Raw genomic sequence first — 40,631 nt, 5'->3', positions numbered from 1 at the left:
TTGCCCGCGGGTGGGGTGATGGTGTCGTTGGAGGCCTCGGAGGAGCAGGCGGTGTCCTGGATCGAGGAGGCCGCTGCTGGTGAGCTGGTGTCGCTGGGTGCGGTCAACGGCCCGTCCTCGGTGGTGGTTTCCGGTGCGGAGGCGGCTGTGGAGCGGGTGGCGGAGCTGGCCAGGACGGCCGGTTGCCGTGCGCGGAGGCTGCGGGTGAGTCAGGCGTTCCATTCGCCGTTGGTGGAGCCGGTGTTGGAGGAGTTCGCGGCGGTGTTGCGTGAGGTGTCCTTCGGTGAGCCGGGCATCGCGGTGGTCTCGAACGTGACCGGTTCGGTCGCGGAGGCGGGCGAGTTGGCTTCGGTCGATTACTGGGTGCGGCATGTCCGCGAGGCCGTGCGGTTCGCCGATGGGGTGGAGTGTCTGGTCGAGCGGGGTGTGACGGAGTTCGTCGAGGTCGGTCCCGAAGCGGTGCTGAGCGGTCTGGTGCAGGGCCGTGGTGAGGGTGTGGTCGCGGTTCCGGCTGTGCGGGTGGGTCAGGGTGAACTGGCGTCGTTCGTGCAGGGGTTGGCGCGTCTGTACACGCGTGGTGCTCAGGTGGCGTGGCCGACGCTGCGTCCCGGGCGCCGGGTCGCGCTGCCCACGTACGCCTTCGACCGGCAGCGTTTCTGGCCCCGGCGCTCCGCACCGGCCGGGGTGGACGCGGCCGTCGGGTCCGTGGGCCTCGAAACCACCGGACACCCGCTGCTCGGCGCCAGGGTCGGCCTGGCCGACGGCGACGGCGTGCTCCTCACCGGCAGGCTCTCGCTGGCCGAGCAGCCCTGGCTCGCCGACCACGCGGTGCTCGGCACCGTGCTCTTCCCCGGCGCGGGCTTCGTCGAGATGGCGCTGCGGGCCGGCGACGAGGTCGGCTGCGACGGCGTCGAGGAACTGACGCTGCACGCCCCGCTGGTGCTGCCCGAAGGCGTCACCGCGCGGGTCCAGCTGACGGCGGGCGACGCGGACGAGGAGGGGCGGCGCTCCTTCGCGGTGTACGCGAGGACCGGCGACGCGGGAGCCTGGGTCACCCACGCCACCGGTGTGCTGTCCCCGGCCAAGGCGGCACCCGAGCCGCTGCCCGAGGCCCAGGTGTGGCCGCCCGAGGGCGCCGTACCCGTCGAGGTGGACGGCCTCTACGACACGATGAGCGAGGGCGGCTTCGCCTACGGCCCCACCTTCCAGGGGCTCACGGCCGCATGGCGCCGCGGCTCCGAGGTGTTCGCCGAGGTGCGGCTGCCCGAGGGCGGGGACGCGGGCGACGCGGGCGACTTCTGCCTGCACCCCGCCGTGCTCGACGCGGCCCTGCACGGCGTCTCCCTGCTGGAGGGCTCCGGTGACAGCGAGCCGCCGCGCGGTCTGCCGTTCGCCTGGGAGGGCGTGCGCCTGTACGCCACGGGTGCGGCCGCCGTGCGCGTCAGCCTCGCCCCGGCGGGCACCGGCGGCGTCACGGTCACCATGACCGACGGTGCCGGGCTGCCGCTGGCCTCCGTCGACACGCTCGTCCTGCGCCCGGTCACCGGCGACCAGCTGCGCGCCGCGCGCGGCCGCAACGACTGGCTGTACCGCACCGGTTGGGCCGAGCTGTCCCCGGTCGCGGCCGACGCGTCCCGGCCCGCCTGGGCCGTCGTCGGTGACGAGGCCGCCGCGCTCACCCGCGCGGCGGACGCCGACACCGAGGCGTACGGGGACCTCGCGGGCCTCGCCGCGGCGATCGACGCGGGCACCCCTGTGCCGGACGCCGTCGTCGTCGCCTGCCCCGACCTCTCCCGAGGCGGGATCGACGTACCGGAGGCCACGAAGGCGGCCACCGCCTGGGCGCTGGAGACGGCGCAGGCCTGGCTCGACGACGACCGGTTCGCCCCGTCCCGTCTGGTGCTGCTCACCCGCAACGCGGCGACCCTCGCGACGGGGATCTCCGAAGGACACGGCCCCGAAGGACACGGCCCCGAAGGCCAGAGCCTCGAAGGGCGGGGAGCAGTCGGGCAGGGGCCCGACCCGGCGCAGGCCGCGGCCCGCGGTCTGCTGCGCTCGGCCCAGTCCGAACACCCCGACCGCATGGTGCAGTTCGACCTGCCGGCCGACCCCGCCGACGACACGGCGGCGGCACTCGTGCCCGCGGTCCGGAGCGCCCTCGCGGCCGGAGAGCCCGAACTGGTTCTCCGCGACGGCGCGTTGTGGGCGCCCCGGCTGGCCCGCGCGGTCCCGGCGGCCCCCGCCGGAGGGACCGACGACGAGCAGGCGCCGGTCTGGGACCCGAACGGCACCGTCCTCGTCACCGGCGGCACCGGGGTACTCGGCAGCGCCGTGGCCCGTCACCTGGCGGGCGAGCACGGCGTACGCCATCTGCTGCTGCTCGGCCGCCAGGGCCCGCAGGCCGCGGGCGCGCGGGAGCTGGTGGCCGAACTCGCCGAGCTCGGCGCCGAGACCACGGTCGCCGCCTGCGACGTGGCGGACCGCGACAGCCTGGCCGCCGTCCTCGCGGACATCCCCGCCGACCGGCCGCTGCGCGGCGTGGTCCACTCCGCGGGCGTCGTGGACGACGGCGTCATCTCCTCGCTGACCCCCGAGCGGGTCGACACCGTGCTGCGGCCCAAGTCGCAGGCCGCGTGGAACCTGCACGAGCTCACCGCCGACCTGGACTTCTTCGTGCTGTTCTCGTCCGCGGCCGGCGTCCTCGGCGCGGTGGGCCAGGCCAACTACGCCGCGGCCAACACCTTCCTCAACGCCCTCGCCGAGCGCCGCAGGGCCCAGGGCCTCGCGGCGCACGCGCTGGCCTGGGGCCTGTGGGAGCAGCGCAGCACCATGTCGGGCGTCATGAGCGAGCAGGACCTCGCCCGCGTCTCCCGCGGCGGCATGTCGGCCCTGTCCATCGAGGACGGCCTCACGCTGTTCGACGCGGCACTCGCCGCGGGCGACCCCGTGCTCGTCCCGATGGCGTTCGACCCGGCCGCCGTCCGCGGCGAGGCCGCCGGAATCCCCCCGGTGATGCGCGGCCTCGTCCGCACCACCTCCCGGCGGACCGCGGGCGCCGAGCCCACCGGAGGACTCCGCGACCGGCTGCGCACCCTGTCCGCCGCCGCCCGCGAGGAGGCGCTGCTGCAGCTGGTGCTGCGGCACGTCACCGCCGTACTCGGCTACGCGCCCGACAGCGCCCTGGAGTCCGACCGGGCCTTCTCCGAGCTCGGCTTCGACTCGCTGACCGCGGTGGACCTGCGCAACCAGCTCGCCACGGCCACCGGGGTGCGGCTGCCCGCCACCCTCGTCTTCGACTACCCGACGCCGGCGGCGCTCGCCCGCCACCTGCGCTCCGAACTCGTCGGCGAGGACGCCGACGCGGCAGCCCCGGCCCTCGCGGCGCCGGTGGCGTCCGGCGACGACGACCTGATCGCCGTCATCGGCATGAGCTGCCGCTACCCCGGCGGCGTCCGCACGCCCGAGGAGCTGTGGCAGCTGGTCGCCGAGGGCAGGGACGGTGTCACGCCGTTCCCCGAGGACCGCGGCTGGAACGTGCGCGAGCTCGTCGACCGGGACGGCCGCCGCGCCAACACCAGCTACGTCGGCGAGGGCGGATTCCTGCACGACGCCGCCGAGTTCGACCCCGAGTTCTTCGGGATCTCGCCGCGCGAGGCGCTCGCCATGGACCCGCAGCAGCGCCTCCTCCTGGAGACGACCTGGGAGGCGTTCGAGTACGCGCAGATCGACCCCGCCACCGTGCGCGGCAGCAGGGTCGGCGTCTTCGCCGGGCTCATGTACCACGACTACGCCGCCCGGCTGCACTCCATCCCCGAGGAGGTCGCGGGCTTCCTCGGCAACGGCAACACCGGCAGCATCGCGACCGGCCGCCTCTCGTACACGTTCGGGTTCGAGGGTCCGGCGGTGACGGTGGACACGGCGTGCTCGTCGTCGCTGGTGGCGCTGCACCAGGCGGCACAGGCGCTGCGGCAGGGAGAGTGCACGCTGGCCCTGGCGGGCGGCGTCGCCGTGATGGCGACCCCGGACTCCTTCGTCGAGTTCAGCCGACAGCAGGGCCTCGCGCCCGACGGCCGCTGCAAGTCCTTCGCGGCCGGTGCCGACGGCACCACCTGGTCGGAGGGCGTGGGCCTGCTCCTGGTGGAGCGGTTGTCGGACGCGCGGCGCAACGGGCACGAGGTGCTCGCGGTGGTGCGGGGTTCGGCGGTGAACCAGGACGGCGCGTCCAACGGCCTGACCGCGCCCAACGGTCCCTCGCAGCAGCGGGTGATCCGCCAGGCGCTGGCCAGCGCCGGTATGACGGCCGCCGAGGTCGACGTCGTCGAGGCGCACGGCACCGGCACCCCGCTCGGCGACCCGATCGAGGCCCAGGCCGTCCTCGCCACCTACGGCCGGGACCGCGCCGACGAACAGCCGCTCCTGATGGGCTCGTTGAAGTCCAACTTCGGTCACACGCAGGCCGCCGCCGGTGTCGCGGGCATCATCAAGATGATCGAGGCGATGCGGCACGGCGTGGTGCCGAAGACGCTGCACGTCGACGAGCCGACACCGCATGTCGACTGGACCGCGGGCGCCGTGGAGCTGGTGACCGAGAGCCGCGCGTGGCCGGAGACCGGCCGCCCGCGCCGGGCCGCCGTCTCGTCGTTCGGCATCAGCGGTACGAACGCCCATGTCGTCCTGGAGCAGGCGCCGGTGGAGAAGTCCGCCGAGCCCGTGGCGGACGAGCCGTCCGTCGAGCCCACCGGGAACGGCGTGGTGCCCTGGGCGCTCTCCGCACGGTCCGCCGCCGGTCTGCGCGGACAGGCCGCGCGGCTGCGGGAGTTCGCGGCCGCCGCGGAGGCGTCCGACACGGACATCGCCTGGTCGCTGCTCTCCGCACGGTCCGCGATGGAGCACCGCGCCGTGGTCACGGGCCGCACCCGCGAGGAGCTCCTGCGCGGCCTCGACGCCGTCATCTCCGGCGAGCCCGCCCCGCACACCGTCCTGGACCGCGCGAAGTCGGGCCGCTCCACGGCTCTGGTGTTCTCGGGTCAGGGGGCTCAGCGGGTCGGTATGGGGCGTGAGTTGGTGTCTGTTCCGGGCTTTGGTGAGGTGTTTGAGGAGGTGTGCGGTGCCTTTGACGGGGTGTTGGAGGTGCCGTTGCGTGAGGTGTTGTGGGCCGAGGAGGGTTCCGAGGCTGCTGGGCTGCTGGATGAGACGGTGTATACGCAGGCGGGTTTGTTTGCGTATGAGGTGGCGTTGTTCCGGTTGTTGGAGCGGTGTGGGGTGCGTCCTGATTACGTGATGGGGCACTCGGTGGGTGAGTTGGCTGCGGCTCATGTGGCGGGTGTGTGGTCGCTTGGGGATGCGGTGCGTGTGGTGGCGGCGCGGGGTCGGTTGATGCAGGCGTTGCCCGCGGGTGGGGTGATGGTGTCGTTGGAGGCCTCGGAGGAGCAGGCGGTGTCCTGGATCGAGGAGGCCGCTGCTGGTGAGCTGGTGTCGCTCGGGGCCGTCAACGGGCCGTCCTCGGTGGTGGTTTCCGGTGCGGAGGCGGCTGTGGAGCGGGTGGCGGAGCTGGCCAGGACGGCCGGTTGCCGTGCGCGGAGGCTGCGGGTGAGTCAGGCGTTCCACTCGCCGTTGGTGGAGCCGGTGTTGGAGGAGTTCGCGGCGGTGTTGCGTGAGGTGTCCTTCAACGAGCCGGGCATCGCGGTGGTCTCGAACGTGACCGGTGAGGTTGCCGGTGCCGGTGAGCTGACCGGTGTCGATTACTGGGTGCGGCACGTCCGCGAGGCCGTGCGGTTCGCCGATGGGGTGGAGTGTCTGGTCGAGCGGGGTGTGACGGAGTTCGTCGAGGTCGGTCCCGAAGCGGTGCTGAGCGGTCTGGTGCAGGGCCGTGGTGAGGGTGTGGTCGCGGTTCCGGCTGTGCGGGTGGGTCAGGGTGAACTGGCGTCGTTCGTGCAGGGGTTGGCGCGTCTGTACACGCGTGGTGCTCAGGTGTCGTGGCCGACGCTGCGTCCCGGGCGCCGGGTCGCCCTGCCCACGTACGCCTTCAACCGGCAGCGCTACTGGCTGGACGCCCCCGCCGCCACCGGCGACGAGCACAGCTCCGAGGTCGACCAGGCCTTCTGGTCCGCGGTGGAGGGCGAGGACATGGACGTCCTGGCCCGCACCCTGGGCGTCGACGAGGAGGAGCGGCAGGCGCCGCTGCGGGAGATCCTGCCGGTCCTCGCCGACTGGCGCCGCAGGTCCAAGGAGCGTTCGGACCTCGGCGAGCTCTGCTACGACGTGAACTGGCGCCCCCTCGCCGAGCCGGCCGCACAGCCGACCGGCACCTGGCTGCGGATCACCGCGGGCGGGCCGGTGGCCGCCGAGTGCGCCGCGGCCCTGGAGCAGCAGGGCCTCGACGTCGTGACCGTGGACGTCTCCGCCGACCTCGCGGGCGCCACGGACCCCGGGGCCCTCGCCGAGCGGCTCCGTGCCGCGCTCGCGGACACGCCGGTGCGCGGCGTGCTGTCCCTCCTCGCGCTGGCGGACGGCCAGGACGACGCCTGGCCGCTGGCCGCCACCCACGCGCTGGTGCGCGCCCTGGGCGAGGCGGACGTGACGGCGCCCCTGTGGTGCGTCACCCGGGGCGCGGTCGCCGTCGCCGCCGCCGAGGAGGCCAGGCCGGACCAGGCGCAGGTCTGGGGCCTCGGCCGCGTGGCCGCACTGGAGCACCCGGAGCGCTGGGGCGGACTCGTCGACCTGCCCGAGGAGTTCGGGGCGCGCGACGCCGCACGGCTGGGTGCCGTCCTGGCCGGGACCACCGGCGAGGACCAGGTGGCGCTGCGCGTCGGCGGGCTCCTCGCCCGGCGGCTGCGGCGCGCCCCGCTCGCGGTCACGGCGGGCGGCGAAGGCTGGACCCCGGGCGGCGCGGCCCTGGTCACCGGCGGCACCGGCGCCCTCGGCGCCCACGTGGCCCGCTGGCTGGCGCGCTCGGGCGCCGAGCACCTGGTGCTGACCAGCCGCAGGGGCCGCGAGGCCCCCGAGGCCGCCGCCCTGGAAGCCGAACTGACCGGCCTGGGAGCCAAGGTGACCATCGCCGCGTGCGACGTCGCCGACCGGGGGGCGCTGGACGCGCTGCTCGGCGTCCTCGCCGCCGACGGCGTGCGCGTCACGTCGGTGCTGCACACCGCGGGCGTCGCCCAGTCGAGCCGCATCGACGAGACGGAGGCGCACGACGTGACCGCCATCAGCGCGGGCAAGGTCGACGGCGCACGCCACCTCGACGAGGCCTTCGCCGACACGGAGTTGGACGCGTTCGTGCTGTTCTCCTCCACGGCCGGCGTCTGGGGCGGTGCGGGACAGGGCGCCTACGGAGCGGCCAACGCCTACCTCGACGCGCTCGCCGAGCGGCGCAGGGCGCGCGGTGCCGTCGCCACCTCGGTGGCGTGGGGACCGTGGAGCGAGGGCGGCATGGCGGCCCGCGACGACGCCGAGGCGCACCTGCGCCGACGCGGCGTGCGGGCGCTCGCCCCCGACACCGCGCTCACCCTGCTCCGGCACGCGATCGACCAGCGGGTGGCCTGCCTGACGGTGGCCGACGTCGAGTGGGAGAAGTTCGCCCTGTCGTACACCTCGACGCGGCCCAGCACCCTGCTGTCCGACATCCCCGAGGCCCTGCGGGCGCAGGCACCGGCCGAGCCCGCCGAGGACGGCGCCGACGAGCTCGTGCGACGCCTTTCCGGGCTCTCCGGCGCCGAGCGGCAGCAGGCCCTGACCGAGCTGGTGCGCACGCACGCGGCGGCCGTGCTCGGACACACGGGGATCGCGGCGATCGAGGCGGACAAGCCGTTCCGCGACGTGGGCTTCGACTCGCTCGCTGCGGTCGAGTTCCGCAACCGGCTGACCGAGGCCACCGGGCTCGCCCTGTCGGCCACCTCGATCTTCGACTACCCCACCCCGGCCGAGCTCGCGGAGCACCTGCGCTCCGAACTGGGCGAGGACGAACTGTCGGAGAAGTCCGTGCTCGCCGAGATCGACCGGCTCGAGGGCAGGCTCGCCGCGGTCGCGGCGGAGTCCGCCCCCTCGCCGGACGTCCTGGCCAGGCTGACGGCCCTGGTGGAGCGCTGGTCCTCGGACGCGCCCCGCGAGGCGGCGGCCGAGCACCTGCAGTCCGCGTCGCGCGACGAGGTCTTCGACTTCATCGAGAACGAGCTCGGCCTGTGAACCACGGCAGTCCGGGAGACACGAACGGTCCGCCGCACGGCGGCCGACCGTCGGGAACGAGCGGGTCGTCGCACGGCGGCGGGCCCGTGGGTACGAACGGGCCCGCGTCGAGCGGTGGTCCGGGAAGCGTGAGTGGGCCCGTGCACGGTGGCGGGCCTTCGGGAACGAGTGGGGCGTCGCATGGCGGCGGGCCCGTGGGTACGAACGGGCCCGCGTCGAGCGGTGGTCCGGGAAGCACGAACCGGCCCGCCCACCGCGGCGGGCCCCTGGGCACGAGCGGCGAGCGGCAAGGCGTAAGGCGGCGAGACACACGAATGGGATCCACCATGGATGAGGACAAGACTCTCGACTACCTCAAGCGGGTCACCGCCGACCTGCACAAGGTCCGCGGCAGGCTGCGCGAGGTCGAGGACGCCGACCGGGAGCCCATCGCCATCGTGGGGATGAGCTGCCGGTTCCCCGGCGGCGTCGGCTCCCCCGAGGAGCTGTGGAAGCTGGTGGTCCAAGGGGCCGACGGCGTCAGCGAGTTCCCCACGGACCGCGGCTGGGACCTGGCCGCGCTCTTCGAGGGCGGCCCCGGCCAGGAGGCGGGATCGGCCACCCGCGCAGGCGCGTTCCTCCACGACGCCCCCGACTTCGACGCCGACTTCTTCGGTATCTCGCCGCGCGAGGCCCTCGCCATGGACCCGCAGCAGCGCCTCCTCCTGGAGACCTCCTGGGAGGCCATCGAGCGGGCCGGGCTCGACTCCAAGGCGCTGCGCGGCAGCAGGACCGGCGTGTTCGTCGGTACCAACGGCCAGGACTACGCCACCCTCATGCTCGGCAACAACCAGTCCGAGCTGGCCGGTTTCATGGGCATCGGCAACGCCGCCAGCGTCGCCTCCGGCCGCATCGCGTACACCTTCGGCTTCGAGGGCCCGGCGCTCACCGTCGACACGGCCTGCTCGTCCTCCCTGGTCGCCCTGCACCTGGCCGCGCACGCACTGCGCAAGGGCGAGTGCACCATGGCCCTCGCGGGCGGCGTGACGATCATGTCGACGCCCAGCATGTTCACCGAGTTCACCAAGCAGCAGGGCCTCGCCTCCGACGGCCGCGTCAAGGCGTTCGCCGCCGCCGCGGACGGCACCGCCTGGGGCGAGGGCGTCGGCGTGCTGCTCGTCGAGCGGCTCTCCGACGCGCGCCGCAACGGCCACCGCGTCCTCGCCGTGCTGCGCGGCTCCGCCGTCAACCAGGACGGCGCCTCCAACGGCCTGACCGCGCCCAACGGCCCCTCCCAACAGCGGGTCATCCGCCAGGCGCTGGGCAACGCCCGCCTCTCGGCCGCCGAGGTCGACGTCGTCGAGGCGCACGGCACCGGCACCACCCTGGGCGACCCGATCGAGGCCCAGGCGCTGCTGGCCACCTACGGCCAGGACCGCCCCGAAGGGCGCCCGCTGCTCCTCGGCTCCGTGAAGTCCAACATCGGGCACACGGCGGCCGCCGCGGGCGTGGCCAGCGTCATCAAGACCGTGCTCGCCCTGCGGCACGGCGTGGTGCCGCCCACCCTGAACGTGGACGAGCCCACCCCGCACGTCGACTGGACGGCGGGCGACGTCCGCCTCGTCACCGAACCCACCGACTGGCCGAGCACCGGGCAGCCGCGCCGCGCGGGCATCTCCGCGTTCGGCGTGAGCGGCACCAACGCCCACGTGATCCTGGAGCAGTTCGAGGACGAGGCCGCCGAGAGCGGACAGGCCGAGCCCGCCGAGACGTCCTCCCCGGCCCGCGCGCCGCTCGCCGCGGACGGCGCCACCGTGCCGTGGGTCGTCTCCGGCCACACCCCGCGCGCGCTGCGCGAACAGGCAGCCCGGCTGCGCGAGTTCGCCGCCGGCGCCGACGCGGGCACCCTCGCGACCGGCCGGGCGCTCGCCCTGCGGCGCACCGCGCTGCGGCACCGCGCCGTCGTCCTGTCGGGGGAGCGGGACGGCCTGCTCTCCGGCCTCGACGCCGTCGTGGGGCAGGAGACCTCCGCGCACGTCGTGACGGGCGAGGCCGCCTCCTCCGACGCCAAGGTGGTCTTCGTCTTCCCCGGCCAGGGCTCCCAGTGGGCGGGCATGGCCATCGACCTCATGGCCGCGTCCCCGGTGTTCGCCGAGGCGATGCGCGAGTGCGCCGACGCGCTGGCGCCGCACCTCGACTGGGACCCGATCGAACTGCTGCGCAGCGGCGAGAAGCTGGAGCGCGACGACGCCGTCCAGCCCGTGCTGTGGTCCGTGATGGTCTCCCTCGCGCGGCTGTGGCGCTCCCTGGGCGTCGTGCCCGCCGCGGTCGTCGGCCACTCGCAGGGCGAGATCGCCGCCGCCTGCGCGGCCGGCGCGCTGTCCCTGGCCGACGGCGCCCGCCTCGTGGCCCTGCGCAGCCGGGTGTTCAACGAGCACCTGTCCGGCAAGGGCGCCATGTACTCGCTCTCCGCGACGCCCGAGCAGGCCGCCGCGCTCATCGGGGACCGGGCCGGGGTGTGGATCGCCTCGACCAACGGCCCCGAGTCCACCGTCGTGGCCGGCGACCTCGACGCGCTCGCCGAGGTGAACGCCGAGGCCGAGGCCGCCGGGCTGCGCCCGCGGAAGGTCGGCATCGAGTACGCGTCCCACACCCCGCACACCGAGCGGGTGCGCGAGCAGCTCCTGGAGCTGGCCGCGCCGGTCGCCCCGCGCGCCGGGGACACCCCGCTGTACTCGACCGTCACCGCCGCGCCCGTGCCCGGCGAGAGCCTGGACGCCGAGTACTGGTACCGCAACCTGCGCGAGCCGGTCCGCTTCCACGAGACCATCCGGCTGCTCCTGGACGAGGGCAACACCGCCTTCGTGGAGGTCAGTCCGCACCCGGTCCTGATGACCGCGGTCCAGGACACGGTCGCCAACCAGCCGGCGGGCGCCCGCTCCGCCACCGTCACCGGCACCCTGCGCAGGAACGACGGCGGCACCCGCAGGCTCCTGACCTCGCTGGCCCAGCTGTGGACCGGCGGCGTCCAGGTCGACTGGGACGCGGTGTACGGGCCGGACGCCGCCGACGCCGTCGACCTGCCCACCTACGCCTTCCAGCGCAAGCGCTACTGGCTGTCGGCGGGCACCGGCGGCGCGGCCGACGTCTCCGGCGCCGGGCTCTCCCTCGTGGGGCACCCGCTGCTGTCCGCGGGCGTCGAGGCCGCCGACGGCGACCGCTACGTACTCACCGGCAGGATCTCCACCCGCACCCACCCCTGGCTCGCCGACCACCAGGTCCTCGGCCGCGTCCTCGTGCCCGGCACCGCCCTGGTCGAACTCGCCCTGCGCGCGGGCGAGTACGCGGGCTGCGACCAGGTCGCCGAACTCATCCTGGAGAGCCCGCTGGCCCTGGCCGCCGAAGGGCCCGGCGTCGACGTCCAGGTCACCGTCGGCGAGGCCGACGAGGCCGGCGCCCGCCAGGTGCGGATCTTCTCCCGCGCCGCCGGTGCCGAGGGCGGCGCGCAGGAGTGGACGGGCCACGCCAGTGGCACCCTGACCGCGGAGCCCGCCGCCGCGCCCGCGGCCGAGCAGGCCGCCTGGCCGCCCGCCGACGCGACGCCGGTGCCCGTCGAGGGCCTGTACGAGCGGCTGACCGAGTGGGGCTACGCCTACGGCCCCGTCTTCCAGGGGCTGCGCGCCCTGTGGCGGCGCGGCGACGAACTCTTCGCCGAGGTCGCCCTGGACGAGCGGGGCGGCGCGGACGCCGCCCGGTTCGGCGTGCACCCGGCGCTGGTCGACGCGGCGCTGCACAGCCAGATCGCCACCGCCCTCGACCAGGACAGCGGCGTCGAGCCGAGGCTGCCGTTCTCCTTCGGCGGCGTACGCCTGCACGCCACCGGGGCCACCACGGCCCGCGTCCGGCTCACCCCGAACGGCGCCAACTCCCTGTCCCTGACCATGACCGACCCCGCGGGCCTGCCCGTGCTCACCGTCGACGAGCTCACCTCACGGCCGGTGGCCGCCGCCGACGTCCGCGAACAACCGCGCGTGGACGGGCTGTTCCGCCTCGACTGGGTGGCGCTGCCCGAAGCCCCCGGGACCGCGGCGGCCGGGCGCCTGGCCGTGCTCGGCGGCGCGGGCGCACTGCCCGAAGCCGAGGAGACCGTCCGCTTCGCCGGCCTCGCCGCGCTCCAGGACGCCGTACGCACCGGGGAGGAGCTGCCCGGCGTGGTGCTCCTGCCCGTCCCCGCCGGGTGCGACGACACCGTGGCCGCCACTCGCGAGGTGACCGGCGCCGTCCTGGAGGCGCTGCAGGCCTGGCTCGCCGCCGAGGAGACCGAGACCGCGACCCTGGCGGTCGTCACCCGTGGCGGTGCCGCCGCCGTGCCCGGCGACGGCGTCGACCCGGCGCACTCCGCGGTCCGCGGCCTGGTGCGCTCGGCCTGCTCCGAGAACCCCGGCCGGATCGTCCAGATCGACCTGGACGGCGACGCCCGCTCGGCCGCCGCCCTGCCCGCCGCCGTCACCGCGGCCGTGGCCGCGGGGGAGACGGAGAGCGTGGTGCGCGCCGGCGCCCCGCTGGTGCCCCGGCTGGCCCGCGTGGCGCCCGCCGACACCCTGGTCCCGCCCGCCGACGGCGCGTGGAGCCTCGACGTGGACGGCAGCGGCACCCTCGAAGGGCTGCGGCTCGTGTCGTGCCCGCAGGCCGAGGCGCCGCTCGCCGAGGGCCAGGTGCGCGTGGAGGTCCGCGCCACCGGCGTGAACTTCCGCGACGTGCTGCTCGCCCTCGGCGTGGTCGACGTCGCCAAGTCCTTCACCGAGATGGCCTTCGGCTCCGAGGGCGCGGGCTTCGTCACCGAGGTCGGCCCCGGCGTCACCGGCGTCGCCGTCGGCGACCGCGTCATGGGCCTGCTGTCCGGCTCGTACGCGGGACCGCTGGCCGTCACCGACGCCCGCACCATCGCGCCGATCCCCACCGGCTGGTCGTTCGCCCAGGCCGCCGCCGTGCCCACCGTGTTCCTCACCGCCTACTACGCGCTGCAGGACCTCGCCCGCGTCAAGGAGGGCGAGTCGCTGCTCGTGCACGCCGCGGCCGGCGGCGTCGGCATGGCCGCCGTCCAGCTCGCCCGGCACTGGGGCATCGAGGTGTACGCCACCGCCAGCGAGCCCAAGTGGCCGACCGTGCGGGCCGCCGGCATCCCCGCCGAGCGCCTCGCCTCCTCGCGCACCCTGGACTTCGCCGAGACCTTCCGCGAGGCGAGCGGCGGCCGGGGCGTCGACGTCGTCCTCAACTGCCTGGCAAGGGAGTTCACCGACGCCTCCCTGGACCTCCTGGTGCCCGAGGGCCGGTTCATCGAGATGGGCAAGACCGACATCCGCGAGCCGGAGGCCGTCAACGCCTCGTGGCCCGGCACGTTTTACCGCTCCTTCGACCTCGGCGAGGCGGGCGCGGGGCGGATCGGCGAGATGCTCACCCACCTCGCGCAGCTCTTCGAGGAGGGCGTGCTCTCCCCGCTGCCGGTGACCACCTGGGACGTCCGCAGGGCACCCGAGGCCTTCCGCTACCTCAGCCAGGCCAGGCACGTCGGCAAGGTCGCCCTCACCATCCCCACGGCGACCCTGGACGGCACCGTCCTGGTCACCGGTGGCACCGGCTCCATCGGCGCCTCCGTGGCCCGGCACCTGGCCGAGCGGCACGGCGTCACGGACCTGGTGCTCACCAGCCGCCGCGGCCCCGAGGCGCCCGGCGCCGCCGAACTCGTCGCGGAGCTCGCCGAACTCGGCGCCACCGCCCGCGTCGTGGCCTGCGACACCGCCGAACGCGCCGACCTGGCCCGCCTGTTGGACGGCATCGAGGACCTGCGGGGCGTGGTGCACGCCGCGGGCGTCATCGACGACGGAGTGCTCACGGCCCTGGACCGCGAGCGGCTCGACACGGTGCTGCGGCCCAAGGTCGACGCCGCGTGGCACCTGCACGAGCTCACCCGCGGCAAGGACCTCGCCCTGTTCGCGCTGTTCTCCTCGGCCTCCGGAGTGTTCGGCGCGCCGGGCCAGGCCAACTACGCGGCGGCCAACGCCTTCCTGGACGGCCTCGCGCACCACCGCCGCCGCCTCGGACTGCCCGCGCAGTCCCTGTCCTGGGGGCTGTGGGCGCAGGCCAGCGGCATCACCGGCGAGCTCGACAAGGCCGACCTCGACCGGATGGCACGCACCGGTGTGCGGGCCCTGTCCACCGCCGACGGCCTCGCCCTCTTCGACGCCGCCACCGGCGACAACCACACCCACACCGTGCCCGTGCAGCTGGACCCCGCCAAGTTCACCGGCGACGTCGCGCCCCTGCTGCGCGGCCTGGTCAAGGCCCCCGCCAAGCGGGCCGCGTCCACCGCCGCCGCGGACACCGGGACGGGCGGCGGGCTCGCCCAGCGCCTGGCGCTGCTGTCGCCGAGCGAGTGCGAGGAGCTGCTCACCGAAGAGGTGCGCCGGCAGGCCGCGGTCGTCCTCGGCCACGACGACACCGAGACCGTGGGCGCGGAACGGCCGTTCAAGACCCTCGGCTTCGACTCGCTCACCACCGTCGAGCTGCGCAACCGGCTCAACGCGGCCACCGGCCTGCGGCTCTCGGTCACCCTGCTGTTCGACCACCCCACGCCCGCGGCCGTCGCGGCCCACCTCAAGCAGCAGCTGCTCCCGGAGATCGACCCGGCCGCGCTCGCCGCGACCCAGCTCTCCGCCCTGGAGGCGCTGCTCGACGAGGTCACCGAGGACGACCCGGGGCGCGCGAACCTCACCGTGCGGCTGCGCGCGGTGCTCGCGAAGTGGACCGAGAGCGAGACCTCGGGCGACTCGGTCGACCTGACCGACGCGACCGACGCGGAACTGTTCGAGCTCATGGACAACAAGCCATGGTCCAGCTGACCGGCAGGCGGGCCACCCCGCTGCCATGTGAACCCACCTGCTGACTGCATTTGTTGGATCGGAAGAGGATTGGATGTCGAACGAGCAGAAGCTCCGCGAGTACCTGAAGCAGGCGGTTGCCGACGCCCGCGACTCCTACGCACGGCTGCGCGCCGTCGAGGAGGCCGCCCGTGAGCCGCTCGCCGTCATCGGCATGAGCTGCCGGTTCCCCGGCGGGGTGCAGACCCCCGAGGACCTGTGGGAGCTGGTCGCCGAGGGGCGCGTGGGCATCGCGGACTTCCCCGCGGACCGCGGGTGGGACCTGGGGGCCCTCTACGACCCGGAGGGGCTGCGCCCGCGCAGCTCGTACATCCGCAAGGGCGGATTCATCGACGGCGCCGCGGACTTCGACGCCGAGTTCTTCGAGATATCCCCGCGCGAGGCCCTCGCCATGGACCCGCAGCAGCGGGTGCTCATGGAGGCCTCCTGGGAGGCGTTCGAGCGGGCCGGGATCGACCCGGGCACGCTGCGCGGCGAGAGCGCGGGGGTCTTCGTCGGCGGCGTCCTGTCCGGCTACGGCTCGAACGTGGGCAACACGCAGGACAGCGAGGGCTACCTGCTGACCGGCAACGCCTCCAGCATCTTCTCCGGACGGCTCTCCTACACGTACGGGTTCGAGGGCCCCGCCGTCACCGTCGACACCGCCTGCTCCTCCTCGCTGACCGCGCTGCACCTCGCGGCGCAGTCGCTGCGCAACAAGGAGAGCTCGCTGGCCGTGGTGGGCGGCGTGATGGTGATGTCGACCCCGGCCGCCTTCACCGAGTTCAGCAAGCAGCGCGGGCTCTCCCAGGACGGCCTCGTCAAGGCGTTCGCGGCCGCCGCGGACGGCACCGCCTGGGGCGAGGGCGTCGGCGTGCTGCTCGTCGAGCGGCTCTCCGACGCGCGCCGCAACGGCCACCGCGTCCTGTCCGTCATCCGCGGCTCCGCGGTCAACCAGGACGGCGCCTCCAACGGCCTGACCGCGCCCAACGGCCCCTCGCAGCAGCGGGTCATCCGGCAGGCGCTCGCCAACGCGGGCCTCGCCGCGTCCGACATCGACGCCCTGGAGGCGCACGGCACCGGCACGACCCTGGGCGACCCGATCGAGGCCCAGGCGCTGCTGGCCACCTACGGCCAGGACCGCCCCGAGGACAGGCCGCTGCTGCTCGGCTCGGTGAAGTCCAACATCGGCCACACGCAGTCGGCGGCCGGCATCGCGGGCGTCATCAAGATGGTGCTCGCCCTGCGGCACGGCGTGGTGCCGCCCACCCTGAACGTGGACGAGCCCACCCCGCACGTCGACTGGACGGCGGGCGCCGTCGAGCTGGTGACCGACGCCGTCGCCTGGCCCGAGACGGGCAGGCCGCGCCGCGCCGCGGTCTCCTCGTTCGGCATCAGCGGCACCAACGCCCACGTCATCCTCGAACAGGCCCCGGAGCCGCAGGAGCCGGAGGCCGGGGAGCCGTCCGCGGGCGACGCCGCGACCCCGGTGCTCACCGGCGTCACCGCGCCCTGGCCGCTGTCCGCCAAGAACGACGCCGCGCTGCACGAGCAGGGCGCCCGGCTGCGCACCTTCCTCGCCGACGCGGGCGCCCCCGACGCGGACACCGTCGCCGCCGCCCTGGTCCGCACCCGGGCCTCCTTCGCCCACCGCGCCGTCGTCCTCGGCGACGAGCGCCCCGCGGCCCTCGCCTCGCTCGCCGACGGCACGGCGGACGCGCCGGGCCTGGTGCACGGCACCGCGCGCGCCGGCGCCAAGGTCGCCTTCGTCTTCCCCGGCCAGGGCGCCCAGTGGACCGGCATGGCCACCGGACTCCTCAAGTCCTCGCCGGTCTTCGCCGAAGCCCTGCGCGCCTGCGCCGACGCGCTCGCGCCGCACACCGACTGGCGGCTGCTCGACGTGCTCGGCGACGAACAGGCCCTGGGGCGCGTCGACGTGGTGCAGCCCGCCCTGTGGGCCGTCATGGTCTCCCTCGCGAAGGTCTGGCAGGCCGCGGGCATCACCCCCGACGTCGTGGCGGGCCACTCGCAGGGCGAGATCGCCGCCGCCTGTGCCGCGGGCATCCTCTCGCTGGAGGACGGGGCGCGCCTGGTCGCGCTGCGCAGCCGCACCATCGCCGAGGACCTCGCGGGCCAGGGCGGCATGGTCTCCCTCGCCGCGTCCGCCGAGCGCGCCGCCGAACTCCTCGAAGGACGCGAGGGCGTGTGGGTGGCCGCCGTCAACGGCCCCGGCGCGACCGTCGTCGCGGGCGCCCCCGAGGTGCTCGCCGAGGTCTCCGAGGCCGCCGAGGCCGCGGGCGTCCGCGCCCGCACCATCCCGGTCGACTACGCCTCCCACACCCCGCACGTCGAGAGCGTCCGCGAGCGGCTCCTCCAGGTCGCCGAGCCCGTCGCGCCCCGCGCCGGGTCCGTGCCCATGCACTCGTCGGTGACCGTGGAGCCCCTGGCCGAGGGCCAGGCCGACGCGCGGTACTGGTACCGGAACCTGCGCGAGCCCGTGCGGTTCGCCGAGACGGTCACCGCGCTCCTGGAGCGCGGCATCGACACGTTCGTCGAGATCAGCCCGCACCCGGTGATCGCCCCCGCCATCGAGGACCTCGCGGCCGCGGCGGGCCGCGACGACGTGGTCGTCTCCGGGACGCTCCGCCGCGACCAGGACGAGAGCACCGCCCTGACCCGCGCCGCCGCCGCGCTGTGGACCCGCGGCGCCGCCATCTCCTGGGACGCCTTCCTGGACGGCGCGGCGGCCACCGCGACCCCGGCCGACCTGACCGAGGCGGCCGAGCTGCCGACCTACCCGTTCCAGCGGCGCCGCTTCTGGATGGAGGGCCCCGCGGGCACCGGGGACGCCGCGGGCATCGGGCTCGACCCCGTCACCCACCCGCTGCTCGCCGCCGCAACGATCCCCGCCGAGTCCGGCGCGGCCGTCTTCACGGGCCGGATCTCCCTGCCCACCCACCCCTGGCTCGCCGACCACGCGCTCATGGAGACCGTGCTCCTGCCGGGCACCGCCTTCCTCGAACTCGCGCTCGCCGCGGGCCGGGAGAGCGGCTGCGGCCGGGTGCAGGAGCTCACGCTGGAGCGCCCCCTCACTCTCACCGCGGACGCGGGCGTCACCCTCCAGGTCCAGGTCGCCGAGGCCGACGGGACCGGTGCGCGGACCGCGACCATCCACTCCCGGACCGGCACCGCAGACCAGGACGAGCCCGCCGAGTGGATCCGGCACGCCACCGCCACCCTGACGGCCGAAGAGCCCCAGGATCCGGGGGAGTTCGGTGACCTCCAGGGCGCCTGGCCGCCCGCCGGTGCCGCCCCCGTCGAGATGGGCGACTTCTACGGAGCGCTGTTCGAGCGCGGCTACGAGTACGGCCCCGCCTTCCAGGGCCTGCAGTCCGTCTGGCGCCGCGGCGACGAGGTGTTCGCCGAGGTGGCCCTGCCCGAAGAGGCGGCCGCCGACGACTTCCTCGCCCACCCCGCCCTCCTCGACGCCGCCCTCCACGCCATGGGTCTGGGCGGTCTGTTCGGGGACGAGGGCACCGTGCGCCTTCCGTTCGCCTGGTCCGGCGTACAGAGCCTGAGCGAGGGCGCGACCTCGCTGCGCGTGCGGCTGACCGCGGCCGAGGGAGACGGCGACGGCGTACGGCTGCTCGCCACGGACGCCGCGGGCACCCCCGTCGCCTCCGTGGACGAGCTGGTCCTGCGCCCGCTCTCCGCCGCCGACGTGCGCGCGGTCCCCACCCGGTCGCTGTACGTCCCGCGCTGGGACGCCTGGCGGCCCGCGACCGCCGAGGCGCCCCGCACCGCCCCCTGGCACCCGGACACCCCGCTCGCCGAAGTCCTCGCCGCCGACCCCGAGTTGGTGCTGCTCGACTGCACGGCCCAGGGCCTGCCCGCCGGCGACGACGTACCGGCCGCGGCCCACGCCCTGACCGGCGCCGTGCTGGCCCGTGTCCAGGAGTGGCTCGCCCGGGAGACGCCCGCCCGGGCCCGGCTCGCCGTGCTGACGCGCGGCGCCGTCGGCGTCGCGCCCGAGGAACTGCCCGACCCGGTGCAGGCTCCCGTGCACGGCCTGCTGCGCTCCGCCCGGTCCGAACACCCGGACCGCTTCCTGCTGGTGGACACCGACGGCGAGCCCGCAGAGGTCCTCGCCGATGTGCTCGCCGCGGCTGTCGCCGAGGGCGAGCCGGAGGTCGCCCTGCGCGGCGACGCCGCGTTCGTCCCGCGCCTGATCCGCCCCGACGCCCCGGCTCTTGACGGCGGCGGTGTGTCCTGGTCCGGTGAGGGTTCGGTGCTGGTGACCGGCGGCACCGGCGTGGTGGGTGCCGCGGTCGCGCGCCACCTGGTGACCGCGCACGGCGTGCGTGAGCTGGTGCTGGTCAGCCGTCGCGGCGAACAGGCCCCGGGGGCAGGCGAGTTGGTGTCCGCCCTGGAGGAACTGGGCGCCAAGGCGCGGGTGGTGGCCTGTGACGTGGCCGATCGCGCCGCGGTGGAAGAACTGCTGACGGAACTGCCCGACGTGCGCGGTGTCGTGCACGCGGCGGGTGCGGTGGACGACGCCGTGGTGACCGGTCTCTCCGCGGAGCGGCTGGAGTCGGTGCTGCGGCCGAAGGTGGATGCCGCCTGGCACCTGCACGAGGCCACGCGCGAGCGCGACCTCGAACTCTTCGTGCTGTTCTCGTCGGCGGCCGGTGTCTTCGGCTCGCCGGGTCAGGCCAACTACGCGGCGGCCAACGTGTTCCTGGACGCGCTGGCCGTACGCCGCCGCGCCGAGGGACTGCCCGCGCAGTCCCTGTCGTGGGGTCTGTGGGAGGAGACCAGCGAACTCACCGCCACCCTCAGCGAGGCCGACAGGGCCAGGCTCGACCGCGGCGGACTCCAGATGCTCGGCACCGAGGAGGGCCTCGCCCTCCTCGACCAGTCGCTGGCCCTCGACGCCCCGCACCTGGTCCCCGTACGCCTCGACCTGTCCCGCGCCCGCGCCGAGGACCGGCAGGTGCCCCCGCTGCTGCGCGCCCTGGTGCGCACCCCCGCGCGCCGCGCCGCCGGTGCCCCCGCGGGCCGCGGCTGGCGCGCGCAGTACGAGGCGACGCCCGAGGACGCGCGCGAGAGCATGCTCGTCGACCTCGTCCGGGCCCAGGTCGCCGCCGTGCTCGGCCACTCCGGTGCCGACGCGGTCCCCGTCGACCGCGGCTTCAAGGATCTGGGCTTCGACTCCCTGACCGCCGTGGAGCTGCGCAACCGGCTCAACGAACTCACCGGCACCCGGCTGCCCGCGACCCTGGTCTTCGACTACCCGACACCGGCCGCGCTCGGCGCCCACCTGCACGGCCTCCTCGCCGGCACGACCGAGCGGCGGCACAGCGCGGTGGCGCGGGTCGTGGCGGACGACGAGCCCATCGCGATCGTCGGCATGAGCTGCCGCTTCCCCGGCCACGTCGACTCGCCCGAGGAGCTGTGGCAGCTGCTCGCCGACGGCGGCGAGGGCATCAGCGGCTTCCCGACGGACCGCGACTGGGCCCTCGACTCGTTCTTCGACCCCACGGGCGAGCGCCCCGGCACCTCCCTGGTGGACCAGGGCGGATTCCTGCACGACGCCGCCGACTTCGACGCCTCCTTCTTCGGGATCTCCCCGCGCGAGGCCGTCACCATGGACCCCCAGCACCGGATGCTCCTGGAGCTGTCCTGGGAGGCCATCGAGCGCGCGGGCGTCGACCCGACGCGGCTGCGCGGCAGCAGGACCGGTGTCTTCTCCGGCCTGATGTACCACGAGTACGCGGCGCGCCTGCGCTCCGTCCCCGAGGACGTCGCCGGCTTCCTCAGCAACGGCAACGCGGGCAGCGTGGCCACCGGCCGCGTCTCCTACACCCTCGGCTTCGAGGGCCCCGCCGTGACCGTGGACACGGCCTGCTCCTCGTCCCTGGTCGCGCTGGACATGGCCGTCAGCGCCCTGCAGCGCGCCGAGTGCGACCTGGCGCTCGCCGGCGGTGTCACCGTGATGTCGACCCCGACGATCTTCGCCGAGTTCACCCGCCAGCGCGGCCTCGCGCACGACGGCCGCTGCAAGGCGTTCTCCGACGCCGCGGACGGCATGGGCGTCGCCGAAGGCGCCGGCATGGTCCTCGTCGAGCGGCTCTCCGACGCGCGCCGCAACGGCCACCGCGTCCTCGCCGTCATCAAGGGCTCGGCCGTCAACCAGGACGGCGCCTCCAACGGCCTGACCGCGCCCAACGGCCCCTCGCAGCAGCGGGTCATCCGGCAGGCGCTCGCCAACGCGGGCCTCGCCGCGTCCGACGTGGACGTGGTGGAGGCGCACGGCACGGGCACCTCGCTCGGCGACCCGATCGAGGCCCAGGCACTGCTCGCCACCTACGGCCAGGAACGTGACGGCAACCAGCCGGTCCTGCTCGGCTCGGTGAAGTCCAACATCGGGCACACCCAGGCCGCCGCCGGTATCGCGGGCGTCATGAAGATGGTGCTCGCCCTGCGGCACGGCACCGTGCCAAGGACCCTGCACGCCGAGCGGCCCAGCGAGCACATCGACTGGACCGCGGGCGCCGTCGAACTGGCCACCGAGGCCGTCGCCTGGCCCGAGACGGGCAGGCCGCGCCGCGCCGCGGTGTCCTCCTTCGGCATCAGCGGCACCAACGCCCACGTCATCCTCGAACAGGCCCCCGACGCCGAGGAGCCGGAGCGGGACGTCCGGCGGCCCGAGCCCGTGCTCGCCGCCGCCGAAGGCGCCGTCCTGCCGTGGCTCGTCTCGGCCAAGTCCGCCGCGGCCCTGCGCGGCCAGGCCGAGCGGCTGCGCGCCCTCGCGGCCGAAGGAGCCGACCCCGCGGCGACGGCCGCCGCGCTCATCGGCGGCCGCACCGCGTTCGACGAGCGCGCGGTCGTCCTCGCCGCCGACCCGGCGGGCTTCGCCGAGGGACTCGCGGGCCTGGCCCGCCAGGACACCGAGGTGCCCGGGCTCGTCTCCGGGACCGTGCGCCCCGGCGCGAACGTGGCCTTCGTCTTCCCCGGCCAGGGCGCCCAGTGGACCGGCATGGCGCTCGGTCTGATGGAGTCCTCGCCGGTGTTCGCCGCCGCCCTGCGCGAGTGCGCCGACGCGCTCGCGCCGCACGCGGACTGGAACCTGCTCGACGTCCTCGGCGACCAGCAGGCCCTGGAGCGCGTCGACGTGGTGCAGCCCGCCCTGTGGGCCGTCATGGTCTCCCTCGCGAAGGTCTGGCAGCACTCCGGCATCACGCCCTCCGTGGTCGTCGGCCACTCCCAGGGCGAGATCGCCGCGGCCTGCGTGGCCGGTGCCCTGTCGCTCGCCGACGGCGCCCGCCTCGTGGCGCTGCGCAGCCGCGTCATCGCCGAGGAGCTCGCCGGACGCGGCGGCATGGCCTCGCTGACCGTGCCCGCCGACGAGGCGCAGGCCCTCATCGACCGGTACACGAACCCCGACGGCGCCGCCGACCCCGCCACCGGCGTGGTCATCGCCGCCGTCAACGGCCCCGGCGCGGTCGTCGTCGCCGGTGACGAGGGACCGCTCCAGCAGCTCCTCGACGGCTGCGAGGCCGACGGGATCCGCGCCCGCCGCATCCCCGTCACCTACCCCTCGCACGCGCCCCAGGTCGAGCTCATCAAGGACCGCCTCCTCAAGGAGCTCGGCGACATCAGCCCGGCGCGGCCCCAGGTGACCTGGCGCTCCACCGTGACCGGCGAGGAGATCCGGGGCCCGGAGGCCGACACCGAGTACTGGTACCGCAACCTCCGTCAGCCGGTGCGCTTCGCCCAGGTCGTCGCCGACCTCATGGAGAGCGGCGTCGACACCTTCGTCGAGATCAGCCCGCACCCGGTCACCACCGCGGCCCTGGAGGACGCCGCGCTGCAGTCCGGCGGCCGCGAGGTCGTCGTCACCGGCACCCTGCGCCGCGACGAGGACGAGCGCACGGCCCTGCTGCGCAACGCCGCCGCCCTGTGGACCCGCGGCCTCGGCGTGGACTGGACCGCGCTCACCCCGGCCCCGGACGAGCGGGCCGACGCCGTCGACCTGCCGACGTACGCCTTCCAGCGGGAGCGCTACTGGCTGGACGCGCCGCAGGACTTCGGGGACCCGGGCGGTGTCGGCCAGGAGGCCACCGACCACCCGGTGCTCGCCGCGGCCGTCGTGCCCGCCGGCACCGACACCATCCTGTTCACCGGCAGGCTCACCGCCCCGGCCGCGGCGTCGCCCGCGGAGCACACCGTGCTCGACACGCCCGTGCTGCCCGGCGGCGCCCTGCTCGACTGGGCGCTGTACGCCGCGGACCGCCTCGGCCTGCCCGGCGTCGCGCACCTGGAGCAGCACGAGCCGCTGCTCCTGGCCCCCGACGGAGCCGTCCGCGTCCAGGTGATGGCCGCGGCGCCCGACGACTCCGGACACCGCCGCCTCACCGTCCACGCACAGCCCGACGGCGACGCCACCGCGGAGTGGACCCTGCACGCCACCGCCGAGCTGCGCCCCGCGGCCGAGGAGACCGACGAGGCGTACGGGCGGCTCGCGGGCACCTGGCCGCCGGCCGACGCCACCCCGGCGGACACGGCGGGGCTCTACGGCGAACTCTTCGCCGCGGGGCAGCAGTTCGGCCCCGCCCTCCAGGGACTGCGCGCCGCCTGGCGCACCGGCGACGACGTCTACGCCGAGGTCGAGCTGCCCGAGCAGGCCGCCGACGGCCTGGCGCCGCGCGCCGCGCTGCTGGAGTCCGTCTGCCACGCCTGGCGGCTGACCGACGCGGGCGGCCCCGGCACCGCGGGTGCCCTGCAGCCCACCGTCTGGCGGGGCGTGCGGGTGCGGGCCGGCGGCCTCGACACCGCCACCGGCACCGACGCGGCCGACGACGCCCGGATCGTACGGGTCCTGCTGTCCCCGGCCGACGACGGCGCCCTGCGGGTGCGCGCCACCGACGCCGACGGCACCCCGCTGCTCGGCGCGGACCGGGTCGAGCTGCGCCCGGTCACCGCGGCCCGGCTCCGCTCGGCCGGTGCCACCGCGGCGCGTTCGCTGTACGAAGTGCGCTGGGAGCGCCGCGGGTTCGACGAGCCCGCGGAGCCCGGGCGTTGGCTCCTGTGGGACGGCACGCGGTCGGCCGAGGAGATCGAGGCCGCCGTCGCCGACGGCGTGCGGCTCGTCCTCCTGGACGCCGCCGCGCTCGACGCCCACGCCCGGCGGGAGAGCGGTGGCGAGCACCTGCCGCAGCGGGTCCGCGAGGCGGTGACCGCCGCCCTCGCGCGCGCCAAGGAGTGGCTCGCCGACGAGGCGCTCGCCGACGCGAGGCTCGCCGTGGTCACCCGGGGCGCCGTCGCCGTGTCGGGCACCGGCCCGGTGGACCTCGCACAGGCCGCCGTGCGCGGTTTCCTGCGCTCGGCCCGCGCCGAACACCCGGACCGCTTCGTGCTGGTGGACACCGACGGCGAGGCCGCCGACGTGCCCGTGGCCGTCCTGGCCGCGGCCGTCGCCGCCGACGAGCCGGAGATCGCCCTGCGCGACGGGGAGACGTACGTACCCAGGCTGGCCCTGGTCGGCACGGACGCCGCTGCCGCCTCCGACGGCGGTGTGTCCTGGTCCGGCGAGGGTTCGGTGCTGGTGACCGGTGGCACCGGCGTGGTGGGTGCCGCGGTGGCGCGGCACCTGGTCGCCGCGCACGGTGTGCGGGACGTGGTGGTGGCGAGCCGTCGGGGCGAACAGGCGCCGGGGGCTGGCGAGTTGGTGTCCGCCCTGGAGGAGCTGGGTGCCAAGGCGCGGGTGGTGGCCTGTGATGTGGCCGATCGCGCCGCGGTGGAGGAGTTGTTGGCGGGGCTGCCGGACGTACGTGGTGTCGTGCATGCGGCGGGTGCGGTGGACGACGGTGTGGTGACGGGTCTGACGGTGGAGCGGCTGGAGTCGGTGCTGCGGCCGAAGGTGGATGCCGCCTGGCACCTGCACGAGGCCACGCGCGAGCGCGACCTCGAACTCTTCGTGCTGTTCTCGTCGGCGGCCGGTGTCTTCGGCTCGCCGGGTCAGGCCAACTACGCGGCGGCCAACGTGTTCCTGGACGCGCTGGCCGTACGCCGTCGCGCGGAGGGTCTGCCCGCGCAGTCCCTGGCGTGGGGTCTGTGGGAGGAGACCAGCGAACTGACCGCCACTCTCAGCGAGGCCGAGCTGCGGCGCATGAGCGCCGGCGGTGTCCTGCCGTTCAGCACGGAGGAGGGGCTCGCCCTCTTCGACCGTGCGCTCACGAGCGGCCTGCCGCACACCGCGCCGGTCCAGCTGGACCGCGCCCGGCTGCGCGGCGGCGAGGACACGCCCGCGCTGCTGCGTGGCCTCGTGCGCTCGGCGCCGCGCCGCGCCACGACGCCGGACGCCCAGGCGCTGCGCGGCCGCCTCTCCGCGCTGCCCGCGGCCGAGCGGCAGGAGGCCCTGCTCGAGACGGTGCGCGGGCAGATCGCCGCGGTCCTCAAGTACGGCACGGGGGACCAGATCTCGGCCACCCGGCCGTTCACGGAGCTCGGCTTCGACTCGCTGACCGCCGTCGAACTCCGCAACCGCCTGGCCCGGATGGCCGGCACGAGGCTGCCCACCACGCTCGTCTTCGACTACCCCACGCCCGAGGCGCTCACCGGTCGTCTGCTCGGGATCCTGCTGCCCGAGACGGAGGCCGAGGAGTGGGGCAAGGAGACCGTCGACCGGCTGGAGGCCATGCTCGACGACGAGCGTGACGAGGCCGAGGTCAACAAGCTGACGGCCCGTCTGGAGACCCTGCTGCTGCGCTGGCGGGAACGCTCCAGGACGCTGGCCGGCGCCGCGCCCGGCGGTGACAGGGCCCAGGACGTCGGGGCCGACGAGCTGAGCGAGGTCAGCGAGGAAGAGCTGCTGCGCTACATCGACGACGAGATCGGGCTGAGCTGATGCGCGCACGGCTGCACGCATCGCCGCACACACGGCCCACAAGCACGTTCTGCACGACGAGGGGTTTCGGACATGGCTGAGAAAGAGCAGGTCGTCGAGTACCTGAAGCGGGTGACGGCGGACCTGAAGCGCACCAGGGACCGTGTCCGAGACCTGGAGGAGGCCGAGCGCGAGCCCATCGCGATCGTCGGCATGGGCTGCCGGTTCCCGGGCGGGGCCGGCACGCCCGAGGCCTTCTGGGACCTGCTGCGCGACGGCGTCGACGCCATGAGCGACTTCCCCGCCGACCGCGGCTGGCAGCAGCCCGAGGGCGGGACCCGTCCGCAGGGCGGCTTCCTCGACACGGCCACCGAGTTCGACGCCTCCTTCTTCGGCATATCCCCGCGCGAAGCCCTGGAGATGGACCCTCAGCAACGGCTGCTCCTGGAGACCTCCTGGGAGACCTTCGAGCGCGCCGGCATCGACGTCACCGGCCTGCACGGCAGCAAGGCCGGGGTGTTCGTCGGCGTCAACGGCGCCGACTACCCCGGCATGCTCAACCACGCCGGGCACGAGTCCCTCGGCCACCTCCTGACCGGCAACGCCTCCAGCGTCGTCTCCGGCCGCATCTCCTACACCCTCGGCTTCGAGGGCCCCGCCGTGACGGTCGACACCGCCTGCTCGGCCTCCCTCGTGGCGCTGCACCTCGCGGCCCGCGCCCTGCGCTCGGGCGACTGCCCGCTGGCCCTGGTCGGCGGCGTCACCGTGATGTCGACCCCCGGCGTGTTCGCGGAGTTCGGCAAGCAGGGCGGTCTCTCCGCCGACGCCCGCTGCAAGGCGTTCGCCGAGGGCGCCGACGGCACCGCCTGGGGCGAGGGCGTCGGCGTCCTGCTGGTGGAGCGCCTCTCCGACGCCCGCCGCAACGGCCACCGCGTCCTCGCCGTCGTACGCGGCTCCGCGGTGAACCAGGACGGCGCGTCGAACGGCATGACGGCACCGAACGGTCCCTCCCAACAGCGCGTGATCCGCGAGGCGTTGGCGAGCGCGGGGGTCGGCGCCGCGGATGTGGACGTCGTGGAGGCGCACGGCACGGGCACCTCGCTCGGCGACCCGATCGAGGCGCAGGCGCTCCTCGCCACGTACGGCCAGGAGCGGTCGGGCGGCCGTGCGCTGCTGCTGGGTTCGGTGAAGTCGAACATCGGCCACACCCAGGCCGCCGCCGGTGTCGCGGGCGTCATCAAGATGGTGCTCGCCATGCGGCACGGCGTGGTCCCGCCCACCCTGCACGTGGACGAGCCCAGCAGCCATGTCGACTGGGCGTCCGGCGCGGTGGAGCTGGCGACCGAGAAGACCGCCTGGCCGGGCGAAGGGCCGCGCCGCGCGGGCGTGTCCTCCTTCGGGATCAGCGGCACCAACGCCCACGTGATCCTGGAAGAGGCCCCGCGTGAGGCCGCCACGGACGAGGCCGCCGCGGAGGACGGGGCCCCGGCTTCCGGTGTCCTGCCGTGGCCGCTGTCCGCCAAGTCGCCCTCCGCGCTGCGCTCCCAGGCGGCCCGGCTGCGCGAGCACGCCGTGGCGCGGGACGTGGACCTGGCGGGCACGGCGGTCGCGCTGGCCACCACCCGCACCGCCTTCGAGCACCGCGCCGTCGTCCTCGCCGAGGACGCCGCCGGGTTCACCGAAGCCCTCGACGCCCTGGCCGACAAGGGCACCGCGGGCCGCCACCTCGTCCACGGCACGGCCGTGCCCGGCGCCAAGACCGCCTTCGTCTTCGCGGGACAGGGCGCCCAGTGGGCGGGCATGGGAGGGCAGTGGTACGAGCAACTGCCCGCGTTCGCCGCGGCGTTCGACGCCGTCTGCGCGGCCGCCGACCCGCAGCTGGAGGTCCCGCTGGCGGACGTGGTGCTCGCCGGTGCCGCGGGGCGCTCCACGGACCACGCGGACCTGATCCATCAGACCCGCTACACCCAGATAGCGCTCTTCGCCGTCGAGGTCGCGCTGTTCCGCACCCTGGAGGCGTGGGGCGTGCGCCCGGACGTCGTCCTCGGCCACTCCATCGGCGAGATCGCCGCGGCTCACGTGGCCGGAGTGCTCTCCCTCCAGGACGCGGTCACGCTGGCCGTCGCCCGCGGCGCCCTGATGCAGCAACTCCCGGACGGCGGCGCCATGCTGGCGCTCGACGCCACCCCGGCGCAGGCCGACGCATGGCTGCGCGCCCTGCCCGAGCAGCACCGGGAGCAGGTGGCGGTCGCCGCGGTCAACGGCCCTTCCGCCGTCGTCGTGTCCGGCGCGTCGGACGCCGTCGACCAGGTGGCCGAGGCCGCCGCGCAGGCCGGACGGCGCCACCGCAGGCTCCAGGTCAGCCACGCCTTCCACTCGCCGCTCATGGAGCCGATGCTCGACGAGTTCCGCTCCGTGCTCGCGCGCCTCACCTTCTCCCGCCCGGCCGTCCCGATGGTCTCCACCGTCACCGGCGAGCCCGCGGCGGACGACATCACGTCCCCCGAGTACTGGGTACGGCACGCCCGCGAGGCCGTCCGCTTCCAGGACGCCGTGCGCGCCGCGGAACCGCGCGTGGACGCCTTCCTCGAGATCGGCCCGCACGCCGTGCTCACCCGGCCCCTTGAGGACAGCCTCTCCGAGGGCCACTCCGCCACCGTCACCTCCGTCGCCCACCGCGAACGGCCCCTGGTCGCCGCCCTGTTGCGGGCGGTCGGCGCGCTGTGGACCGGCGGCGCCGACGTGGACTGGCGCGCGCTGCTGCCCGCCGTGCCCGCGGACCAGGACCTGCCCACGTACGCCTTCGAGCGGCAGCGCTTCTGGCCGCGGGTCTCGCCGCGCCGCGCGGGCGACGTGACCGGCGCCGGGCTCGCCGGGCTCGACCACCCGCTGCTCGGCGCCGCCGTCAGCGTCGCCGACGGCAGCTCCGCCGGCGGCTCCGTGCTCACCGGCCGTCTCTCGCTCGCCACCCACCCCTGGCTCGCCGACCACGCGGTCGTGGGCGCCGTGCTCCTGCCGGGCACCGCCTTCGTGGAACTCGCCCTGCGCGCGGGGCAGAACGTGGGCTGCGGCCACATCCGCGACCTCACCCTGGAGACCCCGCTCGTCCTCGCCCCCGAGGACGCCGTGCAGATCCAGGTCGGCGTGGGCCCCGCCGACGACGAGGGCCACCGTCACGTCGTCGTGCACTCGCGCCTCGAACCCTCCGACGACGGGACCAGCGGCGTCGAGACCGAGTGGGTCCGGCACGCCCAGGGCGTGGTCGCCCCCGCGGAACAGGGCCCCGGCGCCGACGACTTCGGCGCGGTCACCGGCACGGTGTGGCCGCCCCGCGGCGCGGCCCCGGTCGAGATCGAGGACTTCTACCCCGCCCTCGCCGAGCAGGGCTACGCCTACGGCCCCACCTTCCAGGGGCTGCGCAGGGCGTGGCGGCGCGGCACCGACTTCTTCGCCGACGTGGAGCTGCCCGAGGCCGCGGCGGACGACGTCGTCGGCTTCGGCGTCCACCCCGCCCTGCTGGACGCCGCCCTGCACGGCATCGGCCTCGGCGGCGTGGTCGACGACGCGGAGAACACCTCGCGCCTGCCGTTCGCCTGGTCCGGGGTGCGGCTGTGGGCGAGCGGCGCCCGCACCGTCCGCGTCTGTCTGACGACCGTGGGCACCGCCGCCGTACGCGTACGGATCGCCGACGCCACCGGCACCCCCGTCGTCGGCATCGACGAACTCGTCCTGCGGCCCGTCTCGGAGACCCCAGCGGGCCCGCGGCGGACGGTGGTCGCCGAGTCCCTGTTCACCGAGGCCTGGGAGCTCTGCAAGGCGGTGGCGAAGGGCGCCGCCGAGGACGCGGCCCCGCAGGTCTGGGGCCCGGACACCGCCCTCGAAGAGCTGACGGCCGCCGACACCGTCCTCCTGGACTGCACCGGAGGCGGCGACACCGACACCCTCGAAACCCTCGAAGGGGTACGCGCCCACGTGGGCCACGCCCTGGAGCGCATCCACGCCTGGCTGGCGCACGACGGCGTCGCCCCGGCCCGGCTGACCGTCCTGACCAGGGGCGCCGTCGAGGCGCACCCCGGCGAGGGCGCCGACCCGGCGCAGGCCGCGGTGCACGGCCTGGTGCGCTCGGCGCGCTCGGAGCACCCCGAGCGTTTCGCGCTGCTCGACCTGGCCCCCGGCACCGAGCCCGCCGACGTCCCCTGGCCCGCCGTGCGCGCGGCGCTCGCCGACCAGGAGACCGAGATCGCCGTGCGCGGCGGCGACGTCCTCGTGCCGCGCCTGGTGCGCACCGCGCCCGACGCCGAGGCCCCCGCCGTGTCCTTGGGGCAGGGCACCGTCCTGGTCACCGGCGGCACCGGCGTCATCGGCTCCGCCGTGGCCCGCCACCTGGTCACCGCCCACGGCGTCCGCGACCTGGTGCTCGCCGGGCGGCGCGGCGCCGACGCGCCGGGCGCCACCGAACTCGCCGAGGAGCTGCGCGCGGCGGGCGCCGAGGTGCGCCTCGCCGTCTGTGACGTCTCGCACCGCTCCGAGCTGGCCGAACTCGTCGCGTCCCTGCCCGAGTTGCGCGGCGTGGTGCACGCCGCGGGCGTCCTCGACGACGGCATGGTCACCGCGCAGACCGCCGAGCGCCTCGACACCGTGCTGCGGCCCAAGGCGGACGCCGCCTGGCACCTGCACGAGCTCACTCGGGAGCGGGACCTCGACCTGTTCGTCCTGTTCTCCTCCGCCGCGGGCATCTTCGGCTCCCCGGGCCAGGCCAACTACGCGGCCGCCAACACCTTCCTGGACGCGCTCGCCCGGCACCGCCGCGCCGCCGGGTTGCCCGCGCACTCGCTCGCGTGGGGCCTGTGGGCCGACCTCAGCGCCATGACCGGCAAGCTCAGCGACACCGACATGGGCAGGCTCGGCCGCGGCGGCCTTCGCGCCTTCAGCGCCGACGAGGGCCTTGCCCTGTTCGACGCCGCGGTGCGGCTCACCGCGCCGGTCGCCGTTCCCGTACGCCTGGACCTGCGCGGCCAGGCCGACCCGCCCGCGCTGCTGCGCTCCCTGGTCAGGTCCGCCCCGCGCCGTGCCTCCGCCGCCCCCGCGGCCGCCTCGTCGGCGTGGCACGACAAGCTGCTCGGCCTCTCGGCGGCGGAGCGCTCGGCCGCGCTCGTGGACCTGGTGCGCGAGCATGTCGCCACCGTGCTCGGCCACACCACGCCCGACGGCATCGCGCCCGAGCAGTCCTTCTCCGACCTGGGCTTCGACTCGCTGACCGCCGTCGAACTCCGCAACCGCCTCGCCGAGTTCACCAAGGTCCAGCTGCCCACCACCCTCGTCTTCGACTACCCGAGCCCCGAGGCGCTCGCCGGCTTCCTGGACGAGGCGCTCACCGGTCCCGCCGAGCGGGGCGCGCGCGCCGTCCAGGCGCGGGCCACCGACGACGACCCCATCGCCATCGTCGGCATGGCCTGCCGCTACCCCGGCGGCGTCGGCTCGCCCGAAGAGCTGTGGGACATGGTCATCGGCGGCCGCGAGGGCATCGGCGGCTTCCCCGCCGACCGCGGCTGGGACCTCGATCGGCTCTACGACCCGGAGCCCGGCCGCACCGGATCGACGTACGTCCGCGAGAGCGGATTCCTGTACGACGCCGCCGAGTTCGACGCGGGATTCTTCGGCGTGTCGCCGCGCGAGGCCACCACGATGGACCCGCAGCACCGGCTGCTCCTGGAGACCTCCTGGGAGGCCATCGAGCGCGCGGGCATCGACCCGACGACCCTGCGGCGCAGCAGGACCGGCGTGTACGCGGGCCTGATGCACCACGACTACGTGGCACGGCTCCAGGAGATCCCCGAGGAGATCGCCGGCTATCTCAGCAACGGCACCGCGGGCAGCGTCGCCTCCGGCCGCATCGCCTACACCTTCGGCTTCGAGGGTCCCGCCGTGACGATCGACACGGCCTGCTCCTCCTCCCTCGTCGCCCTGGACATGGCCGTGTCCGCGCTGCGCAGCGGCGTGTGCGACCTCGCGCTCGCGGGCGGCGTCGCCGTCATGGCGACCCCCGGCGTGTTCACGGAGTTCGGCAAGCAGGGCGGCCTCGCCCCCGACGGCCGGTGCAAGGCGTTCGCCGAGGGCGCCGACGGCACCGCCTGGGGCGAGGGCGCGGGAATGCTCCTGGTGGAGCGCCTCTCCGACGCCCGCCGCAACGGCCACCACGTCCTCGCCGTGGTGCGGGGCACCGCGGTCAACCAGGACGGCGCGTCGAACGGCATGACGGCCCCCAACGGCCCGTCCCAACAGCGGGTCATCCGGGACGCGTTGGCGAGCGCGGGCGTGGGCGCCGCCGATGTCGACGTGGTGGAGGCGCACGGCACGGGCACCTCGCTCGGCGACCCGATCGAGGCGCAGGCGCTCCTTGCCACCTACGGCCAGGAGCGGCCGGGCGGCCGTGCGCTGCTGCTGGGTTCGGTGAAGTCGAACATCGGCCACACCCAGGCCGCCGCGGGCGTCGCCGGTGTCATCAAGATGGTGATGGCGATGCGGCACGGCGTGGTCCCGCCCACGCTGCACGTGGACCGGCCCAGCGGCCACGTCGACTGGGCGTCCGGCGCGGTGGAGCTGGCGACGGAGAAGGTCGCGTGGCCGGGGCAGGGCACGCGGCGCGCGGGGGTGTCCTCCTTCGGGATCAGCGGCACCAACGCCCACGTGATCCTGGAGCAGGCCCCCCAGGACGCGGCGGGACGGGCGTCCGAGGAGCGGGCTCCCGGCGTGCTGCCGTGGGTCCTCTCCGCCAAGTCGCCCTCCGCGCTGCGGTCCCAGGCGGCCCGGCTGCGCGAGCACGCCGTGGCGCGGGACGTGGACCTGGCGGGCACGGCGGTCGCGCTGGCCACCGGCCGCACCGCCTTCGAGCACCGCGCCGTGGTCCTCGCCGAGGACGCCACGGGCTTCGCGGCGGCCCTCGACGCCCTGGCGGCCGGGGACGTTCCCGGCGACGACGCCGTGCGCGGCGTGGCCCGCGGGCCGCTCAGGACCGCGTTCGTCTTCCCCGACCGGGCCGAAGGATGGGCCGAGGCGGCGCGCGAACTCCTCGACGCCTCACCGGTGTTCGCCTCCACCATGGCCGAGTGCGCCGCCGCCCTGGCCCCGCACACCGGCTTCGCCCTCCTCGGCGTCCTGCGCGACGAACCGGGCAGGCTCGCCGACCCGGCCGTCGCCCGCCCCGCGCTGTGGGCGGTCACGGTGTCGCTCGCCGCGGTGTGGTCGGCCGCCGGCATCACTCCGGCCGCCGTCGTCGGCCTCGGCGGTGGCGAGATCGCCGCGGCCTGCGCCGCGGGCGTCCTGTCCCTCACCGACGGCGCGCTGCTCGCCGCCGGACAGGGCCGCCTGCTGGCCGAGCACGACGTGGTGGCGCACACCCGACAAGTCGAGTCCCTGCGCGAGCAGTTGACGGACCTGGCAGGACAGGTCACCGCGGGCGACGGACGCGTACGGATGTACTCGGCCGTCACCGGGGCACGCCTCGCCGCCGACGACCTGGACGCGGAGCACTGGTTCCGCACCCTGCGCGAGCCGGTCGGGCCGGACGCCGCGGTGAAGGCGCTCCTCGGCGACGGCGTCGAGGCCGTCGTCGAGCTGGGCACCCTCGTCTCCCCGGAGACGGCCGCCGCCGTCGCGGAAGCCACGCCGGCCGACGGCCCCGACGTCCTGGTCACCGCCGCCCTGCGGCACGGCCACGAGGCGCGCGCCGCCCTCCTTTCGGCCGCCGCGGCACTGTGGGCGCGGGGCGGGACCCTCGACTGGGCGGCCCTGCTCGACACGTCGGCGCGCCCCGTCGACGTACCCACGTACGCCTTCCAGCACCAGCGCTACTGGCTGGACGTCTCCGCGCCCGCGGGCGACGCGGGCACCGTGGGGCTCACGGCCGCCGACCACCCGCTCCTCGCCGGCGCGGTCGAGCTCGCGGAGAGCGACACGGCCCTGGTCACCGGCAGGCTCGCGCAGGCCACCCACCCCTGGCTCGCCGACCACGCGGTCGCGGACACCGTCGTGCTGCCCGGCAGCGTCCTGCTCGACTGGGCGCTGTACGCGGGCGGCAGGCTCGGCTGCGCCCAGGTGGCCGAACTCGCCCTGGAGGCACCGCTGGTCCTCGACCCGCACGCCGCCGTGCACGTCCAGGTCCAGGTCGGCGCGGCGGACGAGGCGGGCCTGCGCACCCTGACCGTGCACTCCAGGACCGAACCCGCGCCGGGCGAGGAGGCGGGGGAGTGGACGCGCCACGCCCGCGCCGTCGTCGCGCCGGTCCCGCAGAGCCCCGTGGACACCTCGGAGTTCCGCGCCCTGTCCGGCGCCTGGCCGCCGCCCGGTGCCCAGGCCCTCGACCCCGCCGCCCTCTACGCCGCCGCGCAGGAGCGGGGCCACCTGCACGGGCCCGCGTTCCGCGGTCTGCGTGCCGCCTGGCGCAGCGGCGCCGACATCCTCGCGGAGGTGGCGCTGCCCGACGAGGCCTCCGTCGCGGGGCACGGCTTCGGCGGCCTGCACCCGGCCCTGCTCGACGCCGCGCTGCACGCGCACACCGCCGAGCTGCCCGCCGACGCGGACGCCGGGACGGACGCGGACGGCACGCAGGTGTGGCTGTCCGCCGCCTGGGAGGGCGTACGGGTCCTCGACGCCACGGGCCCCACGAGCCTGCGCGTACGGCTGTCCGACGCGGGCGACGGCGCGCTGGGCCTGCACCTGGCCGACACCACCGGACGGCCGGTCGCCGAGGTCCGCGGGCTGACTCTGCGGGCGGTGCCCACCGCCGGCTTCCGGCGCGCCGGCGACACCGGGGCCCCCACCGCGCAGGCGCCGTCCCGGCGGCCCGCCGCCCGCCCCGCGCCGTCGGGGCAGGACGCCGTCGCACGGGTCCTCGCCGCCGAGCCCGGCCGCCGCGTCCGGCTCGTCGAGGACCTCGTCCGCACCGAGCTCGCCGCGGTCCTCGGGCACGGCGACGCCGAAGTCATCGACGTGGACACCGAGTTCCTCGACCTCGGCGTGGACTCGATGGCGGGCATCGACATGCGCGCCAGGCTCGGCTCCCTGCTGCGCCTGGAGCTCGCCGCGGCCACGCTGTTCGAGCACCCGACCACGGCACTCCTCGCCGCGTACCTCGTCGACCTCGTCGGCACCGCGCCCGAGCCCGGCGACGCGGGCGCCACCGGCACGGAGGCCCCTGCCCCCGCCTCGCCGTTCGACAGCCTGGAGGCCCTCTACCGCCAGTCCTACGCCCTCGGCAGGGCGGGCTCGACCGGCATGGACCTCATCCAGGCCGCGGGCAGGCTGCGGGCCGCCTTCGGCTCCGAGGACGCGGCCGAGCACGTGCAGGAGCCGATCCGTCTGGCCAGGGGCGACGAGGACCGGGCGGCCCTCGTCTGCGTCCCGGCGATCACGGCGACCGCGGGCCCCCTCCAGTACGTCGGCCTCGCCCAGCAGATCCAGGGCGAACGTGATGTGATGGTGCTGGTCAACCCAGGCTTCGGGGAAGGGGAGTTGGTGCCCGAGTCATTCGAGGCGTTCCTCGACCTCCAGGTCGAGGCGCTGCGCTCGGCCGTGGGCTCGCGGCCCTTCGTGCTCCTCGGGCACTCCGCGGGCGGGCTGATCGGCCACGCGCTGGCGATGCGGGCGGAGCGGGAGGGGCTGTCCCCCTCGGGCACCGTCGTCCTGGACACCTTCCAGGCCGGCACGCAGTTCTCCGCCGACCTGAGCCGGGCCATGATGGAGGGCCTCTTCGCCCGCGAACACCTCTTCGGCAGCGGCGCGTTGAGCGGCGTACGACTCAGCGCGATGGGGCACTACCACACGCTGATGGACGAGTGCGAGATCGCCGAGACCAAGGCTCCGACGCTCTTCATGCGCGCCGAGGACCCCCTGCAGTACCAGGCCGACGGCTTCGACGACGACGGCTGGCGGGCCTCCTGGTCCCTTCCGCACACGCTGGTCACCACGCCCGGCGACCACTTCACGCTCATGGAGGAGAACATCGCCGTGACCACCGCCGCGATCCGCGGCTGGCTCGCGGAACGGGACATCTGAACGACCGGGCGGCACCGGGCAGTTCGGTCCGCCGCCTCTTTTCCGGCCGTTTCCACCGGCCACAGCACGACAACCACCCCGCGGCTCACAGAGATCCGTGCTCCAGAGGAGACAGTGCAGTGATAGTTCTTGGTTACAACGGCTTCTCCCGCGCAGCCGAGCTCTTCGGCAAGCTCTACGGCTATACGCAGGACAGCGTCGATCGGCACAGCTTCCTCGGTCACGACGCGGCCGCGTCCCTGTTCATCGACGGCAAGCTGGTCGCCGCCGTCGAGGAAGAGCGCATGAACCGGCAGAAGAAGACCACCGCCTTCCCGATCAACGCCATGCGCTGGGTCCTCGACCAGGCGGGGCTCGACTTCGCCGACGTCGATTACTACGCCTTCGGCTGGCGGTTCAGCCCGGAGTTCGCCGACACCGCCATCTCCAAGATCGCCGATGCGCCCATACCCCCCGAGTACAAGTTCCAGGCCATCTCCGGCTTCGGCGAGCTCTACACCGGCATGCTCGGCAAGACCGCGATCCTCGAGGACTTCGCCCGCAACACCGGGCACGAGCTGGCCGAGGACAAGCTCATCACCGTCCCGCACCACCGCGCGCACCTCGCCTGCGGCCGCACCTTCGCCGGCTTCGACGACGCCGCCTTCATCATCAGCGACGGCCAGGGCGAGGCGGACAGCGCCATCATGGGCGAGGTCCGCGACGGCGAGGTGAAGGTCTTCGAGCAGTTCACGATCGACTCCGCGAACTCGATCGCCCAGCTCTTCGCCGAGATCACGCGATACCTCGGATTCACCCCGAACAACGACGAGTACAAGGTCATGGGCCTCGGCGGGTTCGGCGAGCCGCCGGCGCGGGAGGACAACCCGCTCCTGAACCACGTCATCACCCTCGACGAACCCGGGCGCTACTCGCTGGCCCTGGCGAACGACCCGCGCGGCCCGCGCGCCTACCTCCCCCTCTTCGACGAGATCTTCGGCGGCAACGACGACAACCGCGCCGAGTTCGAGTTCCAGGTCCGGGTCGCGAGCGCCGCCCAGCAGGCACTCGAAGTGGTCACCGCGCACCAGCTGCGCGCCCTCGCCGACGTCACCGACCTGCGCAACCTCATCTACGAGGGCGGTGTGGCGCTCAACTGCGTCAACAACACCAAGCTCCTGGAGGACCTGCCGTTCGAGCGCGCCGAGGTCAGCTTCGGAGCCAGCGACCCCGGCGTCTCCATCGGCGCCGCGGCCCACGTCGTCCGCGAGAAGAACGTCCCGCTCGTGCCCGTGAAGACGCCCTACCTCGGCCCGGAGTTCACCGCCGAGGAGATCCTCGGCACCCTGGACGCCTACACCGACCGCGTCACCTGGGAGGAGCACGCCGACGGCGCGATCGTCGCGAAGACCGCCGAACTGCTCAGCGGCAAGACCGTCATCGGCTGGTTCCAGGGCCGCACCGAGTACGGCCCGCGCGCGCTCGGCAACCGCTCCATCCTGGCCAACCCGTCCCACGCGGACATGAAGGACGTCATCAACACCCGCGTCAAGCACCGCGAGCCGTTCCGCCCGTTCGCCCCGATCGTCCTGGAGGAGAACGCGCCCAGGGTCTTCGAGATGGGCAAGAAGGAGCGCTCTCCGTACATGACCTTCGTGTTCCCGGTGAAGCCCGAGTACACGGACACCATCGCGGCCGCCACGCACGTCGACGCCACCTCGCGCATCCAGACCGTGACGGACGACAGCAACCCCCGACTGGCCGAGCTGCTGCGCGAGTTCACCGCGCGCACCGACGTGCCGTGCCTGGTCAACACCTCGTTCAACGTCGCGGGCGAGCCGGTCGTCAACTCCCCGAAGGACGCGGTCGAGTGCTTCCTCGGCACCGACATCGACTACCTGGTCCTGGGCGACTACCTGGTCACCAAGCGATGAGCGCACCCACCGGAATCGCCTGGCGCGCCCGTACGGCGCTCGTCCTGGAAGCGGTCGGGGCGGTGGCCACGGTCGGCCCCGTCCTCGCCGTCATCGAGGTGTGCAGGGAACTGCTGGACGGCGACCCCGACGGCGGCCGGCTCGGCCGGCTCGTCCTCGTGGTCGCCGCCGCGGCGGTCGTCGGGTTCGTGGCCCAGCTGGTGGGCCGCGTCCTGAGCAAGGAGGCGGGGGCGCGCACCCAGCACGCCCTGCTCCTCGCCGTCTCCGGCAGGCTGCGCGGCGCCCGCGCGGCCCGTCCCCTGCACGCCGACTGGAAGGAGCACGGCACCACCCTGGGCCGTGACATCCACTCGATGGGCGTGATGGTCGGCCGGGCGGGTTCCGAACTCCTCTCGGCCGTCCTGGTGTTCGTCCTGTCGATCGGCTACCTGTTCTGGGTCGACTGGCTGATGGCGCTCATCACGCTGGCCCCGATCCTGCTGGGCTTCGCCGTCTTCGGTTTCATCTCCGCCCGCTTCTTCAAGGAGATGGCGACCGACTACGCGGCGAGCATCGGCGGCATCGACGCCGTGCGGCCCACCATCACCCTGCCGCGGCGCGTCAACCCGGTCGGCACCCGGACCGACACGGCCGAGGCCACCCGGACCTCGGCGCGCCGCCTCGCGGACGTCACCGACGAGTTCAGCGAGTTCTTCCGCGTACGCATCGGTTCGCTGCTCGGTGGCCGCGGCCTCGCGGAGATCGCCTTCTCGCCGCTGACCGTGCTCGTCTTCGTGCTGTGCGGGGGCGCGCTGCTGATCCGCTCGGACTCGCTGGCGCCGGCCGACCTCGTGCCGTTCCTGCTGCTCGGCGCGGGACTCGCCGCGCCCCTGCTGGCCATCACCTACTTCCTGGAGGAAGTGGGCGAGGGCAAGAAGGCCGCGGCGCGCCTGACGCAGTTCGCCACGGGGAGCGCGCCGGCAGGACCCGGCGACGCGAAGCCGAAGGCCGACGCCGGGAAGGGCGCCGAGAAGGGCGCCGGGAAGGGCGCCGAGGCGCCGGACGCGGACCGGCAGGCGGAGGCGACGGAGCCGCAGGAGGACCCGGGCCCCGCCCTCGAACTCCCCGAGCGGGGCGTGCTGACCGTCGTCGCCGCCACCGACGCGGACGCCGACGCGATCGTCGACCGGGTCACCGCGGAGACCCCCGCGGAGCGGTTCGCCGCGGTCGAGGCCGACCCCGCGGTGGTCATCGGAGCGATCGGCGCGTACATCACCGCCGACCGCGCCGACGGCGACGCCAAGGAGGCCGAGCGGGCCGCGCGCACCGCCGGCTGCCACGAGTCGATCACCGCGCTGCCGCGTGGCTACGACGCGGTCGTGGGCACCGAGGCGCCGCAGTCCTACCCCGAGCTCCAACGGCTCGCGCTCGCCCGGCTGCTCGCCGCCGACCGCGATGTCGTCCTGCTCGACCAGCGCGCCTTCCCGGGCGACCCGGACACCCTGCGGGCGGCGGTCGCCGAACTGCGCGAGCGGGCCTGTGTGGTCGTCGTCGCCGCCGGTTCGCCGGTGGTGGCCGACGGGCGGATCGTGGTGAGCGAGGCGGGAAAGGTCGTCGCGTCCGGCACCCGCGAGGAGCTCGCGGGACCCGAAGGACCGTACGCCGGACTGTTCGACCCGGCCGGGGACGCGCGGCTCGCCGCGGGCTCCACGGCCCTGTCCACGGCGCCCGCGGGATCCACCGGAGCCGCGGCGTCCCAGGAGGTGTCCCGATGAAGCCCGTACTCGCTCTCTTCCTGCGGACCGCGGGGAAGCAGGCGCTGCGGTCGCTCTGCCTGCTCCTGCTGGTCTGCTCCGTGATCCAGGGCATCGCCTTCGCCCTGGTGGTGCCGGTCACCGAGGACCTGCTCACGCCCGACGCCGATGTGCCGTGGGCGTGGATCGGCGCCATGGCGGCGGTCGGCGTGGTGTACGCGGTGCTCCACCACCGCAGTGTGCCGATGGGCAACGACCTGGGCGCCGAGCTGGTGACCACCCTGCACAGGGCGGTCGCCGAGCGCACGCAGAAGCTGCCCAACCGGGCGCTCGACGCGAGTCACTCCGACCGGATCGCCGCGCTCGACGGCAGCGCGGTCGTGGTCCTGATGGGCCAGCCCGCACACGTGCTGCGCCCGGTGGCGGCGGCCGTCGTCACCCCGCTGACGGTGATCGTCATCAGCGTCTTCTTCGACGTGCGCGTCGCGCTGACGCTGGCCGCCGGTCTGGTCGTCCTCGCGCTGTGCTCCCTCCTCGTGGCCCGGCTGCTCGTCCGGCGCGAGGAGCCCGACGGGGCGGAGTGGCTGCGCAGGACCTACGAGGGTCCGGGCGCACCGCACTCCGGCGGCCACGGCCTGACCGCCACCGGCGAGGTGCTGCTGTGGCGCGTGGTCGAGCTGGCCTCCTGCGCCGCCGTCGGCGTGTGCGCCGCGCTGGCCGCGGACGGCGGTCTCTCGGGGACCAAGGGCGTCGCGCTCATCGTCCTCGCGGTGCTCACGTACCGGCCCATGATGGAGGCCGTCCTGCTGACGAGCACCATCATGAACGCCCGCGAGGTGATGGCCGGCATCGGCAAGCTCCTCGGCACCCACGAGGAGGGCGGGGCGCGGGACGGCCTGCCCGTCGCCGACTGGCCCGGCCGCGCCGACGTCGTCTTCGACGGCGTGAGCCTCCAGGTCGAGGG

The 40,631-nt window shown here is 75.1% G+C and carries 7 protein-coding genes (1 of these 7 only partly in view); all 7 read left to right on the top strand.

Features of this window, described 5'->3' with window-relative positions:
• Positions 1–18 precede the first annotated feature (18 nt).
• On the top strand, positions 19–8,184 hold the full coding sequence (locus ACZ4D5_RS40985) for a type I polyketide synthase (protein WP_467777598.1): 8,166 nt from the start codon (positions 19–21) through the stop codon (positions 8,182–8,184).
• A gap of 326 nt (positions 8,185–8,510) precedes the next feature.
• Entirely contained in the window at positions 8,511–15,062 is a 6,552-nt protein-coding gene (locus tag ACZ4D5_RS40980; protein WP_467777597.1) for an SDR family NAD(P)-dependent oxidoreductase, read from the top strand.
• 73 nt (positions 15,063–15,135) lie between these two features.
• Positions 15,136–25,989 carry a type I polyketide synthase gene (locus ACZ4D5_RS40975; RefSeq protein WP_467777596.1) on the top strand — a complete coding sequence of 3,618 codons (10,854 nt, stop codon included), beginning with the start codon at positions 15,136–15,138 and terminating at the stop codon, positions 25,987–25,989.
• A gap of 72 nt (positions 25,990–26,061) precedes the next feature.
• Positions 26,062–36,021: an SDR family NAD(P)-dependent oxidoreductase gene (locus ACZ4D5_RS40970; protein ID WP_467777595.1), complete on the top strand. Its 9,960-nt coding sequence runs from the start codon at positions 26,062–26,064 to the stop codon at positions 36,019–36,021.
• A 119-nt stretch (positions 36,022–36,140) separates the two neighbouring features.
• On the top strand, positions 36,141–37,934 hold the full coding sequence (locus ACZ4D5_RS40965) for a carbamoyltransferase family protein (protein WP_467777594.1): 1,794 nt from the start codon (positions 36,141–36,143) through the stop codon (positions 37,932–37,934).
• Complete coding sequence (locus ACZ4D5_RS40960; RefSeq protein WP_467777593.1) at positions 37,931–39,688, top strand: ABC transporter ATP-binding protein; 1,758 nt, start codon at positions 37,931–37,933, stop codon at positions 39,686–39,688. Before ACZ4D5_RS40965 ends, ACZ4D5_RS40960 begins: the two co-directional genes overlap by 4 nt.
• Positions 39,685–40,631: the 5' portion of an ATP-binding cassette domain-containing protein gene (locus tag ACZ4D5_RS40955; protein ID WP_467777592.1), read on the top strand. 607 nt of this gene lie beyond the right edge of the window; 947 of the gene's 1,554 nt are visible here — the first part of the coding sequence; it begins with the start codon at positions 39,685–39,687; its stop codon lies beyond the right edge, outside the window. The genes ACZ4D5_RS40960 and ACZ4D5_RS40955 overlap by 4 nt, the downstream gene beginning before the upstream one ends.

The sequence above is a fragment of the Streptomyces sp. NPDC025651 genome (assembly GCF_055558735.1).
Note: the sequence above shows the minus strand (reverse complement) of the source record. Positions and strands in the feature narration are given on the sequence as shown.

Coding starts and splice junctions, on each gene's coding strand:
- ACZ4D5_RS40985 (WP_467777598.1), top strand. CDS start 19: ATGGTGTCGTTGGAGGCCTCGGAGGAGCAGGCGGTGTCCTGGATCGAG.
- ACZ4D5_RS40980 (WP_467777597.1), top strand. CDS start 8,511: ATGGATGAGGACAAGACTCTCGACTACCTCAAGCGGGTCACCGCCGAC.
- ACZ4D5_RS40975 (WP_467777596.1), top strand. CDS start 15,136: ATGTCGAACGAGCAGAAGCTCCGCGAGTACCTGAAGCAGGCGGTTGCC.
- ACZ4D5_RS40970 (WP_467777595.1), top strand. CDS start 26,062: ATGGCTGAGAAAGAGCAGGTCGTCGAGTACCTGAAGCGGGTGACGGCG.
- ACZ4D5_RS40960 (WP_467777593.1), top strand. CDS start 37,931: ATGAGCGCACCCACCGGAATCGCCTGGCGCGCCCGTACGGCGCTCGTC.